Below are 55,105 nucleotides of genomic sequence, written 5' to 3' on the forward strand. Positions count from 1 at the left end.
GTCGCTGGTCCCGGAACTGGCCGCCGCGAAGCCGCCCACCGGGGTCTGGCTGGTCCCGCTGCCGACCCGGCGGCGCACCCGGATCGCCTACCGCCGGGGCGCGGCGGCCCACCCGGCGGTGGCCGCGTTCATCACCGAGATCCGCGCCGCGAGCAGCGACTTCGGCCTGCCGCCGGCCCCGGACCGGGTCAGTGCCTGACCCACGGTTGCCGGGCGGGCCCTACTATCGGCACGGTGATCGAGCAGGCAGAGGTCTATCTCCGGAACGCCGCAGCGATGTGGACCGCGCTGATCCCCGATGCGAGCCCCGGCAAGGGCCTGCTGCGGGTCGACCTTCCCGCGTCGACCCGGGTGCTGCTGCGTGAGCCGCCCGACGCCGAAGCCCTCGCCGCGATCAGCCGCCTGTCACCGGCGAAGTCCGTACTGGTGGAGGACGTCTTCGCCGATCCGGGATCCCCGGCGCTGACGCCGGCGTCGGCAACGCTGCGGATGCCGGTCATGAACCGGCCGGCCGGCGCCTTCGCCGGCCCGCCGCCCGCCGTACGGGTGATCGAGGTGCACGACCCGGACACCCTGGCCGAGGCGGAACGCGTGATGGTGGACGGCTTCCCGTTCCCGCGCTACCAGCCGTGGGTCCGGGCACAGGCGCTGCCGCCCCGGGTGCTCACGCTGCCCGGCTGGCGGGTGTGGCTGGCCTACGCCGACGCCGCCCCGGCCGCGGCGGCGTACACCTACAACGACGGACACGCCTCCGGCGTCTACTGGCTCGCCACACTCGCCGAACACCGCTCGCCGGGGCTCGCCCGCGCGGTGCTGACGGCGGCGATCGCCGGGCGACCGGACCAGGAGTTCACGCTCGTGGCGACCGAGGCGGGGCGGCCACTGTACGAATCGCTGGGGTTCGCCACCGTCGCCACGGCCACGTGGCACACCCGGCCGCCGCTGGTGTCACCGCAGACCGGCCACGCGGGCTGAGCCCCCGGACCCGGCAGTGACCTGTCTCACGGATGTCACAACGACCGGTCAGGCGGTGTCTTGAGGCCGAATCGCTCAAGCGAAGGAGACACCATGTCCGGCAACACCGAGGTCATCGTGATCGGCGGCGGATACGCCGGCGTCATGGCGGCCGATCGCCTGACGAAGGAGCCGCGGCGCCGGCAGTTGGTCGCGCGATGAGCGAGCAGGGCACCGATACGGCGACCGAGACCTTCGTCGCCTACCGCAACCTGCTCTTCACCGTCGCGTACGAGATGCTCGGATCGGCGGCCGACGCCGAGGACGTCCTGCAGGAGACCTGGCTGCGGTGGGTCAAGGTCGACCTGGGGCAGGTGCGCGACCAGCGCGCCTATCTGGTACGGATCACGACCCGGCAGTCACTCAACCGGCTGCGCTCGATGAAGCGCCGCAAGGAGGCGTACGTCGGCCCCTGGCTGCCCGAACCGCTGCTCACCGCGCCGGACGTGGCCGAGGACGTCGAGCTCGCCGAGAGTGTGTCGATGGCGCTCATGCTCGTCCTGGAAACGCTGTCGCCGACCGAGCGCGCCGTGTTCGTGCTGCGCGAGGCCTTCGACGTCGGCTACGACGAGATCGCGGCCGCCGTCGGCAAGAGCCCCGCGGCCGTACGCCAGATCGCCCACCGCGCCCGCCAGCATGTCAATGCCCGCCACCCCCGCCAGGTGGTCCCGGCCGCCGAGAGCCGCGCGGCCGTGGAGTCGCTGCGGCGCGCGATCGAGACCGGGGACCCGCAGTGCCTGCTCGACGTGCTCGCCCCGCACGTGGTGCTGGTCAGCGACGGCGGCGGCGTCAAGCATGCCGCGCTGCGGCCGGTCACCGGCGCCGAGAAGCTCGTCCGCTTCTTCGCCGGCGGCCTCGGCAAGGCCGTGGGCACGCTCACCGGCGAGCCCACCGTGGTCAACGGGACCCCGGCGCTGCTGGTACGCCTGGACGGCGAGCTCGACGGCATCATGGCGATCCGGGTCGAGGACGCCCGCATCACCGGGCTCTACTACGTCCGCAACCCGGAGAAGCTGACCCGCGTCGCATCCGAGACCGCGCTCACCCGGCGATGAGCAGCACCACCGCCCGGCGGCGTGACGCCGGGCTCCTCACCCTGGCCGTTCTCCTGGCCGCCGCGTTCACGCGGGATCGCGCAGTGAGGTCGGGGAGAGCAGGGCGCCGGTGATGGTCTCGGGCAGCCGCCGGGCCACCCCGGCGAGCAGGTCGGCGACCTGCACCCGCGGATCGTCGCGGGAGTCGACCATCACCAGCCCGGCCAGCGGCGATGCCCCGCTGTCGGGGGCCAGCACCTGCCGGAGGCGGGTCAACCGGTCGGCGGTGAGGGCGCTCTGCTCGTCGTGGGTCACCAGCACCTGCCGCCGTCCGCCGCTCCAGAACAGGACCGTTTCCGCCAGCGCCGGCAGCATCGGCTCCAGCGGCGGCGGGATCGACCGGTCGTCGTTGTCGAGCCTGCTCAGCACGGCCCGCACCGGGGCCGGGCCGAGCCCGTTGAGGACGGCTTCGGCCGGTGCGCCCAGCCCGTGCCGGACCAGCGCGTCCCGGGCCTGGAAGAACTGCTCCACGCCGCGGCGACCCGGGCGCCGCCGTTTGATCCGGACCAGCTCGACGAAGGCCGCCAGGAAGACACCCCAGTCGCTGCCGGCCGAGCGCCCGGCCCGGTACAGCTCCCGAGCGGCCGGACGGTGGTCCTGGGTCAGGCGGGTGCCGGCCGCGTAGGACGGCTCGGTCAGCAGCAGGTCGACCACCCGGGTGACCAGGAAGAACTCCTTGTCGACCAGATGGACGTGCGCGCGGCCGGCCAGCGCCGCCAGGAACCACTGCAGCGCGTCACCGGCGCCCGGGCCGCGCAGAAACTGCCCAGCTTTCCCATCCGACCGCCCCGCCACCGCCCTTGAGAAGACTGAAGACTTCAACTCGTGCGGCGAGAACCGGAACCCGGACCGCAGCGCGGTGATCAGCCCGACCGCCTCGTCGGCGCTCAGGTCGACGCTCGCATGCGTGATCACCGGGGCGGACGAATGGAGCAGATTGGTGCCCGAGAAGCCGGACTCGTCGCAGGCGATCTCCACCACGGCGCCGGTCACCGCGCCCACCGGCGGCAGCCCGCCCTGCAGCGGCGATCTCACCCCGGATTCCCCAGCATGGCGACCATGGTCACCCGTGCGCCCTCATCGAACAACTCCATTACGCGGGGAAGGCATGCGAGCCGAATACCAAAAGTCGCAATGCCGACCTGAGGCCCGGGACCCGGCGGCGCCGTGGATACGCTCGAATCCGCTGTCCGCCGGCGGGACGCGGGTCCATTCGCGACCGCGGTTGGTGCGGGTATTTCGGGCGCTCCGGAAAGAGACCTCATGGGAATCGTGAAATGCGCATCGGCATTCCGTTGCCGGGTGGCGCGATGAACCCCCGACCGGCCCCGAACCACGTCGTCGACGTCGCCGTCGTCGGCGCGCGCGTCGCCGGATCGGCGCTGGCGGCCCGGCTCGCCACGGCCGGCCTGTCGGTCGCGCTCTTCGACCGCGCCGCGCCGCAGCAGCCGACCCTGTCCACGCACATCCTGCACGGCACCGAGGACCTGCGGATCGAGGGTGTCTACGGCGAGTTGCTGGCCGCCGGCGTCCCCGAGCTGCGCGAGGTGCGGGTCCGCATCGAGGACATCGAGCTGCCGCTGCGGCACGACGACGCCCCGGGCATGTGCCCGCCCCGCGAGATCCTCGACCAGATCCTGCTCGACCGGGCCGGCGCCGCCGGCGCCAAGGCCTTCATCGGCACCCCGGTGGTGGGGCTGCTGGACGGCGACCGGGCGCGGGTGGGCGGCGTCGTCGTCCAGGCCCCGGACTCCTCGGTCAGCGAGGTGCGCGCCCGGCTGGTCGTCGGCGCGGACGGCCGCAACTCCTCGGTGGCGCGCTGGGTGGGCGCCCGTGAATACCTGTCCAGCCGCAGCGAGCGCGCGCTGGTGTGGCGCTACTTCCGCGGCAAACAGCTGCCGCCGGTCCTGCACTGGCACCGCCGCGGTGAGCACATCGTCTCGATCCTGCCCACCGGGGCGGGCGAGTTCGTCCTCATCGCGCAGCCCCCCGACCGGGCCCAGGCCGAGCTGGCCGACCCGGATCCGGGCACGCTGGTGCGGCACGCCGAACGGGTGAGCCCGCGGATCGCCGAGCTGGCGCGCGGCGCCGAGCCGGCCGGGCCGCCGCGCCGCATCGTCCGCTATCCGTGCTACTTCCGCCAGCCGTACGGGCCCGGCTGGGCGCTCGTCGGTGACGCCGGGCACGGCAAGGACGCCACCCTGGGACAGGGCATCAACGACGCGTTGCGCAACGCGCGGCTGCTGGCCGCGGCGCTGGTGGAGTCCTGGCCCGACGTCGACGCGCTCGACGGCGGCCTGCGGCGCTGGGCCCGCGACCGCGACCGGATGGAGCTGGCCAACTACTGGTACGGCCAGGACCTCGGCCGGGCCGTGCCGGTCACCGCGATGGAACGCGCGATCCTGCTCGGCATCCAGCGCAGCCCGGCGGCGTGCCGCAGGCTCGACGACGTCATGGCCGACCGGCTGGCGGCCGACCGGCTGCTGACCCCCAGCCGGCTGCTGGCCGCGGGTGCGCGCCGGATCCGGGCCGGCGAGGCGCCGTGGACCGTCGCCGGCGACGCGGGCGAGCTGGTGAGCCTGGCCTGGCGGCGCCGCCGGGCCGCGGCGCGCCAGGACCCGACGGCCCCGGCGATCCGGTAGCGGGAGGATCCCATGAGCCAGCACACGACGATGAGTCCCGCGGCCGCCCTCGACGTCCTGCGGCGACACGCGCACCACCCCAGCGCCGCGCTGGCCCTCAACCGCGACACGGAGCACTTCGCGGTCGCCGGCATCGACGGCGTCATCGCCTACCGCAGCGCCGGTCGCCGCCACGCGATCCAGCTCGGCGGCGCCTACGCCGCCCCCGACGACCAGCCGCGCCTGCTGCGCGCCTTCCACCGCTGGGCGCGGGCGGAGGGCCGCCGGCTGGGTGCCGTCCAGCTGCTCGGTCCGGACCTGCCGGCGTACGCGGCACTGGGCTACCGGCTCGGCCAGCTCGGCGCGTCGTTCTCCATCGAGCTCGACGGCTTCACCACCAGCGGGCGGAAGTTCGAGAAGATCCGCAACAAGCTGGCCCGGGCGCGGCGGGCGGGCGTCACCGTGGCGGAGGCCGGCCCGGAGCTCCCGTACGACGAGCGGCTCGCCGCGAAGCTGGACGGGCTGGACGCGCGGTGGTTGGGCGGCAAGGGCCGGCACACCAAGCAGATCGAGTTCATGGTCGGCGAGCGCGACCGTCCCGGCGAGACGTTGCGGCGGCTGTTCGTCGCGGTGCACGACGACGAGCCGGTGGCGTACGTGTCGTACGCCCCGGTCTTCGGCCGTCAGGCCGGCTGGCTGTACGACCTGACCCGGCGCGATCCGCGGTGCCCGCCGGGGGTCGTCGAGCTGATGTTCGTCGAGGCGCTGCGGCGCTTCCAGGGCGAGGGCACGGCCTGGCTGCATCTGGGGCTCACCCCGTTCTGCCGGATCTCGGCGGCGCACCGCCCGCCGGCGGGCGGGCACCGGGGGATCGACCGGCTGGTCGGGCTCATCGCCGAGCACGGCGACCGGATCTACCCGGCACGCAGCCAGATGGAGTTCAAGACCAAGTGGCAGCCGGGCCACGTCGAGCCCGAGTACGTCGGCTTCCACCCGGGCGTCTCCGCGTCGGCGGTGTGGCGCCTGCTGCGCCTGACCCGAACCGTCTGAACCAGCGCCGTCAGCCTTCGCCCGGCGGCGCCACGGCGGCGCCCGCCACCAGGTCGCCGTCGAAATGCACCAGCGGGGCTCCGGTTCCGCACCGCACGGTGTGGACCTCGGCCAGCACGATGACGTGGTCACCGGCCGGGATCCGCCGGACCACCCGGCACTCCAGCCAGCCGAGGGCGCCGGCGAGCAGCGGCGCCGCGCTGTAGGCCCCGGGCCGCCAGGCCCAGCCGTCGAACTGTGCCGGGCCCTGCGCCCGCCGGGGGTCGGCGAAGTGCCGGGCCAGCGCACGCTGGTGCGCCGCGAGGATGGTGACCGCGAAACGGCGCCCGTCGGGCAGCTCGCGCAGCGACGAGCTGTCCACGTTCAGGCAGACCGATACCAGCAGCGGTTCCAGGGAGACCGAGGTGAAGCTGCTGACGGTGCAGCCGTGCGGCCCGGCGACCGTCAGCACCGTGACGCCGGTCGCGAAGCGCCCGGCGACCTGCCGGTAGGCGTACGGCGACGGCCGGGTGACCGCGGGCATCATGGCCGGCCTCCGCGCGCATGAGCCCCGGCGGGGGAGAACGGGCGGGTGCCGGGCCGCGCGACCGCGGCGCGGTCGGCGATGGCCAAACCGCGCAGGTACGCCGCGAGCAGCGGGCCGCCGAGCCGCCCCGACGGCATCCAGCCCGACCGGCCGCGTTGCCACGGCAGTTCCTCCTCGGCCGCGGCCCGGGCGCCCGGGTCCGCCAGGCTCGGCGCCAGGCTTTCGGCGGTGAGCGCCGACAGCGCCAGCCCGTGCCCGCACCAGGCCCCGGCGAACCACACCCCCGGTTCGCCGGGCACCGGCCCGACGATCGGCAGCCGGTCGAAGGTGGCGGCCGTGATGCCGGACCAGAAGTCGGTGACCTCGACGCCGGCCAGGACCGGGAAGACCGCCGCGAGTTCGCGCCCGAGCCGCGAGCGGACCGCGGCCACGCCGCGGGCGGACGCCCGGTCGTCGAGCAGTGCCGGCCCGCCGCCGAAGAGCAGCCGCCCCCGCGCGGTGAGCCGGACATAGTTGAAGAAGTTGCGACTGTCGATGAAGGTGCCGCGCCCGTTCCAGCCGGTGCAGGCGAGCAGGCCCGGCGGCACGACCTCGGTACGCAGCACGTGGGTCCGCACGGTCGCCACGTTGCCGCGGAACAGGTTCAGCGCGGGGGTGAAGCCGTCGGTGGCCAGCGCCACCCGGCGCGCGCGGACGAGGTGGCCGCCGGCCGTCAGCGTGGCCGGATCACCGCCGGCGACGGCGGTCACCGCGGTGCGCTCGGCGATGCGGACACCGGCATCGAGCAGGGCCCGTTTCAGCTCCTGGCACAGCAGCCAGGGATTGACCATCGCGACGTCCGGATAGCACAGCGCGCCGTGGTAGCGGTCGGTGCCCAGCCGCTGCGCGGTGCGCGCCCGGCTCAGGTAGCCGACGTCGAAGCCGAGCAGGTCCCGCAGCGTCTCCGCGCGCCGGCGCAGCCGGGCGGCGTGCGCCGGGGTGCTCGCGGTGATCAGCTGGTACGTCTGGGTCAGCTCGCAGTCGCCGGGCAGCGCGCCGGCCAGCCGGCGCAGGGCGGCGATGCCCCGCAGCGAGGCGTCGAACATCCGCCGGGTCACGTCCGGGCCGTACCGGCGCAGCTGCCCGGTGACCGGCCCGCCGACGCCGGGCCCGCAGATGCCGGTGCTGCGCCCGCTGGCGCCGTCGCCGGCCCGGCCCGCCTCCAGGACCAGGATGGAGTCCGGCGGCAGGTGCCGGGCGAGGTGGAACGCCAGGGCCAGGCCCGCCAGTCCGGCGCCGACCACGACCACGTCCGCCTCGGTGTCGGCGTCGAGCGCCGGCTGCTCGTCGAGCGCCGGATCGTCCCGCTGCCAGCCGCTGGGACCGGTGGCCGCGGTCATCGGGCACGCACCCGCTGCCGGGCCTCGACGGCCGGGCCGGGGCGCGCGGCGAGCTCGCGCAGGAGCCGCTCGAAGGCCGGCAGCCGGCGCGGTTCGAAGGGGACCCCGAACGGTTTGAGCTGGTTGCCGAAGACCGCGCGGTCGATGAACAGGTGGATCGGCACCGCCAGCAGCGCCCACTCGGGACGGATCAGCCAGGCCCACAGCGCCACGACCGCGCCCGCTGTCAGCAGCGAATGCATGCTGTTGTACAGCACGTAGTACACCCGCGAGATGCGGTGGTCGGGACTGCGCCGGTACGCGATCGCGCCCGGGAGGTAGCCGATGAGATCGATGTAGGCGAACAGCCCGATCGCCGGCAGCCAGCGGATGTCGGACCAGTGCGCGAGGAACAGCCCGGTGGCCAGGGCGAGCGCCGCGCCGTACTCGGCCCGGTGCAGTCGTGCGGTGGTCGGGGTGTCAAACGTGTTCCGCTGGTCCATGGTGGGCTCCGATGAGAACGGGTGAGCGGGGAAACTCCGCCCCGGCGAACAATCCGCGCAGGATGAGCTGGATGGTCTCGGTCAGCACCCGCTCGGCGACCGGGTCGACGATGCTGGCCAGGCTGGGCACCCCGAAGTCGAAGTCGGCCGCGAAGACCAGCTCCACCCCGTCGTCGCGCTGCCGGAGCACCCACGAGCCGGTGAACTCGTCGAAGTCGCCCTCGGTGGTCTCGAAGTCGATCGTCAGCGCGTCGCGGCGCAGGTGGTCGACCTCGGTCCAGGACAGGATGCCGTTGCGGAAGTACACCTCCCAGCTGCTGACCATCGGCAGGTCCCCGGGGGCGGAGCGGATCGTGACCGACCGCACCACGTCGACCAGGGCGGGATACCGCTGGAAGTCGACCAGGGTGTCGAACGCGGCCGGGGCGTCCGCGGCCGGCAGGAGAGCGTGAACTTCGACGTGGCGCATGTCAGTGGGTCCCTACGTGGTCGGCGGTCGGATAGCGGCGGGCCAGTGCCCGCAGCGCGGAGGCGAAGGCGGAGACCAGCAGGTCGGCCTCGGCGGTGGTCAGCACCGCTGGCGGGGTGAGCCGCAGCACGGCGGCGGCGTTCAGGGAGTGGTTGACGATCACGCCGCGGCCGATCAGCTCGATGAGCGTCTCCCCGGCCAGGCCGGGATGGGCGAACTCCAGCGCGATCAGCAGCCCGACGCCGCGCGTCTCGCGTACCAGATGGGGGTAGGGCTCGGCCGCCGCGCGCAGCCGGCGCAGCAGGCCGGCACCGATCGAGGCCGCCCGGCCGACGAGGTCGTCGTCGCGGATCGCAGCGATCGCCGCGCTCGCGGCGGCCATCGCGATCGGCGCGGCGGCGAACGTCGAGGTGTGCAGGAACGGGTCCCGGTCGAAGGCCCGGAAGGCCTCGCCGGTGGCCACCGCGGCGGACACCGGCACGACACCGCCGGACAGGGCCTTGCCGACCAGCAGGACGTCCGGGGTCACCGCCTCGCGGTCGGCGCCCCACCAGTGACCGAGCCGGCCCAGCCCGGTGAGGACCTCGTCGAGGACGAGGAAGGCGCCGTGCTCCCGGCACAGCCGCGCCACGTCGGCGAGGTAGCCGGCCGGCGGGATGACGACGCCGGCCTCACCCTGGACCGGCTCGACGATCACGCACGCCGGCGGGCCGTTCGACAGCGCGGCCTCGAGCGCCGCGGCGTCGCCGTACCGGATATGGCAGACGCCGGGCAGCAGCGGCCGGAACGGCTCCTGAAACAGGTCGCTCGCGGTGACCGACAGCGCGCCCATGGTCTTGCCGTGGTATCCGCGGACGGTCGAGATCAGTCGCGCCCGACCCTGGGTGCGGGCCATCTTGATCGCGGCCTCGGTCGCCTCCGCGCCGGAGCCGGCGAAGTGCACCCGCTGCAGGCCCGGCGGGCAGACGGCGACCAGTGCCGCCGCCGCCCGCGCCGCCTGCGGCTCCAGGAACAACCGGGAGGCGAGCGGATGGGTACGGATCTGCTCGATCACCGCCGCCTCGATGGCGGGATGCCGCGCACCGTGCAGGAAGACGCCGTAGCCGCCGGCGTTGAGGAAGCGCCCGCCGTCGGCGGTGTGTATCCACGCGCCCGCGGAGGAGACCTCCACCTGCCCGCCGAACATCTCGCCCAGTTTCGCGCGCCCCCGGGACAGGTGCCGGCGGCAGAGGTCGGCCGTGTCCTCGACCATGGTTTCCGAGGTCATGACGGGTCAGCCGATGACGAGCGGTCGGCCGGCGAACCAGTCCGCGAGCCCGGCGGCGACGCTGGTCCGCGACGGCGGGTGGAAGGCGATCGCGTGCGAGGCGGCGGCCAGATAGCCGACCTCCGACGACGAGACGAACGCCATGCCGCCGAGCAACTCGACCGCGCCCCGCACGGCGTGCGCGATGGCGTCGGCGGCGGCGAACCGGACCACCAGCGCCCGGCCCAGCGCGTCCTGGCCGCCGTCGCCGTCGTCGAGGGCGCGGGCGGCGCCGTCGAGCATCAGCGCGGCCCCCTCGACCGTGGTGGCCAGGGCGGCGCGCTCGGTGACCGGGCCGCGGCCGCGCTGCAGCGCCCGCTCCACCAGGGCGGCGGCGACTCCCAGGTAGCACGCGGTCACCAGCAGCTCGAACCAGACGAAGCCGATCGTCTGCAGGTCGTCGAGCCGGCCGTCGAGCCCGATCTCCGGGTAGACGATCAGGTCCGGATGGACCTCCACGTCGTCCAGGATCACCGCGTCCGACTCGGCACCCGCCAGCACCCACGACCCCCAGAACGGCTCCACCCGCAGCCCTTCGGACGCGGCGGGGATGAGCGCGACACCGAGCCGGCTCACGCCGTCGTCGCCGGGCATCGCGATGCTCGCGGTCAGCAGATCCATCGAACGCGACAGGCTGCACGGCCGCTTGGCGCCGCTGACCAGCAACCGCTCGCCGTCGCGGCGGGCCTTCATGGTGGGCACCAGGATGCCCTGGCCCGGATTGCCCTCGGCGAAGCCGGACGCCATCAGCCGCCCGTCGACGGCGACCCCTTCGAGCAGCATCCACTCGAAGCCGCTGCTCGACGCGGCGAGCGCGACCAGGCTCGCCACCGAGAACTGGTGCATGGTGGCGGCGATGGCCAGCGACGGCGAACCCGCCGCGAGCGCCCGGGTGATCCGGACCGCCTCCACCGCGGTCGCGCCCGCGCCGTGGTGCACCTTCGGCACCAGCAGGCCGGCGCCGCCGGCCGCCCGGAACAGCTCGATGCCCCGGCTGCCCGGCCGCTCCAGCTCCAGCAGCGGGATCTCGGCGAGCTGCTTGGTCAGGCCGGGCAGGAACCGGTCGCAGGTCTCGCGTTCCCGATCGAGAAAGCTCATGCTGTGCCTGCCTTTCGCCTGCCCTCGTGGCCCTCGCCTGCGACGCTGCTGGTCGGTGCGGCCGAGTGCCGCTCGGTGTGCTCGCTCACGCCGCCACCTCGACCGCTGCGCCGTCGCGTTCGGTGCGCCAGGCCGAGGCCAGCGCGGCGTGCCGGGGGTGGACGCCCTGGCCGATGCTGATTCCCTGCAGGTGCGAGGTGCGCAGCATCGGGTAGTTGCTCTCGCCGAACGGCCCGCCGGTCAGCCCGCCGCCGCCGTGCGTGGCGAGGTAGGAGACGAAACCGATGTGCGAATCGTTGATCTTGAGCAGCCCGCCGTTGTGGACCCGGCTGACGAACTGCTCGATGGTGTCCGGCCCGCTGGTCCACACCGAGTTGCGCAGGCCGTACGCGTTCGCGTTGAGAAACGCGATGACCTCGTCGAGCAGCGGCGCGTCGGGCGCGGCCGCGGGCACGACCACCGGCAGCAGCGGGAAGAACGTCTCGCGCGCCACGGCCCACAGGTCGCGGGCGCCGGCCAGGCCGTCCACCCGCAGCACCGTCGGTTCGAGGAACAGGCCGGTCTCGGAGACCTGGCCGTCGATCTCCATCCGGTGCCCGCCGGTGAGCACCCGGCCGCCGGATTCGACCGCCTGGGACAGGTACTGGAAGAAGGTGTCGGTCTTGAGCACCGGTGACAGCAGGACGTCGGGATCCTCCGGGTAGCCGGGACGGATCTTGCCGACCAGCCGGATCAGCCGTTCGAGCAGCTGGTCGGCGATATCGGGATGCGCGATCACGTAGTTGGGGACCATGCAGATCTGCCCGGAGCCGAAGAAGCACTCGGTGAGCGCCTCGGCCGCGCGATCCAGGTCGGCGTCGTGCCACACCACGCAACCGTCGTTGCCGGCCAGTTCGAGGATCGGCTTCTTGCCGCGGCGCACCGCCTCCTCGCCCAGCGGAATCCCGACCTCGCTGCTGCCGAAGATGAACAGGTCGTCGACCAGTGGGCTCTCCAGCCATTGCTGCAGGATGTTCCGCGGGTGGCCGCACACGATGTTCAGCGTTCCGGGCGGGGCGCCCACCTCGTCGAGGATCGGGGCGACAAGCTCCCGCAGCATGTACATCACGCCGTACGGTGTGCTGCGCGGCGCCTTGATGACCAGGGCGTTGCCGGCGGCGAGCGCGGCGACGCCGAGCAGCGAGTTGACGGCGGCGGCGTTCTGCGGCGGGCTGAGCGCCACCACCCCGTCGGGCTTGCGCACCAGCAGCATCCGGCGGCGCTCGTCGCCGTACTCGCGGTGCATCTGCTCCTCGCACCAGCCGACGGTCTCCGGGCTGGTGCCGTGCAGGACTCCGGCGATCTCCCATTCGGCCAGGGTCCGCGGATGTCCCTCGTCGACCAGGACCGAGACCAGCGTGTCGTGCTGACGCCGGACCGCCTCGTGCAGGCGGTGCATCACGCTGACCCGTACGGCCAGCGGGAACGCGCCCCACACCGGGGCCGCGTCGGCCGCCGCCCGCAACGCCTGCTGGACGACGTCGGCGTCGGCCACCGCGCAGCGGGCGACGATGCCCGGGTGGTCGGCGCCGTCGTCGCGCCGGCCCTGTTCCAGCTGGCGCTTGAGCGTCAGGTGCGGCAGGACGTCGTCGAGCATGGCCGACGCCCGCACGCAGTAAACCCACTTGTCCGACGGCACGTCCCGGCCGGCGACATAGGAGCCATATGAACGCATACTGAAGCCCTTCGGAGCTGCCCATTGGCGGCGAACGGGCTGATCGAACCCGTTCACTCGGTGCTCCCGAGCGTAGGAGCGGACCATTCCGGCGCCAATTGAAAGGACGACAGAGATTAATGCCGACAATGCGTATCATGCGGTCGACCGGGCCGCCTCCCGTGATCGAGGAAAGCGCCCATTAATCCAGCCACCTCGATGATTCGGAAGGGCGAAGAATGGATACCGATGCCGGCTCGACCGCGACGGCGCCCCGGCGATGGCTGCGCCTCGCGCTGGCGGTGCTCGCGGTCGAGATGTTCGTGATCGGCGTGCCCGCGGCGGTCGCCCCCGACTGGTTCTTCCGCCGCTTCCCCTTCGGGCGCGGCTGGGTCGCCTCCACCGGTGCCTACAACGAGCATTCGATGCTGGACCTGGGCTACGTCTACGTCGCCTTCGGCATCGTGCTGGCCTGGGCGGCGGTCCGCCTGGGCCGCGAGCTGACCCGCGCCGCGCTGGTCGCCGCGCTCGTGGCGAACGTGCCCCACCTGATCTTCCATCTGGGCCACACCCGGGCGCTGCCGCTCGCCGACGACGTCGCGCAGAGCCTGCTGCTGGCGCTGCCGACAGCGGTCAATCTCGCCGCGCTGCTGCTGACGCTGCGCCGTCCCGAGGCGGGCCGGTCACCCACCTGACAGCGCGTCGCCGGCCGGGCCCCCGTCGCCGGCTGCGGAGGCGGGTGGCGCCCCGATCGCCGGCGGTCCGGTCGGGCAGCCCTACGGTCCGACGACGACGTTCGCGAGGGGCTTGCCCGCCGCATACCGCCGGACCTGGTCGACCAGCAGCCGGCGGGCCCGGGGCGCCAGCGCGGCGGTCAGGCCGCCGGCGTGCGGGCTGATCAGGACGTTCGGCGCGGACCACAGCGGGTGGCCGGCGGGCAGCGGCTCGGGCTCGGTGACGTCCAGGGCGGCGTGCAGCCGGCCCGCGCCGAGCTCGGCGAGCAGCGCCTCGGTGTCCACCACCCGGCCCCGGGACACGTTCACCAGCAGGGCGCCGTCGGCCATCCAGGCGAGGAAGGCCTTGTCCACCAGGCCCTCGGTCTCCGGGGTCAGCGCGGTGGCCAGGATGACGACATCCGCGTGCGGCAGGACCTCCGGGAGCTCCGAGATCGGATGCACGCCGGGGCGGGCGTTGCGGGCCACCCGGCTGATCTCCACCTCGAACCCGGCCAGCCGGCGCTCGATCGCGGCGCCGATCGAGCCGTACCCGACGATCAGCACCCGGGCGTCGGCCAGCCCGGCCGACCAGCCCGAGGACCAGCGGCCCTCGGCCCCCGCCCGGACGAAGTCCGGCAGGCGGCGCCGGGCGGCCAGGACGAGCGCCACGGCCAGCTCGGCGGTGGCCGCGTCGTGCACGCCCCGGCCGTTGGCCAGGGTCAGGCCGGGCCGCAGGTACGGCAGGACGTGGTCGTAGCCGGCGGTCACGGTCTGCACCACGGCGAGCCGGGGCATCCGAGCGATCGGCTCGCAGAAGCGGGGATCGCTGATCCCGTACGGGACCGCGTAGAACTCGACGGCGTCCAGGTCTTCGGGCACGGGCCGAGTGCCGTCGTAGAGCCCGACCTCCAGATCACCGAGCTCGGCCAGTGCGTCGCGGTGAGGAATCAGGAAGCGCACAGCCACAATCATGCTGTGTCCCGCGACCGGGCAGCACCTCGGCCGGCGGCCAATCGGGGTGAGGTCGGCGACACCGACGACGTTGATCGATGGGAGTGATGGGGATGTCGTTGCCTTGCGACAGCCACGTGCACAGCGAGTGGTCCTGGGACACGCCGGTAGGCGACATGGCACAGTCCTGTGCTCGCGCCGTGGAGATCGGGCTGCCGGCGATCGCCTTCACCGAGCACCTGGATCACACCGTGTGGCGGGTCACGGTGGAGGGTCAGCACGTCGCGGACCGCCTCGCCGAGATCGCCGACCCGGACGGAACACTGACGCCACCCGCGTTCGACGCCGCCGGCTACCTGGACGCGATCGAACGCTGCCGGGAACGATTCCCGCGGCTGCGCATCCTGAGCAGGCTCGAAATGGGCGAACCGCACCGGCACGCCGGGCAATGCGCGGAGATCCTCGCGGCGGGCCGCTTCGACCGGGTGCTCGGCTCCCTGCACACCCTTCCCGACCAGGGCACCTTCGCGGAGCCGTGGGGCATCTACCCGCACCGGGACGCGCCCGGGGTCGTGCGCGAATACCTGGCCGGCGTGGCCACGATGATGGCGACCAGCGGCATGTTCGCCGTGCTGGCGCACATCGACTATCCGATCCGCTCCTGGCCGGCGGAGCAGGCGGGACCCTTCGACCCCACGGCGTTCGAAGAGGACTTCCGCCACGCGTTGCGGGCCACCGCGCGATCCGGCCGGGCACTGGAGATCAACACCCGGCTGCCCCTGCACGCGACCATCCTGGCCTGGTGGCACGAGGAAGGCGGCGACGCTGTCACCTTCGGCAGCGACGCCCACCGGCCCCTGGACGTCGCCCACGGCTTCGCCGAGGCCGCACAGCTGGCCGAGGCGTACGGCTTCCGCCCCGGCAAGAACCCGTACGACCTGTGGGGCCGAGTCAATTGACATCCGGCTGCCGTTCTCAGGCGCTGTCATGCCCTCGGCGCCGCGAGCACGCGCCAGAGAAGCGATACGGCCAGCAGGGACGCCGCGCCCGCCGCGCCGACGACCAGGCCGGGCGCTGACACCTCGCCCAACGCCCCGCCGCCGGCCGCGAACAGCCCCTGCGAGGTCATGGTCCCGGTCAGCGCCAGCCCGAAGGCCTGGCCTCGGTGCGCCTCCGGCACCGCGGCCAGGAAGCGCCGGGCCAGCCCCAACTGGTACGCGACCCCGAACCCGGAAACGGCGAGCAGCAGCGCCGCGGTGACCGGCCCGGGCGAGAACACGAACCCGAGCAGCGGCGCGCCGAGCAGCAGTGCCAGCGGCCCGGCCAGCCGTTCCCTACGCTCCGGGGTGACCAGCCGGCCGATCGCGAGGTCGCCGGTGAGCATGCCGAGCGCCACGGCGGTGAACAGCAACCCGGCCGAGTCCGGCATGCCGACCTCGACGGCGTACGGCACGAGCACGCCCTCGGCGCCGACCATGAGCGCGGGCGGCAGCCACTGGGCCAGCAGCAGCGAACGGATCGCCGGCCGGCGCAGCAGGTCGCGGTTGACGCGCCAGGTCTCGCGGACGGCGTACCCCGTGGCCGTGCGGCGGCGCGGCTGCTCGGCCAGCCGCAGGCGCAGCAGCGCGGCGGACAGCAGGCAGCTCGCCACGGTGATCCAGAGCGCGCCGTACGGGCCGAGCGCCGCGATCAGCACCCCGCCCACGGCGAAGCCGAGCACCTGGGTGCCGCCGGCGGTCATGGAGAACACGGCCCGGCCGAGGACGTACCGGTCGCCGTCGAGCAGTTCGGGCAGCAGCGCGCTGCGCGCCGCGGAGGCGACCGCGCTGGGGATGCCGGTGACGAACACCAGCACCAGCATCGCGGTGGGGGAGAGCAGCCCGGCGGCGAGCACGGCGGCGACCGCCGCGCGGACCAGGTCGTAGCCGACCATCACGGCCCGTGGCGGCCACCGGTCGGCGTACGCCAGCAGCAGGGTGCCGCCGAGGGCGTAGGGCAGGAAGCCGGCGACGTAGGCCAGCGCGGCCAGCAGGGGCGAGCCGGTGCCGGCGTAGACGGTCACCGACAGCGCGAGCATCTTCACCGTCTCACCGCCGAGGAAGAGCGTGTAGCCGGTGAACAGCACGCGGAACTGGCCTACCGCGAACACCTCGCGATAGGTGGCCCGCGCCGGTGCGCCCTGGGGTGTCGTCATGCGGGCCAGTCTCGGTGCGGTGCCGGCGGAGACGTTAAGCTTTCGCGTGGAGGCGAAAGATGCTTGCCATCGGAGTCGGGCCGGTCGACGTGGCGCACACCCGCTACGCGATCTCACCGCTGGGTGAGGCGATGAACGCGCTGCGGGTCGCGGCGGGCAAGCAGCCGGCCGGGGTCCTGCGGCCCTGGGCGCAGCGCATCGCGCCGCGGTACGCACGGCTGCTCGGCGAGACGCCTGCGGTCGGGGCGCTGACCACGCTGTTCCGCCGCGGCGGTTACAACGCCGACTTCATCCATCCGCCGCCCTCGGGCACCGGCGACGACTTCGCCGTCGAGCTCGCCGCGGTGCGGGCGACCCCGCTGCGCCAGGTTCGGGCGGAGATCGCCCGCAACCTGGTCGGGCTGCGTACGCCGCCGCGCCACGTCCAGCGGATCCTGGCCGCCCCGGACGTGCTCACCCGGCTTTCCGACGCGATCGAGGCGACCTGGCACGCGCTGGTCGAGCCCGACTGGCCGCGGCTGCGCACGGTGCTGGAGCGCGACCTGGTGCACCGCGCCGGGCATCTCGCCATGTACGGCTGGGCCGCGGCGCTGTCCGACCTGGATCCGCGGGTGGGCTGGCGCTCCGAGGGGGCCGACGGGGTGATCGAGGTGCGCACCGGCTCCCGGCACCAGTGGGAGCGGCACCGGCTGGGCGGCCAGGGACTACTGCTGATGCCGACCGTCTTCGGCAGCCTCATCAGCTACGTCGAGCCGCCCTGGCCGTACGCCCTGGTGTATCCGGCGCGCGGCGTCGCGGATCTGCTCGGCCCGCCGCCCGCGCAGGGCGGTGCGGCGGCGCTGGCGCGGCTGGTCGGCCCGCACCGCGCGCAGGTGCTGCGGGCGCTCGCGGTGCCGGCGACGACCACCCAGTTGGTCCGCCAGCTGGGTCTCAGCCTGGGCGCGGTCGGTGGCCACCTGGCCGTGCTGCGCGAGTCCGGCCTGGTCACGCGGACGCGGACCGGTCGGTCCGTGCGCTACGAGCGCACCGCGCTGGGCGGGACCCTGGCCGGCGACTGAGCGCGGCCACCGGATCGGCCCGGTAATCGGCTGGACGGGATGACGGGCGGGCTTGTAACTTGCAGCTGACCGCGACACCGCCCGAGGAGGTGAGACCCATGAAAGCTGTATCGATGTGGGCGCTCCCCCTTCCCGTCACGGCCGGGCGATTGACGTAGGTGTCGCCGGGAGCGCCTCGCCAATAGGCACTCCCGAAAGGCAATCACCTATGCACTCTCCGCGATTCACCGCCGAGCCGTCGCCGGACTCCGGCACCGATCGCGCGCCCCTCATGGTCGACGTGATCATCGCCGGATGCGGGCCGACCGGTGCGATGCTGGCCGCCGAGCTGCGGCTGCACGACGTACGGGTGCTCGTCCTGGAGAAGGAAACCGAGCCCGTGTCGTTGGTCCGCATAGTCGGTCTGCACATTCGCAGTATCGAGCTGATGGCGATGCGCGGCCTGCTGGAGCGCATGCACCACCACGGAAGACAGCGTCCGGCCGGCGGCTTCTTCGCCGCCATCAACAAACCCGCGCCCGAGGGCCTGGATTCCGCGCACGCCTATCTGCTGGGCATCCCGCAGCCGGTCATCGTGCACCTGCTCGAAGAACATGCGATCGAACTGGGCGCGCAGGTCCGGCGCGGTTGTGCGGTGGCCGATCTCAAGCAGGACGACGAGGGCGTGACCGTCGAGCTGGCCGACGGGGCACAGCTGCGTTCGCGCTATCTCGTCGGCTGTGACGGCGCGCGCAGCACGGTACGCAAACTGCTCGGCGTCGGCTTCCCCGGCGAGCCCGCACGGACCGAGACCCTGATGGGCGAGATGGAAGTGGGCGTGCCCCAGGAGGAGATCGCCGCCAAGATGACCGAAGTCCGCGAGGCCCCGCTGCGATGCTGGCTGCGGCCTTTCGGCGAGAAGGTATACAGCGTCCTGGTCCCCGCCGCGGGAGTCAGCGACCGTGCGGAACCGCCCACCCTCAAGGATTTCCAGCAACAGTTGCACACCATCTTCGGAACCGATTTCGGCGTGCACTCCCCGCGCTGGCTGTCCCGCTTCGGGGATGCCACCCGGCTCGCCGAACGCTATCGGGTCGGGCGGGTGCTGCTGGCCGGCGACGCGGCACACATCCATCCACCGGCCGGCGGACAGGGCCTCAATCTGGGTGTTCAGGACGCGTTCAACCTCGGCTGGAAACTGGCCGCACAGATCCGCGGCTGGGCGCCGGAAACACTGCTGGACACCTACCAGGCCGAACGCCGGCCGGTCGCCGCCGAGGTGCTGGACAACACCCGCGCCCAGACGGAACTCGGGTCCACCGAGCCGGGCCCGCAGGCCGTGCGCAGGCTGCTCTCCGAGCTGATGGACTTCGACGAGGTGAACCGCTATCTGATCGAGAAGATCACCGCGATCGGCATCCGCTACGACTTCGGCGCGGGGCCCGACCTGCTCGGCCGCCGGCTGCGCGACATCGAGGTGAGACAGGGCCGCCTCTACGGTCTGCTGCATCGCGGCCGCGGCCTGCTGCTGGACCGCACCGAACACCTGACCGTCGGCGGCTGGTCGGACCGGGTCGATCACCTCGCGGATCCCACCGCGGCGCTGGATGTTCCGTGCCTGCTGCTGCGCCCCGACGGCCACGTCGCCTGGATCGGCGACGACCAGCAGGACCTGGACGACCACCTCCGCCGCTGGTTCGGCAAGCCCGCCAACTGATCGCTGATCCCTGAGCGGGCCTCGATCGACGCCGGCCAGTCGTGCTGTCCGGTGTCGATCGAGGCCCGCGGCGAGCCTTGGTTACTGGGCGATCTGCCAGGTGCCGCTGCTGCGGAGCCGTGGCCAGACCCACTGGCCGCCCTCCTGCACCATCCCGGTGTTGTCGCTGAGCTGCTGCTGCAGCCCGACCAGGCCGGCGTTGACCTTCTCGGCGAAGGCCAGGGCGGTGGCGACCGCCGCGGTGAGGAACCCGAGGCAGGCCAGCGCGGTGGCGCCGGCGTCGACCGGCGCGGCGGGCGCGCCGAGAACCGACGCCAGCAGCCCGAACGCGACGATCATCCCGGCGATGAACGACACGATGGCGGCGACCACCGAGGTCCAGAACGCGATCGTGCCCCAGGCCAGGTCCTTGAGCGCGTTCTGCACCGCCTCGGCCATCGGCTTGACGGTGGCCAGGGCGCGGCCCTGCGCCTCGGCCGCGTCGCCGTACGCCGTCGCGGCTGAACCTGTCCACTTGTTGTCGGCGTCCATGCCGAAAGCCGTCGCCTCGGCCTGGACGTCGCTGACCGGCGCGCCGACGAGGGAGTCCCAGTAGCCACCGATCCGGAACAGCGCGGGCGCCGAACCCGGCTGGGCCAGGAACTTCTGCGTCTCGTCGAAGACCTTGTTGTAGGCGTCGAGGAACTTGTTCCAGGCGTAGACCATCCCGGCGCACACCGGCCCGGGTAGCCAGCGCATGACGTCGTTCATCTTGTCGGCGAACCTGTTCGCCTCCTGCTGCAGGTCGTCCATCGCCTCGTTGATCTCGTTCATGAGATCCTCGTAGAGGCCCTCGACGTAGCCCTGGTCCCGCGAGCTCAATTGCCCTCCATCGTCTGCTGTGTCCGGGTGGCCCCACGCTGGTCGGAGCGTTCGTAGTCCTCCCGGACCCGGATGAGCGTGTCGGCGATCTCGTGCATGGCCTCGGCGCCCTGGGTGAGCATCGAGACCATCAACTCCTGGACGTCGTTGTACTTCTTACCGACGTCGCATTCCATCGGGAGATAGCCGATCTCGAAGCCGGACAGTCCCAACGACCGCGCCTGCTGGGCGGCGCCCTGAAGGACCGTGGCGATCCCGACCCACTTGTAGACGTCCTTCTCGATCGCCTCGTAGGCCGCGGTGATCTGTTCCTTGTCCGGTGGCGGAGCCAAATCTCTGTCCTCCCGTCGGATGCGGTGGCTATTCGATGAGACCGAGGCGGCGGAACACGGCCGCGGGATCGGCGACGGCCGCCCGGGCGGCGGCGAGCGCCGGCATCGTGGCCAAAGCGGCGGCCGACTGCTGGGCGACCACCGCGTACGCCTGGTGCGCGGCGGCACCCACCGCGTCGGCCAGGGCCTGCCCGGTCGGTTGCTCGTTGAGCCAGCGACGGTTGAACTCGACCTCCGTGATCCGTCCGCCGACCACGGTCACCGTGACCCGCCCGCCCGGACCGCGGCCGACGATCTCCCGGCTGGCCTGCTCCTGCACCGCCGTCCTCAACTGCCGCAACTCGGCGCGGGCCTGCCGCAGCGCGTCCAGGGCGCGCCGGAGCTCATCGACCTGCTCGTCCCAGCCCGGCGGCTTGCGCCGGCCCGGACCGGCGCCGCGCAACGGATCCGGCGCCGGGGCCGCCGGGACGTCGGAACTCGCCCGGGCCTCGGTGCGCTGGGCCCACGCCGACATCCGGTCGTCGCAGGCCGCGTCGTACGCGCTGCGCACGGCCACCGCGAGCTGATCCGGGCCGATGCTCTGCCACCAGCGCGCACCGATCTCCAGGCGCAGCAGGGCGTCCGCGTGGTCGACCTCGGCACGGACCAGCCGCGACTCGTCGTGCCCGACACCGACGATGCCGGTGGTTTCGGTCTCCCAGGCCGCCTGCTGCGCCGCACCCTGCGCCCGCCGGAGATCATCTTCGAGACTCACTCGCCGCCCCCCTCGGCTCGATTCGTGCCCTGCCCGCACATCTCAGCCGGGCGCCCGTCCCGTGGCCATCATCCGCAGATGCTTCGCCACCTCAGCCGCACCGGCTGCCGGTGCCACCGACAGCACGCCCGCGAGGACGTGCAGGTCCTGCGGGGGAAGCGGGGTCCGCTCGCCGTCGCAGAGCCGCATCCGCACGGTCCCCTCCGGCCCGGTCACGACCACCTCCGGGATGCGCTCGCTGCCGGCCGTCGCCACCCCGGCCGGCGCGGCCTTCCACGCCAACCGGGTCGGCTGCAGGGCGACAGACCGGGCGCCGGCCAGGTCGACCGTCCGTGAGCGCCGCTGCCGGACCGTCAGCCGCGTCCCGTCCAGCCAAGCGCCCATCTTGACCACCGCCAGGATGTTGACCACCAACCACGTGAGCACGCCACCGGTCAGGAGGAGGACGACAATGACCGGGATCACGATCAGATCACTGTCGCCCTTACCGGTGCCCGCCTCCACCACCGAAGCGATGGCAAAGCCCAGAATGCCGCCCAGGCAGCCGGCCGCGACCACACCGAGAAGCCCGCCGAGGGTGAGAAACGTCAGGCGGGTGGAACGGCTGCTCCCGAACCCGTACGAGAACTGATGACGCGCCGGCAAGGGCTGCACCCGTCGATGATGGCAGACACCGACCGCATGCGATGTCCCCCGCGGCCGCGGTTGCCGAGTTTGGCGCTAGCACGGCGATCGCCTTCCCAAGCACCCCGATCCGCTGAGGCACCCCCACCGGATGCCCGGACCTTCCGCGTTTGCCCGCCCTACTCGCTGGCACCGCTCGATCAGAGCGACCGGACGGCGGGGTTCCCGTCGTCCGGCGGGCGGGTGACGGCAGGGGTGATGGCCGCGACGGTCAGGTCGACGATGCCGTCGGCGTAGTCGTCGGTCAGTGGGCCGTTGCGGAGCAGCCAACGGTGGTAAAGCGGGCCGAACAGCAGCTCCACCACCTGGTCCAAGGGAGCGTCGGGCCGGACCTGGCCAGCCTCGCGGGCGGCCTCCAGGCGGGTGCGGACCGCGTTCAGCTGGGGACGGACCAGGCGGTCGCGCGCCTGGTCGGCCAACTCCTCGTCGGCGAGCGTCTCGATGGTGATGGCGCGGGTGGTGGCGGACAGCCGTGGATCGGCGAACTCGGCGACCGTGGCCCGGAGGACCTGGCGCAGGTCGGCCCGCAGGTCGCCGGTGTCGGGCAAGGCGAGGATCTCCGGCATGTTGTCGGCGAGCGCGTCCAGGATGACCGCGCCCTTGCCGCGCCACCAGCGGTAGATGGTCTGCTTGCCGACCCCGGCGCGGGCGGCGATCGCCTCGATGGTCACCGCGGAGTAGCCGGTCTCCGTCAACAGCTCCAAGGCGGCGGCGAGGATCGCGCGGCGGGACTGCTCGTTGCGGCGGGCGGGCTGTGGCGTCACCGCAACAGCCTACAGCGAGACGAAACGTTTCGTCTTGACGCGTCCAAGGCGTTGTGTTGTCCTTGTAGCGAGACGAAACGTCTCGTCTCTCTCGGCCCCAGGAGAATCCCGTGCCCCACATCGCCATGGTCAGCATTCCGTTCCACGGCCACGTCAACCCGAGCTTGGAGATCATCCGGACCCTCGTGCGGCGCGGTCACCGGGTCACCTACGCCAACGACCCCGCTTTCGCCGAGATCATCGAGGGCACCGGCGCCGAGCTGAAACCGTATGAGTCAAAGCTCCCCCGCGACGGTGGCTCCGGATCCGACGACCCAATCGAGCAGCTCACGCTCTTCCTCGACGATGCCGTCGCCATGCTGCCGCAGCTACGGGCCGGCTACGCCGGCGATCGGCCAGACCTGTTCCTCTACGACATCGCCGGGGCGCCGGCACGGCTGCTCGGCGAGCAGTGGGGGATTCCGGCCCTCCAGCTCTCCTCGACGTTCGTGGCCTGGGACGGCTACGAACAGGAGATGGCGCCCGTCGTCGAGGCCATGCGGGCCGACCCGCGCGGCGCCGCCTACTACCAGCGGTTCAACAAGTGGCTGACCGCGGAGGGTTCGTCGGTCACCGACAGCATGGCGTTCCAGGGTCGGCCGGTGCGCAGCCTCGTTCTGCCGCCGGAGGCGCTCCAGCCGAACGCCGACCGGGTGGACCGGTCCGTCTACAGCTTCGTCGGCCCGGTCTTGGGCGACCGCTCCCACCAGGGGCCCTGGCGCCGTCCGGACGGCGCCGAGAAAGTGCTGCTGGTCTCCCTCGGCTCCGCCTTCACTCGGCAGGCCGAGTTCTACCGCCGTTGCGTCGCCGCGTTCGGTGACCTGCCCGGCTGGCACACCGTCCTGCAGATCGGCAGCCACGTCGATCCCGCCGAACTCGGTGCCGTCCCGGACAGCGTCGAGGTCTCCCCGTGGGTGCCGCAGCTCGCCGTGCTGGAGCAGGCGGACGCCTTCGTCACCCATGCCGGCATGGGCGGCAGCAGCGAAGGCCTCTACTGCGGGACCCCGATGATCGCCGTTCCGCAGGCGGTCGACCAGTTCGCGAACGCCGAGCGGCTGGCCGCCCTCGGCGTCGCCCAGGTCGTCGACTCGGCCACCGTCACCGCCGCGGAGCTCCGCGAGACGCTGCTCGCCCTCATCGGAGACCCCGCCGTGGTGGCCCGCAGCGCCGACCTGCAGCGACAGGCCCGCGAGGCCGGGGGCGCCGACCGGGCCGCCGATCTGATCGAGGCCGAACTGACCCCGGCGCACGGCCGCGCCGGGGTCGCGGGTCGCCGGAACGCCGCGCTCGTACGGTAGGGGATCCGTTCGAGCTACGCCGGCTCTAGGTGGCGTCCCGCTGGTCCAGCCACTTCAGAATCGCCTGGTTTGTTTCTTCCGGCCTCTCCTGCTGGATCCAATGACCGCAATCCAGGGTGACCACGTCCACATCGGGCACGAAGTCGGTCAGTTTTTCAGACCTCTGGATCGCATCCCGGTCGCCATAGATCATGAGTGCGGGCTGTTGGATGATCGGGTTCACGTCCGCCAGCAAGCGCCAGTTGCGGTCGAGGTTCCGGTACCAATTGATGCTGCCCGTGAACCCCGAGGTTTCAAAGGCGGAGACGAAAACAGCCAGTTCGCTGTCGCTCATCAAGGGCTCGCCCAGTGGCGTTTCCGCGTTGGCGAGGTTGATCATCATCATTCCCGGCTCCGGCGCTCCAAGGGGCGCGTTCTTTCGGTACATGTTGCGAAGGAACCGGAACGTATTCTCGCCCAATACGGCGTCCGCGACGCCCGGCTGTCGATTGAAGTGGACGAAATAGAAGTCGCCGCCAAGTATTTCTTCCATGACCTCAATCCAGGGTTTTTCTCCGCGCTCCTGGTAAGGCAGGCTCAGGTTGATCACCGCATTCACGCGGTGTGGATGCAACAGGGTCAGTCCCCAGACGACCATCGCACCCCAATCGTGACCGACGAAGGTGGCATCCTCGTATCCGTAGTGATCGAGAAGCGCGACGAGATCACCCGACAAGCGTTCGATGTCATATTCTGTCACTTCGGCCGGCCGGGACGAGTTGCCATAACCCCGCTGGTTCGGGACGATGACGTGATAGCCCGCCGCGGCGAGAGCGGGCATCTGATGGCGCCAAGAAAATGCGTGCTCCGGCCAGCCGTGACAGAGCACAATGGGTCTTCCTGCATTTTGTCGGCCTGCTTCGAAGACTTCGAGTTCCACGCCGTTGACGGAAATAAGGGTGGGCTCGGGGAAATCGGCTGGATCAAACATCGTGCTTCCTCTTCATCTGTTTTCGGCGATCAGGCGACTTCATCTGTTTCGGTGATCAGGCGACGAAGGTGCCCGACGATGGCGTCGGCGCACTCCGGAGAGGCCGTGGGCCGATACGGTCGTGGGTAGCGGGAGTCGTCGGTGAGGTCATGTCGCCATCTTGCCGACCGAAACCGGTCACCCCATGACCGGTTTACCTGAGAATGTTGTCGGCATGCGAACCGACCGGCTGGTGGCCGTCCTCCTCCTGCTGCAACAGCGCGAGCAGGTGACAGCAACAGAGGTCGCCCGAGAGCTGGAGGTCTCCGAGCGCACCGCCCGCCGCGACCTCGATGCCCTGTCCATGGCCGGGGTGCCCGTGTATTCCACGCAGGGCCGAGGCGGCGGCTGGCGCCTCGTGGGCGGCGCCCGCACCGACCTGTCCGGGCTGACCGCGGGTGAGGCCCGCGCCCTGTTCCTGGTCGCCGGCCAGGCCTCGGCTGCGACTCCGGCCGTCAAAGCAGCTCTGCGCAAGCTCGTCCATGCCCTGCCGGAGCCCTTCCGGCTGCAGGCCCAGGCAGCAGCGTCGTCGTTGGTCGTGGACCCGCAGCGATGGGGGTCGAGTCCGGTCGAGCCCCGAGCACCGCACTTCCTCGACGACCTCCTGGACGCGGTGATCCGCGGCGTCCAGGTGCGGCTCGGCTACGTCGACGGCAACGGTGCCGAAACCGAGAGAACGGTCCACCCGCTGGGCATCGTCGCCAAAGGTCCGTCGTGGTATCTCATCTCCAACACCGAGACCGGCCGGCGGACCTTCCGGATCGACCGCGTGTCGTCCGCCGACCCGACCGGCGATCCCGTGCACCGACCCGAGGACTTCGACCTCGCCGAGAGCTGGCGCGAGATCGCCGACGAGGTCGACCGCAGGCGAACACCCCTCGAGATCCAGGCGGTGTGCGCGCCCGACGGGATGGGCCCGCTCCGGATGATGCTCGGCGGCCGGCTCGAGGTGGGAGGCTCCACGACCGACGGCCGCATCGAGGTCGTGATCCGCGGTTACCACGAGTACGCGCTCGCCGGCGAGCTTGCCGGGCTGGTCGAATGGCTCGAGGTGACTGGCCCTCCGGGTGTGCGAGACCACCTGGCCGCGATCGGCCACGCGCTCGCCGAGCGATACGGCTGAGACCGGCACGAGCGCTCATCGACCGGCGGGTTGCGCTGACCCCGGATGGATGACCAGGGAAAACGCGCTATCCGGTCGAGGTAGATCCGGTGCATGGCACAACCGACTGAAGTACGTCAACCACACGACCATCGCGAGCAAGTACGGATCCGACCCGCGGCCCGCCTACGCGCCCAGAATTCGGCTGCGGGCGTATGCTCGCGGGCGGTGAGCCGGGAAGCCTGGTCGGCATTGGCTGGTCGGCGTCTTCGGGAGGCTCACTATGAAGGTTCTCATCCTGACGTTGGGCACTCGCGGTGATGTGCAGCCGTTCGTCGCGCTGGCCCAGGAGCTGCAGCGGCGCGGTCATCAGGCAGTCGTTGCGGCGCCCGTGCGGTTCGCTGACCTGATCACCGGCCAGGGTGTGGCGTTTGCGGGCGTTGACGACGGCCCGTTGCGGGTGCTGGACAGCGAGTCCACAGTCGGGGACGTGGCTGCCGGCGGGCTGCGGGCGAAGGCAGCGCTGATGCGGCGACTGCCGGCAATGTTCACGCGCGTGCTCGACGACTGCTGGCAGGTGGCGTCGACCGGGCTGGGCGTAGGCGCGGATCTGATCGTGCACAACGGTCAGATCATGGCCGGGCAGCATATTGCCGAGAAGCTGGGCGTTCCGGCGGTCTTGGCGCTGCCGATGCCGATGTACGTTCCGACCAGGGAGTTTCCGTGGCCTGGTCAGCAGTTCCCGGCATGGTTGCCGGCAGGGGTGAACCGTCTGACCTACGCGGGGATGAAGGCGCCGGCGGTGGTGTTCGGCCGTACGGTGGATCGGTGGCGTGATGGGCTCGGCCTGCCGCGCCGGCGCGGCAGGCATGATCCGCTGCGACGCCCGGACGGCGGACCTGCCACGGTGCTGCACGCGGTGAGTCCCGCGGTCCTGCCCCGGCCCGCGGATTGGCCAGCGACGGCGCAGGTCACCGGCTACTGGTTCGCGGACTCGCCGCCCGCCACCGTCTCCGTGGTGCCCGGCCTCGATGCGCTGGCACCGGCCGGCGATGACGAGCCGCTGGTCTTTGTCGGGTTCGGCAGCATGACCGGTCCCGATCCGATCGCCACCACGCAACTGGTGGTGCAGGCGCTGCGGATGGCCGGTGTTCGCGGTGTTATCGCCGGTGGCTGGGGTGGCTTGCAGGAGGTCGCGGCACCGGAGGTGTTCCTGGCCGGGGAGGTGCCGCACGAGGTGGTGTTCCCGCAGGTGGCGGTGATCGTGCAGCACGGGGGTGCCGGTACGACGGCGGCAGCGGTTCGGGCGGGTCGCCCGCAGGTGGTGTGCCCGTTCGTGGGGGATCAGCCGTTCTGGGGCCGGCGCCTGCAGCAGCTGGGGGTGGCGCCGGAACCGATCGATCAGCGGCGGCTGAGTGCGCCACGGCTGGCGGCCGCGATCCGTGAGGCGATCGATGAGCCGGCCATGATCGGCGCTGCGCGGCGGCTGGCCGATCAGGTCAGGGCGGAGAACGGCGTCGCCACGGCGGTCGACGTGTTGGAGCAGGTCGCCGCGGGCCGCCGGTGACCCGTGCCGGGGCGGCGGCGGTGAGGTGGCTCGGGGCCGGTTCCTGCGGGGCCGGGTAGGTTGCAGGGTAGGTGTGCCGGGAAGTCTGGTCGGCGATGTCATCGTCGTGCCCTGCTGAAGGAGTCCCGTGACCGGAACACCGTCTCGTCCTGCCCGTCAGCTGTTCGGCCGGGGTAGTTGGCCGGAGGTCAGCCGGATCGGCGACATCCTTCGCACCGAGACCGTCGGGGGTGCCCTGCTGCTCGGCGCCGCGGTGCTGGCCTTGGTGTGGGCGAACTCGCCGTGGTCCGCGGCGTACCAGGATCTGGTCGCCTTGAAGGTGGGCCCACAGGTCCTGCATCTGGATCTGAGCCTGGCGCAGTGGGCGGCGGACGGGCTGCTGGCGATCTTCTTCTTCGTGGCCGGTCTGGAGTTGAAACGCGAGTTCGTCGCCGGTGATCTGCGGGATCCGCGGCGGGCGGTGATGCCGGTCGCGGCCGCGGTGGGTGGCATGGCCGCGCCGGCGCTGATCTACGTCGCGATCAACGCGGGTGCGGTGGGCGGCGCGTTGTCCGGCTGGGCGGTGCCGACCGCGACCGACATCGCGTTCGCCCTGGCCGTGCTCGCTGTGATCTCCACGCATCTGCCGTCCGCGTTGCGGACGTTCCTGCTGACCCTGGCGGTGGTCGACGACCTGCTGGCGATCCTGATCATCGCCGTCTTCTACACCAGTTCTCTGCACCTGCTGCCTCTGCTGGCGGCGCTGGTCCCGCTCGGGTTGTTCGCGGTGCTGGTGCAACGCCGGGTGCGCTCGCCGTGGCTGCTGCTGCCGCTGGCCGCGCTGACCTGGGGGCTGGTGCACGCCTCCGGGATCCACGCCACTGTGGCCGGGGTGCTGCTGGGATTCATGGTGCCGGTGCTGCGCCGCGACCACCGGTCCGGGCCGGGATTGGCGGAGCAGTTCGAGCACCGGTGGCGGCCGCTGTCGGCCGGCTTCGCGGTGCCGGTCTTCGCGTTCTTCGCCGCTGGCGTGTCGGTCGCGGGCGCCGGTGGGATCGGCGCGGCGCTGCGGGATCCGGTCACGATCGGCATCGTCACCGGCCTGGTCGTCGGCAAGTGCGTCGGCGTGCTCGGTGCGACCTGGCTGGTGCAGCGGTTCACCCGGGCCTCGCTGGGCGACGGCGTGTCCTGGTGGGATGTGCTCGGGCTGTCGTTGCTGGCCGGAATCGGGTTCACCGTGTCGCTGCTGATCGGTGAGCTCGCCTTCGGGGTGGGCAGTACGAAGGACGAACACGCCCGGCTCGGGATCCTCGCCGGGTCGGTGATCGCCGCGCTGCTGGCCATGCTCGTGCTGCGTTCCCGCAACCGCCACTACCAGCGGATCTGCGCGGCCGAGGAACTCGACGCCGACGCCGACGGGGTGCCCGACGTGTACGAGCGGGACATGGAGCAGCGCTGATCCCTGTTCGGGTGCTGTCCCCGGTGGAGCGGTAGGCGTACGGTGAGGGCAGGTGTGCCGGGAAGTCTGGTCGGCGGTCATATCCGCACGACCGTGAAGGACTCCTGTGATGAGCGATGTCGCGCTGCGCGCTGCCGGCCTGACCAAACGGTACGGGCGCCTGGTCGCCCTCGACGACCTGACGACCGAGGTTGCCGCGGGTGAGGTGTTCGGGTTCCTCGGCCCGAACGGCGCCGGTAAGTCCACCACCATCCGCCTGCTGCTCGGCCTGGCCCGCCCTACTGCGGGCCGGGCGTGGGTGTTCGATGTCGACGCCGCGGATGTGGCGCGTGCGCACCGGTTGTTGGCGTACGTGCCGGCGGATGTCGCGTTGTGGCCGCAGCTGACCGGCGCGGAGATCCTGCACCTGCAGGCGTCCACCGGCCCGGGCGTCGACCTGGCCTACCGTGACGTGCTCGTCGACCGGTTCGCCCTCGACCCGTCGAAACCCGCCCGTACCTATTCGACCGGGAACCGGCAGAAGGTCGCGCTGATCGCCGCGTTCGCCACCCGCGCGCCGCTGCTGGTACTGGACGAGCCGACCAGCGGCCTCGACCCGCTGATGGAACGCGAGTTCCGCACCGCCGTGACCGCGGCCCGCGACCGCGGGCAGACCGTCTTCCTCAGCTCGCATCAGCTGGCGGAGGTCGAGGCGGTGTGCGACCGGGTCGCGATCCTGCGTGCCGGCCAGCTGATCCAGGTGGCGCCGATCGGGGAGTTGCGGGGCCTGCATCGGTCCGAGGTCACGCTCACCTATAGCGGAGCGCCGCCGGTCCTGGCGGCGATCGCCGGCGTCGACGACGTGCAGTCGGCAGGAGAGGGGCGGCTGCGGTTCACGTTGACCGGGCCGCCCTCGGCGGCACTCAAGGCGTTGGCCCAGGCGAACGTCACCGGCCTGGCGGTGCGGGAGCCGAGCCTGGAGGAGATCTTCCTCGACTACTACGGCACCGGGTGCTCCCGGTGACCGCCGCGACAGCGACACCGGCCCCCACCACTGGCGTCGCGCTCCCGGGCAGGCCGCTGCGGACCGTGACCCGGCTGGCGGTGCGGCAGGTCCGTCGCGGCGCCCTGATCGTCATCGGCCTGGCCGCGGGCATGTCGGCGCTGGTCTCGGGCACCTACGCCGGTGTCATGGCCGACCCGGCGGCCGCCGGCAGCCTGCAAGCCCTGGCCGGGAACCCGGCGATCCGTACCCTGTTCGGCGAGCCGGTCGCGCTGGACAACGCGGGCGGATTCACCGTGTGGCGGGTCGGCACGTTCGTGGCCGTCCTGCTCGGCATGTGGGCGATCCTGGCCACCACCCGCATCACCCGGGGCGAGGAAGACGCCGGCCGCTGGGATGTGCTGCTCGCCGGCCGGCTCACCGTGCGCGCGGCCGTGGCCCGGCACGTCGCGGTTGTCGTGACCGTCGCGTTCGCCGCCGGAAGCGGGGTCAGTGCCGTGCTGCTGGTCGCCGGTACCCCGCCGGCAGGAGCACTGATCCACGGGGCGGGTACCGGCGTGCTCGGGATGTACTTTGCCGCGGTCGCCGGCCTCGCCGCCCAGGTGTTTCCCGCCCGCACGCCGGCGACCGGGACCGCGGTGGCGGTGCTCGGCGTCGGCCTGCTGACGCGGATGGTCGGCGACGGCATCACCGATCTGAGTTGGCTGCGGTGGCTGTCCCCGTTCGGGCTGCTCGCCCTTGCCGGCCCGTACCACCAGGACCGGGTCCTGCCGCTGCTGGTCCTGCTCGCCGCGACACTGCTGGTGATCGCCGCCATGCTGCTGGCGGCCGGCCGGCGTGACGTTCGCGGCGGGTTGGTGGCGGCAAGCCCGGGCCGGCGGCCCCGGCTACGGCTGCTCGGCAGTGTGGAGACGTTCGCGGTCCGGCGCCTGCTGCGCCCGCTGATCGGCTGGGTCCTCGGCATCGGCGCCTACTACCTGCTCATCGGCATGACCGCAGTGTCGATCACCGAGTTCCTCGCCGACAACCCGGCCCTGGCCGGCGAGGCGACCAAGGCCGGCTTCGCCGACATCGGCGCGGTCGAAGGGTTCACCGCGACCCTGTTCGCGATCCTGGCGCTTCCCGTCGGCGGCTTCACTGCGGTCCGGATGACGGCGTTCATCGCCGCCGAAACCGATCGCCGGTTGACGATGCTGGCGGCGCAGCCGGTCAGCCGGCTGCGCCCGTTGGGCGCTGAACTGTTGGTGACCGCGGCCGGCGCCGCCGTTCTCGTCACGGTCGCCGGGCTCGTCACCTGGTGCGGTGTCGTGGCCGTCGGCGGTCAGCTCAGCCTGCTCGCCGCCGTGCAGGGCGCCTGGAATCCGCTGCCCATCATCCTTCTCAGCCTTGCCGCGGCCGCTCTCGCCGCCGGCTGGGCGCCACGGGCCGTCGCGGTCGTAGGCGCGCTGCCCGCAACCGGTGGGTTCCTGTTACTGGTGATCGCCGAGAGCATCGGTGCACCCGGTTGGGTGCGCGACGTCTCGCCTTTCGCGCACCTCGCGCCGGTTCCCCTGCAGAACGCTGACTGGCCCGCGACAGCTGCCATGATGGGACTCGCCATCGTCCTGGCCATCGTCGCAGCGGTGGGTTACCGCAGGCGTGACCTGCGGGTATGACGGGCATCGCAGTGCCCACGGTCCGGACCTCCGGGAGCTACGGCGAGCCGCACCGTAGTTCATTTTGATTGCGGGTTGGATGGGGTCAGCCGGCCCGTAGACCTTGCGGCGTAGGCGGTCAGCCTCGTGCCCGAGCGCGGCGCCGGGCGGCGCGGATCTCGTCGTCGGCGACTTTGTCGTTGAGCAGGGCGTACAGCTGGGTGGTTTCGGTGGAGGCGTGCCCGAGCCTGCGGCGGACGGCTTCGATGGACACCCCGGCGTTGATCAGTTCGGTGGCGTGGGCGTGGCGCAACTGGTGGATGTCGATGTCGACCCCGGCGGCGGCGCAGTAGCGGGTCCAGCGGTGCTGGGCGGCGTCGTAGGACAGCGGTCCGCCGGAGCCGTTGATGCTGGCGCGGAACAGCGGCCCGTTCTGGTATCTGGTGCGTTGCAGGTACAGCTTGAGCAGGTACAGCTTGAGCACGGCGACGTAGCCGCGGTCGTCGAGCAGTACGGTGCGTACGGTGCCGCCCTTGCCGTGGATGCGTACGTGCTCGTCGTCCAGGCGCAGATCCAGGTCCTCGACGTACAGGCCGCACACCTCGCCGGCCCGGGCGCCGCACACGTAGATCGTCTCGAATACACCGGATCCGACAGGTACTTCGCCGAGTGGATCGTGCGTCGCAGCGTCCCCCACTCCTTCAGCGCGGTGGCCAGGGTGTTCTGCCGCGACGCCGCCGACCACTTCCCGACGTGCACCTGGCGACGCCCGCCTGGCTGCGACGGTGTAGTGGCGTAGAGTCGCCGGCCATGGGACTGCTCACCTTCAGCCTCAACCTCACCCTGGACGGTTGCGTCGACCACCAGGAGGGGATCGCCGACGACGAGACGCACGCCTTCTTCACCCGTCTCATGGACGAGGGCGGGGCAATGCTGTGGGGTCGCGTCACCTACGAGATGATGGAAAGCTACTGGCCGGCCGTCGCCCGCGGCGACGAGAAAGCGCCGCCGGCCATCCGCGAGTGGGCGGTCAAGCTGGAGGCCAAACCCAAGTACGTGGTGTCGGCGACGCGCAAGGACTACTCGTGGGCGAACAGCTACCACATCGCCGGTGATCTGCGCGACGGCGTGCAGACGCTCAAGGACGCGACCCCGGACGGGGTACTCCTCGGAAGCGGCAAGCTCGCGACCGAGCTCGACCGGCTTGACCTGATCGACGAGTACCAGCTGCTCGTTCATCCCAGGATCGCCGGCCACGGCCCGACGCTGTACCAGAGCGGGCTGCCCGGCACGCGCCAGCTCGAGCTGCTCTCGGCGGAACCGCTCCGCAACGGCGCGGTGGCCATGCACTACCGCCGCGCGCGCTGAATCAGCCGCCAGCTCACCGGCAGCGCGGCGTCCTGCTCGTTGTTACATGGTGGTTCAGGACAGGTGGGGCGGCGTGCGAACGATGTACCCGATTCCCGGCAAGGACTGAGCGTCGACGACCGTAAGGTTGGCCGGCCGGGGTGTGCACGGCCATTTCGTGAGGGAGGCGCAGCGGTGGGGCTCGGGGTATATGTCGAGAACCAGGTGCACGAGCGACGCTATGCCGGCGCGGAAGCGAGCTCCTCGCTGGAACGCCTGGTGGCGGCGAGCGACCGGGAACGGCACCACCTGGTGTCGAGGATCGATTCCTACGGCGACACCATGATCAACCTGATCCAGCTGCCACAGCTGACCGCGGAGCTGGACGAGATCGCGAGCCGCAAACTGGAGCTCCGGGCCGACGTGCAGACGCTGGGGGCGCTCATCGAGGAGGCGACCCGGGCGCGCGGCTATCTCTGGATCTGCGGTGACTGAGTAGGCCCGCTGCTGATCATGGTCAGCTGCCCCGGACACGGATGCCTCCTGCTGCCCGCCGGCATCGCCGTGCGGCACTACCGGGGCGCCCCCGAGCCCGCGACCATTTTTCCACCAGCGCGGCAGTCCTGGTCATGGGCCGGCGTACCCACGAAGGCGCACCGCTCACGTCGGTGTGTGGTTCCGGCTGGTGCGGACGGTGCTTGACGAGATCAACACCCCGATCTCGTTCCTGCGCTGGAAGGCGGACAAGGAGACGCTGGTGCGGATCTGGGACTGCATCGAGCGGCCAGTGGGTGCCCTACGAGGCCCTGGACTGGGACCGGCAGGTAGCGATGCTCGAAGCCGCCGCCACGGCGATGGATCTTGCCGGCCGAGGCGTCATCTACCCCGCCGGAACACTCGGCCCGCTACTGCGGGAGAAACCCGCACCGACAACCCAGATGCCCTTGTAGCGCAGCTCGTAAATCGCCCGCACGACCGACCCGCTTGGACCCGTCCATGCTCGAACCACCACTGATCCATTGAGACTCGCCCAGATGGGCTGCAAGACCCGGTCCGACCCCGCACCGGATGAGAATCCGCTGCGACGGCTACGCGACGCCTGAGAATCCGCCAGCTTCGCTGAGTCCGGACACCGCGGCCACCGTCCAACCCCAGGCGCTGCGCGGTAGCGGAGGCATCAGACGGTTCTCAGCGACCGCTAGGCCCACCACCACTACACCATAACTGTCATTATGATGTAGTGGCGTTTTGTCCGTTTCTCAAGCCGTCCAGGATTATTGGATTACTGATAATCGCAATACAGTAATTACCCTGGTGGGCTGCGGACGGATGGTGGGCCGTGTCGAGTCTCAGCGAGACTGGCGAGCGCGCCGGGTAGGTGGCGGGCTCGTGGCGAGTTCTCATCCAAGTTGGCGAAGGGCCTTGCGGCGCGCCCGCGCCCGGCTCGAAGCGTCAGCCAGGTCGAGTAGCCACCGGGAACTGTCGGCCGCCGTGCAGCTTGGGTTGGTTCGCCGGCAGCTGGTCCGGATGGCTATTCGGCCGTCGGTCCGAGCTGGACCCTCGCAGTCCCGCGCCGCCCGATACGCGGTGTTCGGGACCAACGGCCCTTGATGTTCAGGTCGCACGCCTCCGGAAGCGGCCGCTTCGCAACGCCATGATCGAGACGGCGATAGACGACAGGTGGAGGATTGACAGTGGATGTCTCTCGGGCGGAGCGGGTGGCGGAGAACCTGAACCGGGCACTCCACGTGGCATTGGCCAGGGACCCGCGGGTGTGCGTGCTCGGCGAGGACATCGCAGACCCGTACGGTGGTGCTTTCAAAATCACCAAGGGGTTGTCGACCCGTTTCCCGGGCCAGGTAATGACTACACCCATCAGTGAGGCGGGCATCGTCGGCGTGGCCGGCGGCCTAGCGCTCAGCGGCGACCGCCCGATCGTGGAGATGATGTTCGGCGACTTCGTCAGCCTCGCTTTCGACCCGATCCTGAACTTTCTCAGCAAGTCCGTCGGGATGTACGGCCGACGCGTGCCGATGCATGCCGTGATCCGCTGCCCTGTCGGCGGAAATCGCGGGTACGGGCCAACGCACAGCCAAAGTCCGCAGAAGCACCTCATCGGGGTGCCGCATTTGGGTCTCTTCGAGGTCTCCCCGTTCCATGACAACACCGCACTGCTCCACCGGCTGCTAGCCGATGGCGAGCCCCGTGTGTTGTTCGAGAACAAGGTGCTCTACACCGAGCGGACCTACTCGGACGGGGTGGTCGACGAGCTTTTCTCGTATGACTTCCCGGCCTCTCCGGACGGGTATGCGCGGCTGTTCGTCGAGGATCCCGAGGACGCCGACGTGGTGGTGATCGCGCCGGGCGGCCTGACGAGCCGAGTGCTGGCTGCCGCCCGCCAGTTGCTGCTGCGTCACGAAATCGTGTGCCAGATCATCGTCCCCGCCCAGCTGTACCCCTTCGACGCGCAGTCGTTGCCTCCGGTTCTGGCCCGGGCGGGCCGGGTGGTCGTGGTCGAGGAGGGGACGTCCGGCGGCGGCTGGGGCGCCGAGGTCGCCGCAGCGATCTATCCGCTGTTGTGGGGTCGGTTGACCCGGCCGATCCGGCTCGTCACGTCGCGGGACAGCGTCATCCCGGCAGCCCGGCACCTGGAGAACGAGGTTCTCGTCCAGACCGAGACCGTGTACCGAGCCATCCTGGAGACCGTCGATGCATGAGATCACCGTTCCGAAGCTGAACAGCAACGACGCCGGCTACGTGCTGACCACCTGGCATTTCGCCGATGGAGATGCTGTTCCCGCCGATGCGGAGATCGCGGTGGTGGAGACCTCCAAGACTGCGGAGGAACTGACCATCGAGACGGGTGGTGTCCTGCAACGCCGCATCGCGGAGTCGCAGGAATGCCGGCCCGGCGAGGTGATCGGTCATTTGTTCCCGGATGAGCAGGAACGACAGCGCTTTCTCGCCGTGGAACCTCCGGCAGAGTCGAGCGGCGACGTCCTGGCGGATCTGCTCATCACCGAACCCGCCCGCGAGCTGATCGACCAGTACGGGATCGATATCGGCGACCTGCGCACCACCGGCAAGAAGGTGATCGGCACCGCTGACGTCCGGCGGCTGCTGGCGAAAGACGAACGGCGTACGCACCAGCTCGGCCGGGCGCAGCTCGCGGTCGCAGAGGTCGTCACAGCATCGCACCGGACTATTCCGGCAGCGTACGCCTTGGTGTCTGTGGCTATCGATGACGCACTTGACGCGTTACGCCTGTACGCCGCACGTGAGAAGGTGCCGGTGCGCCTCCCGGAGTTGCTGATCCGCTGCATCGCCGACCTCACCGAGCGGTTCCCGCTGTTCTTCGCCGCCGCGCATGACAACGGCACCGCCACACTGGCTGGTGAGGCAAGGGTTGGCGTCACCATCGACGTCGGCCATGGCCTTACCATCCCGGTCGTTGGTGGAGCGGATCTGACGTCACCTGCCACGATCGCCCGTGCAATGACGGCCTACCGCGGTAAGGCCGTGCGGCAACGGCTCACCGCCGCCGACCTCAGCGGCGCCACCATCGCGCTCTCGCTTCCGGCCGGTGAGGTGCTGCTCGCACAGCCGATCGTGCCGCCCGGACTGTCATGCATGCTCGCGCTCGGCGCGACGCACTCGGTGCCCGACCTGGACGTCGATGGCGGCCTCGCTCGCCGCCAGGTCGCCTACCTCGGTTTGTCCTACGACCACCGCCTGATCAATGGGCGGGATGCAGCGCTGTTCCTCGGGGAGCTCAAGACCGCTCTCGAGTCCCCTGAGCAACTCCGCACGCTCACTGGAGATATCTCGTGACGAAATCGTCCGTCCTGACTGCGCGGCCCGTACTTGCCGATGCAGACCTCGACCTGCTGCTGATGATCAGGCATTTCGAACTGGCCCTGCTCGACTTGTTCGACCGGGGGCAGGTCACCGGCACCACGCACACGTGCCTGGGTCAGGAGCACCTCCCGGTCGCGCTGAAGCCGCTACTCGATGACAAGGACTACGTCTTCAGTAACCACCGCGGACACGGTCACTACCTAGCCCGGTTCGCAGATCCGCACGGCCTACTCGCCGAAATCATGGGACGCTCGGGCGCCGTCTGCCAAGGCGTCGGCGGCAGCCAACACATCCTGCGGGAGCGGTTCCTGACGACCGGGGTCCAAGGCCAGAGCGTCCCGATTGCGGTCGGCGTCGCACTGCACCTCAAACGCAGGGAACCCGGACGGCTGGCGGTTGTGCACATCGGCGACGGCACCTGGGGCGAGGGAGCCGTGTACGAAGGTCTCAACATGGCGGCGCTCTGGCAGTTACCGCTCCTTATGATCGTCGAGAACAACGGCATCGCCCAGTCGACGCCGACATCAGCAAACCTGGCCGGGACCATCGCCGGCCGAGTCCACGGCTTCGGCATCGACTACGAGTCGATAGACGGGACCGACGTGACGGCGATTCGCAACCTACTCACCGAGCCGATCGCCCGCGTACGCAAACAGTCTCGGCCGCTCGTCGTGGAGTGCCGCACAGAGCGGCTCGGACCGCACAGCAAAGGAGACGACAGCCGCGACCCGCGGAAACTGGACCTTCTGCGCGAGCGGGACTGGTACGTGACCTATCGGCACGCCTTACCGGATCGGTTCAATGCCGCCGATCTGCGGCAGAAAGACCTCGTCCAACGGTGTGTCCGCGACGTCGAGGCTCGCCCGCTGGCCCCACACCTCGAAGGAGAGAAATGATCACCGACCAGCCGGTCCCCGCCGGACTCACCAACCTGATCGCCCAGATCCTCGAAGTCGACCCCGTCCTCATCGCGCGAGAGAGAGATTTCACTGACCTCGGCCGCAGCAGTATGCAGGAGGTCGAACTGCTCGCCGCGATCGAGGACGGCTACCGCATCACCCTCGACTACGGGACTTTCCTCGACCTGAAAACCGTCGGCGACCTGTCAGACGCGATCACCGCGGCGACGGGGCAGGGAGCGCTGTAGCCCTTTACGGGGCTCCCGGGTTCGCGGCTGCGTACTGCGAGCACGGCCGGATCGACGACGAGGTCGCCGAGGGGCTGCCCGGGCACTGGACCACCCGGGCACTGGACCGTCGAGCTGGCCAGCCCTGGCCTGTTCGGCGGACTGGCCGCCGAGATGATGGCGATGCCCGGGGTGGTGGCCGTGCAGCACGTGTCCTAGCTTGAACGGGGGTGAAGGGAGCCGCCGATGATCACCGATCCCGTGCTCGCCCGGATCGGCGAGGGGGTGCAGCTGCACCATGGTCGAGATCGGCGTACGGATGCTCGCCACTTGTTCGCGCGGCTCTGGGACGAGATCGGCGGGGAGCAGGGGGATCCGCTGCACGTCTGCGTTCTCGCGCACGCGATGGCTGATGTGCAGGACGACGTCCACGAGGAACTGGCCTGGGACCAGCGAGCGCTGACGGCGGCCGGCCGGCTCACGGACGCCCGGGCGGCGCGGGCCGGGGTGATGCTGCCGGTGGCCGGTCTGTATCCGTCGTTGCACGCCAACCTGGCTGAGTGCTATCGCAAGCTCGGCGATCTCGACCGTGCCCGGGACCACCTGCGGCAGGCGCAGGCCGGGATGGGCGCGCTCGGCGACGACGAGTACGCCCAGCTGATCAGGCGCGGCGTGGATCAGCTGGCGCGGCAGCTGGCCGCGGCTACGCGTCCGGATCCCGGGCGATGAGCCGGTCGCCGTTGAGCTTCAGGGATTCCACCGGAACGCGGCCGTAGAAGACCAGGCCCAGCTCACTGGCCATGCCCCGGGCGGAGGCGTGCTGCGCCAACCGGCAGCGACTTTCGCGGCAGCGGCAGCGGCAGCGGCTCGTCACATCTCGCGGGGCCGGCTCGTCCTTGAGGCAAACAACCACGAAGGACGGCTCATGTTCGCTGCCTACCTCACGGTCACCATCATCGCCTCGGTCTTCACCGGGATCGCCGCCGTCACCTACCTGATCGGCCACGACTATCCCAAGACCCAGGCGGACATGAAGCGCATACCCCGGTCGTGGGTGCCGGTCCTGGGCGTGTTGCTCGCGGCGGGTTCCTCGGGTCTGCTGGCCGGCTTCGCCGTGCCGCTGCTGGGGGCGCTCGCCGCCGGCGGCCTGGTGCTGTACTTCGTCGGCGCGCTGCTCGCGCACCTGCGAGTGGGTTCCCGCCAGCTCGTGGGAGGGGCCGTCTTCCTGGTCACGGCGGTGGCCGCGCTGGCGGTGAACCTGAGCTACCACTTCGGATGATCGGGATTCGCGAAACGGACTAGCGGTCCGATCGCCAGGCACCGCCGCGTCAAGGCCGCCAGCCGAAGCGCCACCCCCGGTGGCGGGCGCGGAGGCCGTCCGCTTCGACTGGAACAACTCGGCGACCTGGGCCGCGGCCCGGCGGTGGGCCAGGGCCACCAGGCGCTGCCCGGCCTGTTCACGCGGTGGACGGTGCTGCGGCCCTCATGGTTCATGCGGAACTTCATCGGCTGCACCCCGCACGCCCGCCGCATCCGCGAGGACGGCGCCATCCGGACGGCCTCAGGCTCGGGGCGCGTCGGGTTCGTCGACGCGGACGACATCGCCGCGGTCGCCATCCGCGCCGACCTGGTGGCGCACCTGATCGACGGGCAGCAGACCGCGCCCGAAGACCTGCGGTCCGCGCTCGCGGCCCACCTCGACAACGTCCTCGGCACGGATTGAGCACCACGCCGGCCGGGAGCGCGCGCCCCCGGCCGGCGAGGCTCTAGCCGGCCGGGTGAACGTCGTGCAGCCCGCCCGCCGGCAGCAGTTCCTGGATGCGCGCCGCCGAAACCGCCCTGACCAGCTCGATCGCCTCCGCACCGGGCATCGCCGCCAGCCGCCGCCCGTCCCGCAGCCGCATCGCCACCTTCCCCTCCGGTGCCTCTCGCGGCCCGATCACCGCGACGTAGGGAATCTTCCGCCGGGCGGCGTCGCGGATCCGCGCACCGACCGAGGAGTCCCGGTCGACCTCCGCGCGCAGGCCCGCCTCGATCGCCGCGGCGGCGAAGGCGTCGGCGGCCTTGTGCTGGTCGGCGCCGATCGGCACGGCACTGATCTGCACCGGGGCGTACCAGACCGGCAACGACCCGGCGTGGACCTCCAGCAGGCTGGCGAACAGCCGTTCCATGGAGCCGACCAGGCTGCGGTGCACCATCACCGGCTGCGCCCCGGCGCCGGAGGCGTCGGTGTAGGAGAGGCCGAACTGGGCCGGCTGGTGGAAGTCGATCTGGATGGTCGCCAGGGTCGACTCGCGGCCGGCCGGGTCGGCGAGCTGCACGTCGATCTTCGGGCCGTAGAACGCGGCCTCGCCCTCGACCGCCCGGTAGGGCACCTCGGCGGCCTCAAGCGCCTCCCGCAGCAGCCGTTCGGCCTGCGCCCACGCGGCGTCCGCGCCGACGTACTTGCCGCCGCGTCCGCGCAGCGACAGCTGGTATGACGAGACCCGCAGGCCCAGCGCAGCGTGCGCCTGGCGCATCAGGTCCAGCACGGCGGCGACCTCCTGGCCGACCTGGGAGACCGGGCAGAAGATGTGCGCGTCGTTGAGCCAGATCGCGCGGACCCGGGACAGGCCGCCGAGCACGCCGGAGCGTTCCGCCCGGTACATGCCGCCGAGCTCGGCGATCCGCAGCGGCAGATCACGGTACGACCGTTGCCGCGACTTGAAGATCAGCGCGTGGTGCGGGCACAGGCTGGGCCGCAGCACCAGGTCGTCGCCGAGGTCCATGGGCGGGAACATGTCGTCGGCGAAGTTGCGCCAATGCCCGGACAATTCGAACATCTGGCGTTTGCCCAGCACGGGGGAGTAGACGTGCTGGTAGCCGGCGCGCCGCTCGAGTTCACGTAGGTAGGACTCCACCTCGTAGCGCGCGGCGGCGCCGGCCGGCAGCCAGAACGGCAGCCCGGCGCCGATCAGCGGGTCGGAGTCGAAGATGTCGAGCTCGCGGCCGAGCCGGCGGTGGTCGATGCTCATGGGGTGCCTCCTGGATAGGCGGCCGGCACCCACCAGGAACAACCGACGCGGCCCCGGGCGGATGCCCGGAGCCGCGTCGTCGCTGGGATCAGGTCAGCGCGATGCCTCGCCGGGACATCCCGGCGTCGTCGTCACCAACCCGAAAATCATGGATCCGACGGTACGACCACAGCCACGCACCCGGCAAAGGGGTTTCGCCTGCGCTGACCCGGCCGCCGGGGAGGTCTACCGCCGAGGGGACGACAGCACTCTCCATCCTCGTCCTGGTGACTGATTCGCCCGGGTGGGGGACGCCGGTCCTGTCGGCGATGCGACCCTGACCGCGCCGGCCGGGAACTGTCAGGGATGGTGGGTACAGTTCGGGATCGTCAGGGGGCTCCACCGCAGCGGGTAAGGATCGTCGGTTTGTCGTACTTCACGCGCTTCCGTCGCACGCCGCAGTCGCCGGCTGGCGTGAGCCGCCGGCGTCGCGTCGCCGCCGGGGTGCTCACCGTGCTGGCCGCGGTGCTGGTCTTCCTCGCCCTGGTCGTGCCGGATCAGATCACCCGCCTGCCGGCCGGCTCGTCGGTCCCGGCCGCGTTCGTGCGCATCCCCATCGAGGCCCTGGCCGCCCTGGCCCTGCTGATCGTGCTGCCGGCCCGGGCCCGCGGCATCGTCGCCGGAGTGCTCGGCGCCGTCCTCGGGCTGCTGACCATCATCAAGGTCATCGACATGGGCTTCTACACGATCCTGGCCCGGCAGTTCGACCCGGTGCTGGACTGGCCGCTGTTCGCCGACGCCTACCGCTTCGTCAAGGACTCGTTCGGCCGGCCCGCCGCCATCGCCGCGATCGCCGGGGCGATCCTGCTCGCCGCCGGCGTGCCGGCCCTGATGACGCTGGCCGTGCGCCGGCTGGCCGCGGTCGCCGCCGCGCACCGTCGGGTCAGCACCCGCGGCGTCGCCGCGACCTCGCTGGTCTGGCTGGCCTGCGCCCTGCTGGGCACGTCGTTCGTGCCGACGGTTTATGTCGCCTCCGACAGCGCGGCCGTGCTGGCCCACGACAACGTCCTGAAGGTCCCCGCCGCGCTGCAGGACCGGCGCGAGTTCGCCGCCGAGGCCGCCGACGACGCGTTCCGTGACGTGCCCGCCGAGCAGCTGCTGACCGGGCTGCGCGGCAAGGACGTGGTGTTCACCTTCATCGAGAGCTACGGGCGCTCGGCGATCGAGGATCCGAAACTGAACCGGCGCGTCGACGCGACCCTGGCCGACGGCACCCGGCAGCTCACCGCCGACGGCTTCTCCGCCCGCAGCGGCTTCCTCACCTCACCGACGACCGGCGGCGGCAGCTGGCTGGCCCACGCCACCTTCCATTCCGGCGTGTGGATCAACAATCAGCAGCGCTATCGCAGCCTGGTCTCCGGCGAACGGCTGACGCTGACCAGCGCGTTCAGCAAGGCTTCAGTCCTGTCAAGGGCGGCGGCGGGGCGGCCGGACGGGGGGTCCTCGGCGTGGCAGACCATCGGCGTCGAGCCCGGCATCACCTACGCGTGGCCGGAGGGCCGGTTCTACGACTTCGACCGCATCTACGATTCGCACACCCTGGGCTATCACGGGCCGTCGTTCAGCTGGGCGACGATGCCCGACCAGTTCACCCTCAAGTCGTTCACCGACCAGGAATACACCAAGCCCGGCCGGGACCCGCTGATGGCCGAGGTCACCTTCGTGTCCAGCCACACCCCGTGGGCGCCGATCCCGGCCCTGGTCGACTGGGACGACATCGGCGACGGTTCGATCTACACCGCGCAGCAGCGCGGCGCCAAGTCGGCCGGCGAGGTGTGGAAGGACGCCGTGGCCGTCCGCGAGGCCTACGCCACCTCCGTCAAATACTCGATCGACAGCGTGGTCTCCTGGGTGCGCGAGTACGGCGACGACAACCTGGTCCTGGTCATGCTCGGCGACCACCAGCCGGCCCCGATCGTGGTCGGCGCCACGGCGAGCCACGACGTGCCGATCTCCATGGTGACCCGCGACCCGGCAGTCCTGGACAGGATCGCCGGCTGGGGCTGGAACGCCGGGCTTGAGCCCGCCCCGCAGGCGCCGGTCTGGCCGATGAACGACTTCCGGGACAAGTTCCTGACCGCGTTCGGCCCGCAGAACGACCCGCCGCTGCCGTATTCCCCGCCGAAGCGGTGACCCGCCGCGCCAGGCTCCCCGCCGAAGCGGTGAGCGGGCGGTAAACCGGTGGAGCCCGCCCCGGCGGCCCGCTACGGTCGCCGGATGGACCAACGCACCATCCGGGTCACCGTCCGTGGCGCCTTCGACGGGCTCACCGCCGATCAGCGCGCCGAGCTGCTGGCCCATGCCGCCGAGCACGACGTCTCGTTCGCCGCGTTCACCGCCGAGGGGTCGCTGACCTACGACATCGCGGCCCGGCCGTTCTTCACCTTCCGCGTGGCCGAGACCGTCGAGCGTGAGCAGGACATCCCGGCCGCGGTGAGCCGGGCCGAGACCACCGCGGCGGCGTATCTGACCGCGCGTGGCTACGGCTTCAAGAATCTCAGCTCGCAGGCCGCCGACATGTCGCAGGTTCCGCTCGGCAAGCGTGGCCGCAAGCTCGCCGCCCGGGCCGACTGACCCGGCACCGCCGCGCCTTTCGGGACCGGCCAGAATCCAGGAGACGGGTGGGCTGCGTGAGCGGGCTGTTGCCGGGCGGATGGGTGCTGCGCACCGGCACGCCCGCCGATCTCGACCAGATCGCGGCCCCGCTGGCCGCCCCCGGCCGACGCGGTCGACCACCGGTGACAGCGGACACGGCAATATCCCTTTTGGCGGACATTGCCCTCCATGCTGGCGGACAGCTTCGCCCCCTCCAGGCGGACACCTCGTCGCTCGCTGTAGTGACCGAGCGAGGAGTCACGGACGGCCGTGGCGACGCTCCTGCGGGGCGCTGCCGGCTTAGGTCGTGGGCGCGGTGAGTCCTGCCGCGCCGCTTCCGCTCCTCGGCGCTGGCGCGCCTGCGGTGCGGGTCGGCTTGCCATCGAATCTCGTGGTTCGGGTGGATCCCGGGTCGCTGGGAAGGGCTCGGCTCGGTGCGTCGCAGAGGGCCGCTGGCTGGCGTCGGGGGCACATTTCGTCACCTGCTGTGATCGCGACATTTGGCACTCAGGCATGTCCGTACACGAGGAATCTCAGGTGTCCCCCAACACACCGGTGCGCTTGATGTGATCGTGAGGACTGCTCCGCGGCGGGGTGAAGCAACCAGCGCACCCCAGTCTCCATAGGTGAGTGAGGTGCGCTGATCAGCCTTCTGTCCCCGGGTAGCGCAGCGTCGAGTGGTGACGGCCCGGTCTCAAGCTGCTGAGGCGGCGGGCTGGCGCAGCGAACGACAACGCCGATGGGCATGTCAGTTCGTTTTGGTGGCAGGGCCGGCGCCGGCTTGATCCAGGCAGCGCTGGAGTCGTCGTAGGTATTGGTCGAAGGACTCGTCGGCCGGCCAGGTTTGGTAGGCCGTCGAGACTGCGGCGAAGGCGAGGTTGAACTGCAGCGCGGCCGCGAGAGGGTCCATACCACTGGTGCGGGTGGCGACCCAGTCACGCAGGTCGGTGCGGAACTGCTCGCCGAGATCCTGGGCCGACTGGGCGAGCGCGGGTGACTGCGCTTTGAGCCGGCGCTGCAGGGGCATCCGGTCGGCGAGGCGTTCGTTGAAGCCAATCATGATCGCGGTCAGCGAGTCCCACAGCGGCTCATCGGCGGGGCGCGCGTTCATGAGCGCGCGCCAGTGGTCGCGTTCTTCGGGGTCCTGGTCGAAGACGGCGGCTTCCTTGCTGGCGAAGTAGTTAAAGAACGTCGCGCGGGAGACGTTCGCGGCGGCGGCGATCTGCTCGACGCTGACGGCTTCGTAGCCGCGCTGGTCGAACAGTCGCAGTGCGGCGGCCCGGATGGCTCGCCATGCGGCCAGCTTCTTTTGTTCTCGCAAGCTCATCGTGTCACCTCTTCCCGCTGATCCTAGCTGTGGTGGACGCCGTCGATCATTAGACGGAGTCTAAGTTTGGTGTACCGTGGTGGAGGCGCAGGCGGTCAGACCGGTTCTGACCAGCGGCTTCAGCCGCAATACGCCCGCCTCGGAAAGGAATCTGCCATGAGCAAGGTCTGGTTCGTCACCGGGTCGTCCAAGGGGTTCGGACGGCAGTTCGTCGAGGGAGCACTCGACCGCGGGGACCAGGTGGCTGCCACAGCACGCAACACCGACACCTTGAGCGACCTGGTGGCCAAGTACGGTGATGCCGTCCTTCCCCTGCAAGTCGACGTGACCGACCGTGAGCAGGTCTTCAAGGCGGTCGCCGCAGCGCATAGGCGGTTCGGTCGCCTCGACGTCGTAGTCAACAACGCCGGCTATGGGCTGTTCGGCACGGTCGAGGAGATCACCGAGCAGCAGCTGCGGGACCAGCTCGAGACGAATCTGTTCGGTGTCTTCCACGTCACCCAGGCCGTCCTGCCGGTCCTGCGCGAGCAGAACTCCGGGCACATCATTCAGATCTCCACCATCGGCGGGGTCGCAGCCTTCCCGTCGCTCGGGGGCTACCACGCCTCCAAATGGGCGCTCGAAGGTCTGACCGAGGCCCTGGCTCAGGAGGTCAGCGGGTTCGGCATCAAGGTCACCCTCGTCGAGCCCGGCGGTTTCGACACCGACTGGAGCGGCGCCTCAGCGGTCTTCGCCGACGCCCAGCCCCAGTACGCGCCCCTGCACGAGGGCATGGCCGCGCAGATGGCCGGTGGCAGCCCCAAGCCCGTGGGGTTCGGGTCCGCGATCCTCAAGATCGTCGACGCCGAGAAGGCGCCACTGCGCGTGTTCTTCGGCGAGCAGCCGCTCGCGATCGCCTCGCACCTGTACCAGCGGCGCCTCGACGAATGGGCCGCGTGGGCCCCCGTCTCGCGCGAAGCCGAAGGCAAATAGCCGGCCATGGCAGCCGTCCGCATCGTCCTGAACATTCTGCAGGCCCTGCTGGTGCTCGCTACCGGCGCAGGCAAGCTCACCGGTGTGGCGTCCTCACACGCGATCAGGGACTCGCTGAACGTTCCGGCCGGTCGGTGGAAGCTCATCGGCGGCCTAGAGATGCTGGCGGTGATCGGACTGGTCACCGGGATCTGAATCCCGGTGACCGGCCTCGCCGCCGCGATCGGCGTCGTAGCCCTGATGATCGGCGCCATCACCACCCGCCGACAGGCGGGACAAGTCTGGGCCGGCGGAGTCGCAGCCGACACCGTCGTGTTCCTCATCGCGGCCACGGCGGCCGTTCTCAACGCGCTGGCAATCTGACCGTTTCTGCAAACGCCGTAACAGTCGGGCAAACCCCTCCCGTCAAGATCATCGCTAGCGTTACTTCTCGTTCCGATGTTCCTCAAGGGCGGTTCCCGCCGGTACGCGCGGACCTGCTCACCTTCTACCTGCCTTGACCTCCGACCTGGCCGGCGCCATGGCGGGGAGGTCCTCCGGACGGCCACTTCACCGAACGTGACCAAGTGATTACTATCGATTCATGATGGTAATGCGAGCGCTCCTCGTATTTATCCTGGTGGGGCTGCCGGCGGTCTTCTCCGCGCAGCCCGCGCCGGCGGCCGCGGCCGCCGCACCTCTCCTCACCGACGCCTACGGACGCGAGATCACGCTGCGCGGATTCAATGTCTCCGGCAGCGCGAAACTGTACGAGAACGGCCTGCTCCCGTTCCGCAGCACCGCGGACGCCGCCACCTCGGCGGCGGCCATGCGCGAGCTGACCGGGGCGAACGCGGTCCGCTTCCTGATCAGCTGGGAGGGGGTGCAGCCGGCCGCGAACCGGATCGACACCGCCTATCTGGACCGCGCCGCCGCGCAGATCCGCCAGTTCACCGACCGCGGCATCCGGGTGCTGCTCGACTGGCACCAGGACCTCTACTCCTCGCACCTGTTCAACCAGGGCAGCTGGTACACCGGCGACGGCGCCCCGCAGTGGGTGATCGACCTCGGCGACTATCCCACCGAGTCGTGTGGCATCTGCATCCTCTGGGGGCAGAACATGCTCACCAACAACGCGGTGCGGGAGGCCGCGTACGACTTCTGGCACCGGCGCGACATCCAGGACGCCTATCTCCTGCAGGCACGCGGCGCGCTCAGCTACCTGAGGAGCCGGGTGGCGTACCCGATGATGCTCGGCGTCGATCCGTTCAACGAGCCGTTCGACGGCGGCCTCGACGGCGCGGCCGGCACCACCTGGGAGGCTACCTATCTGCTGCCGTTCTACCAGCGGTTCCGCGCGGTCATGGACGAGACCGGCTGGGCCGACCGCCCGCTCTACGCCGAGCCCCTGGTCTTCTGGAACACCACGTTCGGCGAGGCCGGCGGCCTGTCCACGATCCCGGCGCTCGGCCCGCGCTACGTGTTCAACAGCCATTACTACGACGGCGCGCGGATGACCCTCGACCCGAGCGCGGCCGGCGACGGCACGTACACCTCGGCGATGAACCGCATCCGGGACCGGGCCGCCGCGCTCGGCACCGCCGCCTTCGTGTCCGAATTCGGCAACGCGCTCTCCGGCACCGGCAGCAGCGGGCGTACGCCCTGGATGGTCCGTGCCATGTACCAGGGCCTCGACTCGCGGTTGTCCGGCGGCACCTTCTGGAACAACGCCGCGAACGCCGGTGGCGTGCTCTCCGGCACGCAGTGGCACTGGGACATCTACAGCGGCAAGCACCGCGAGCTGATGAACGGCAATCCGGACAAGGTGCGGACCACCGGCGACGGCTGGAACGGCGAGGACCATTCGGTCATCGCCAACGGCGCGCTGCGCCTGGACCGGCGGGTCCTGGACCGCCTCTATCCCACGGCCGTCGCCGGCCGGACCCTTGCTTTCGGGTACGAGGATCTGGCGCGCGAGGGCTATGCGGGAGCGGGACGCCAGCAGGCTTGGATGACCGTGCCGTCCCGGCTGCCCACGATCGCCGCCCTGGTCAACGGCCGTCAGTACGGCGTCCTGGTCTGGCGGGAACCGGCCACCCCGCCGGGCGCCCCCACCGAACTGCACCTGCCCGGGGCGTTCCCGTCCGCCCGTACCGTGGTGGTCAGCGACCTCGGCGCCGTGCTCGGCGTCGCGGCCACCGGCCCGATCGCCGTGGCCACCGAGCCCGGGGCGACCGCCGCCCGCCGCCTGCTTCTGACCCCGCCTGTCGCCGCCGCCGGAACAGTGCACGTGGCCCTGGTCGTCAACGCCGACGGCACCACCCCGATCACCGCGGCGACCCTGACCGCCGCCCGGACCGAACTGCTCAGCTGGGCGGCGGCCGTCACCTGGTGATCAAGGCTGGTGCTTACCCCAGCGTCGCCAGCTGCGCCGGGGTAAGCACCAACGCCGCCGCGGCCACGTTGTCCCGCAGGTGCGCCACGCTGCTCGTACCCGGGATCACCAGCACGTGCCGGCCCTGGTGCAGGGCCCACGCCAGCCGTACCTGCTGGGAGGTCGCCCCGTGCGCGGCCGCGACCGCATCCACCGCCGCGTTGGTCTCCGCGCCCGCGCCCTGCTCGCGGGCGTCGCCCGCGAGGGTGAAGAACGGGACGAACGCGATGCCGCGCTCGCCGCAGGCCCGCACCAGCTCGTCGTGGCCGCGGCGGTAGTCCAGGCCGTAGCTGTTCTGCACGCAGACGACCGGGGCGATCGCCTGCGCCTCGTCGACGTGCGCGAGCGTCGCCGCCGACAGGCCCAGGTGCCGGATCAGGCCCCGCTCGCGCAGCGCGGCCAGGGCGGCGAACTGCTCGGCGCAGCTGCCGTGCTCCGGACCGCGCAGCCGCAGGTTGACCAGGTCGAGGTGGTCGCGGCCGAGCCGGCGCAGGTTCTCCTCGACCTGCTCGCGCAGCTGCGCGGCGCTGCGCGCCCACCCCTGCTCGCTCGGGCCGACCTTGGTGGCGAGCAGCAGGTCCTCCGGGTACGGCCGCAGCGCCGCCCGGATCAGCTCGGTGGCGTACCGCTTGGCGCCGGTGCCGACGCCCAGGGTCCCGCCGGGGGAGACGTAGAACGCGGCGGTGTCGATGTGGTTGACGCCGAGCTCCACCGCGCGCCGCAGCACCTGGACGGCCGGCGCCGGGTCCGGATCGGCCGTCAGGCGCATCGACCCGAACCCGAGCCGCCGTACGGTGTGCCCGCCCAGCGTCCAGGTCCCGGCGGCAGCTGCGTCGATCTTGTCGGTAGGCATCGCGCCAACCTATCCAAGCGCGGCTGCCGCGGTGGCCCGGCCGCTCACTGCTCGGTGGCGACCACGTCCACGTGCGGCCAGGTCAGCATCGCCGAGCCCCAGGTCAGGCCGCCGCCGAACGACGTCATCAGCAGCCGGTGCCCGGCCCGCAGCTGCTCGGCGCGGCAGGCGTCGCCCAGCGCGAGCGGGATCGACGCGGCGCCGGTGTTGCCGACCGTGGCCACGTTGCCGATCCGCCGGTCGTCGGCCACCCCGATCTGCTCCGCGACCCGGTCCAGGATCCGCTGGTTGGCCTGGTGGGCCACGAACCGGTCCACGTCGGCGACGGCGAACCCGGCGGCGGCGAGCACCCGCAGCGACGACGCGGTCATGTGCTCGACCGCCCGCCGGTAGACCTCCTGGCCGGAGATCGCCCAGTACGGGTCGCCGGGCTCGGACCGGGCCCGCTGGCGGCACCCGCCGGCCTCGATCCGGATCAGGTCCGCGGCGTCGCCGTCGCTGCCCAGGTCGAACGGGCCGATCGCCCCGGGCTCACCGGCCTCGCCGGCGCGCAGCACGACCGCCCCGGCGCCGTCGCCGAACAGGATCGCCGGGCCGCGGGTCTCCGGGGTGTGCTGCAGGAAGTACGAGTTGGTCTCCGCGCCGATCAGCAGCACCCGCTCGGCGATCCCGGCCGCGATCAGCCCGGCGCAGGTGGCCAGGCCGTAGACGAAGCCGCTGCACACCGCGCCGACGTCGAACGCGGCGGCCGGGGCGACCCCGACCCGCCAGGCGACCTCCGGGGCGGTGGCCGGGCTCATCCGGTCGGGTGTGGTGGTGGCCACCACGACCGCGTCCACGGCGTCGGTCTGCGCCGACTTGAGCGCGTTGCGGCCCGCGGTGGTGGCCAGGTCCGCCGTGGTGGTGCCCGGGTCCACGACCCGGCGTTGGGCGATGCCGGTGCGCCGGCGGATCCACTCGTCGCTGACGCCGAGGGCCGGCACCAGTTCGGCGTTGGAAACCGTGCGGCCCGGCACCACGGTGCCCAGCCCTTGCAGTACGGCGACTTTGCTCACATCTCTCCTTCGCGGGGTGTCCCTGGCGGTGACGCACGACACCCAGCATCGGCTCCGTCTCGCCCTGCCCGCACCTCACCACCGCACACCACCGGGGGAAATCCGCCGTTCGAGTTGCCCAAAGCCGGGGTCGCGCAGCACCACAACCCACCGTATGTCGAATGGCCGTGGCCCCACAGGCTCTACCCAGCGGTAGCTTGGCGTGCCTCTACGACGGCCGCCGGCACACGTGCAGATGACCTTCCCGCGGATACGGATCCCGGGCGCGGAGGGTCTGCTCGTAGGCGTACCCGCTCTTGGCGGCGACCCGGCAGGAGCCGGTGTTGTCGATCTGGTGCAGCAGCCGCAGGCGCAGCACGCCGGGGAAGGTCGCGAACGCCCACCGGGTCAGCGACCCGAGCGCCCGCGGGGCGATCCCGCGGCCGCGGGCGTACGCGGCGGTCCAGTAGCCGACCTCGGCGTCGTCGGCGGCCGGGTCGGGCCGTTTCAACGCGACGTTGCCGAGCAATGTCCCGCCGTCGTCCAGCACGGCGAAGCTGTACCGGTCTCCCACCCGCCAGCCGGTGTGCTGCACGTCGAGCCACTGCTGCGCCTCGGCGGGCCCGGCGGCGCGCACCCTCGTCCAGCGGTGCAGCAGCGGGTCGCCGGCGGCGGCGATCAGCGCGCCCGCATCGCCGTCGCGCCAGGCCCGCAGCGTCAGGCCCGCGACGGGCTCGGGCGTGCTCACGCCGTGGTCAGGCCGCGCTCACCGGCGCCGCGCTCGACATTGCGGAACATGGCGGAAAGCGTATCCGGTCGCCGGGCCGCCGGCGCAGCGGCCCGGCGGGCCTCACAGGTCCAGAAAGGTCTCGATCGCCTCGACCACCAGGGCGTGATCGTCGGCCTGCGGCAGCCCCGACACCGTCACCACCCCGACCACCCCGACGTCCGGCACCCGCACCGGGAACGCCCCGCCGTGCGCGGCATACTGCGCCGGGTCCACTCCGTACTTCGCGTCCAGCGCGTCGCCCTTGGCCGCCAGCCGCCGGCCCACCAGGTACGACGACGCGGCGAAACGCTCCACCACCCGCACCTTCCGGGCGATCCACACGTCGTTGTCGGCCGTGCTGCCCGGCAGCGCCGCGTGGAACAGCTGCTGCGTGCCGCGGCGGATGTCCACCGCCACCGGCAGGTCCCGGGTGGTCGCCAGATCGACCAGCAGGCTGCCCAGATGCCAGGCGTCCGCGTTGTCGAACCGGGCGAACGTCAGGCGCTGCTCGTGCTCCTCGAGCGCTTTGATGAGATCGTCGTCGGTCATGGCGCCCATTGTCGCGGCAAAGATCAGCCGCGGCCACGGCTACGCCGCAACCACAGCCCCAAAGAGCCCAGGATCACGAACACCGTCGCCGCACAGCAGACCGCTTTGAACACCGCCACCACTCCTTGATCCCGCTAAGGTCTTACCCCGTGCGCCTGGCCACCTTCAACCTGCTGCACGGTAGATCCCTGTCTGACGGCAAGGTACACGCCGACCGCGTCGCCGCGGCGGTGGCCGACCTGGACGCCGACGTCCTCGGCCTGCAGGAGGTCGACCGCGCCCAGCCCCGCAGTGGCCTGCTCGACCTCACCGCCATCGCCGCCGAGGCCCTGGGCGCGCCCGCGCACCGCTTCGCCGCCGCCGTCGTCGGCACCCCCGGCGAGACCTGGCAGCCGTGGCGCTCCGACGACGACAACGCCCACCCGCTGTACGGCATCGCCCTGGTCAGCCGCTGGCCCGTGCGGCGCTGGCAGATCACCCAACTGCCCGCCGCCCCGGTCCGCTCGCCGGTGTGGATCCCCGGGCCCCGCGGGCGGCTGACGATGCTCAAGGACGAACCCCGCATCCTGATCGCCGCGGTCATCGACGCCCCCACCGGCCCGATGACCGTGGCCAACACCCACCTGTCGTTCGTGCCCGGCTGGAACGTACGCCAGTTGCGCGCCGCCGTCCGCGCCCTGCGCGGGCTGCCCGCGCCCCGGGTTCTGCTCGGCGACCTCAACATGCCCTCCGGCCCGGTCCGCGCCTTCTCCGGCTGGCGGTCGCTGGCCCGCAGGCCGACCTACCCCAGCCCGTCCCCGCGTGCCCAGCTCGACCACATCCTGGCCGACCCGCGCGGCGCCGGCCCGCTCGGCCCGGTCCTGCAGGTGCGCACCCCGGCGGTCGCCATCTCCGACCACCGCCCGCTGGTCGTGCACCTCGACCCGCCCCGGACCGCGAACTAGGCGAGGATCTCGACCTTCAGGCTGATCCGGGCCAGGTTGTCGTCGCAGCCCGGAAGGTCCCGGGGCAGCGAGTTCTCGTAGAGCGTCATCGGTATGGCGGCGGCGCTGGACACCGCCACCTCCGCATACTCCTCGATCCGGCCCTGGCCCGCCCCGCAGCTGTCCCCGGGCCCCGCCGGGGCCCGGTAGAGGCGGGCGATGGTGCCGGAGACCCAATGGCTGTCGGCCACATCGCTGCCGATGTCGCAGCTGACGTAGAACGACGAGGGGCCCACGCCGGAGCCCGCCACGTCCAGGTCGTAAACCTGGCTGGAGCGGATGATCTGGCCGTTGTCGTCGACGGTTATCGGCACCCGCTGGTCGAAATTGACGACTTCGCCCCTCGCCTCCTGGCCGGACTGCTCCGGATCCTCGAAAACGCTGTATCGGCACTGCACGGAGATCTCTCCCTTCGTGGTGTCGGCGGCCGCCAGGCCATTGCTCATCAGGGCGAATCCGCCGCCTGCCGCCAGTAGGAAAGTGAATCCGGCGACGGCGCGTCCATTTCTCAGCATGACGACGACCGTAGGAGCGGCCGGCCGGGTCGGACAGGGGCAGCTGTCCCGGATCCGAAAATCGCCGCCCCGGGACATTTGCCACTACGCGGGTGGCAGCCAATTCGCCAAGCTCGGACGCAGCTTTCCCAGATATGTCGTTCCCGCGGAGAGGACCCACCATGTTCCCTGCCCGTTTCACCACCACCGGCCGGCGATCGCGGAAACGGTGGCTGGCCGGTGCGGCTACCGCCGCCACGGCGGTAGCCGCGGCGCTGGTCATCCCCTTCTACGCCGGCGCCGCGACCGTCGGGGACACCTACGTCGCCCTCGGCGACTCGTACTCCGCCGGCGTCGGGGCCTCGCCGTACCTGAGCAACGCCGCCACGATCCCCCCGGTGGACACGCTCACGGTCATCAAACCGCCGAGCAACGTCGACTACATCAGCGACTGCAAGCGCTCCACCAAGTCCTACCCGGCCCTGCTGGCCACCGAGTTCGGCAAGGCGGAGGGCTTCATCGAGTCCTTCACCTTCGCCGCGTGCAGCGGGGCGACCACGACCGAGGTCCTGCAGCGGCAGTGGGCGGCGCTGGGACCCGAGACCAGCCTGGTGTCGCTGACCATCGGCGGCAACGACATCAAATTCGCCGACGCGATGGCCGAATGCGCCAATCCGCTCGTCCTGTTCCCCGACTGCCAGGGCAAGATCAACCAGTCGTTGCAGATCCTGCGCGACGACCTGCCCAAGAAGCTGCAGGACACCTACACGACCATCCTGTCCCAGGCGCCGAACGCCCGGCTGAAAGTGCTCGGCTATCCGAAACTCTTCGACGAGCAGGGCACCTGCTCCATCGTCGAGAAGGTCTTCAATCCCAGCCCGGAAAAACGCAGGGAAATGAACGACGCGGCCGAGGAACTCAGCCAGGCCATCCACGCCGCGGTCGCCGACGTCGGCGGAAAGATCCAGTTCATCGACGTGCAACCACAGTTCGACGGGCACGGCATCTGTGGGCCGGACCCGTACCTCACCGAGCCCAAGGACAACCTCACGTCCACCGGCGACTCCTATCACCCCAACGCCAAGGGCTACGACGCGTACAAGCACGCCCTGCAAACAGCGCTCGGCGCCTGAGCCCCTTTTCCCGTTCTCGACAGCTTTCGACAAGTGGAGGTAGGACCCATGTCAAACAAGGACAAGGTTTCGTTCTGGCGCCGCCGCGGCACGCGACGCTCGGCGCTGGCGTTGATCGTCGCCACCGTGACCACCGCGGGGACCTTCGCCGTTCTCCGTGACGCGCTCGCCTACGGGCCGGGCAGCCCGCCCAGCGCCGCCGAGGCGCGGCAGCAATGGAGTGACCTGCGGCTCGCCGGCAACCTGCAGGACGAGTTCGACACCGCCGGCTACAGCCGGGCCCGTTTCCCGCATTGGCGCATCGTCGGCCCGCCCAACGGCCAGCCGGGCGGGCCGAACTGCACCGCCGACAAGTGGACCAAGATCCGCGACAGGTCCCTCGGCGCGGTGAACGGCTGCGAGACGGCCAACGGCACCTGGGTGTCCGGGTACGACAACGTGACGATCACCAATTCCAGCGGCCTCGACATCGACCACATCGTGCCGCTGCACGAGGCGTGGAAGTCCGGTGCCGACGAGTGGACCGATGAGGACCGGGCGGTGTTCGCCAACGACGTCGTGGTCAACCTGGTGGCGACCTCCCCGGCCAGCAATCGCTCGAAGGGCGACCAGGACCCCGCGTCCTGGATGCCGCCGAACGCCGGCATCCACTGCCAGTACCTGACGTGGTGGGTCGAGGTGAAGGTCAAGTACGACCTCGACATGGACAACGACGAGTACGACGCGGTCCTGAGCGGGCTCAACAACTGCTGACGACTTCAGTTGTGCACAACTGAATCGTGCGCTAC

58 protein-coding genes and 1 pseudogene are annotated in these 55,105 nt (G+C 71.2%); 34 read left to right on the forward strand and 25 right to left on the reverse strand.

Going from position 1 to position 55,105, the window contains the following annotated elements:
- The 4 genes and pseudogenes from DMB66_RS07580 to DMB66_RS07595 form a co-directional block, all read left to right on the forward strand.
- A pseudogene (locus DMB66_RS07580) lies at positions 1-199 on the forward strand (hypothetical protein); the annotation flags it as partial.
- Positions 200-234: 35 nt separating this feature from the next.
- The gene (locus DMB66_RS07585) at positions 235-975 is read left to right on the forward strand and encodes a GNAT family N-acetyltransferase (protein WP_125803310.1); all 741 of its coding nucleotides are present in this window, start codon (positions 235-237) and stop codon (positions 973-975) included.
- A 93-nt stretch (positions 976-1,068) separates the two neighbouring features.
- Complete coding sequence (locus tag DMB66_RS63535) at positions 1,069-1,176, forward strand: NAD(P)/FAD-dependent oxidoreductase (RefSeq protein ID WP_233624371.1); 108 nt, start codon at positions 1,069-1,071, stop codon at positions 1,174-1,176.
- Positions 1,173-2,069, forward strand: coding sequence for an RNA polymerase sigma-70 factor (locus DMB66_RS07595; protein ID WP_125803311.1), 897 nt, complete (start codon positions 1,173-1,175; stop codon positions 2,067-2,069). Before DMB66_RS63535 ends, DMB66_RS07595 begins: the two co-directional genes overlap by 4 nt.
- A gap of 66 nt (positions 2,070-2,135) precedes the next feature.
- On the opposite strand, the gene DMB66_RS07600 is transcribed toward DMB66_RS07595, so the two are convergent.
- Positions 2,136-3,143, reverse strand: a complete 1,008-nt coding sequence (locus DMB66_RS07600; protein ID WP_125803312.1) for a hypothetical protein — start codon at positions 3,141-3,143, stop codon at positions 2,136-2,138.
- A gap of 275 nt (positions 3,144-3,418) precedes the next feature.
- Between DMB66_RS07600 and DMB66_RS07605 the strand changes: the two genes are divergently transcribed.
- Together DMB66_RS07605 and DMB66_RS07610 are read left to right on the forward strand one after the other, a co-directional pair.
- Complete coding sequence (locus DMB66_RS07605) at positions 3,419-4,750, forward strand: NAD(P)/FAD-dependent oxidoreductase (protein WP_158647164.1); 1,332 nt, start codon at positions 3,419-3,421, stop codon at positions 4,748-4,750.
- A 12-nt stretch (positions 4,751-4,762) separates the two neighbouring features.
- A complete protein-coding gene (locus tag DMB66_RS07610; RefSeq protein ID WP_125803314.1) occupies positions 4,763-5,779 on the forward strand; it encodes a DUF2156 domain-containing protein in 1,017 nt (338 codons plus the stop codon).
- A gap of 10 nt (positions 5,780-5,789) precedes the next feature.
- On the opposite strand, the gene DMB66_RS07615 is transcribed toward DMB66_RS07610, so the two are convergent.
- The 7 genes from DMB66_RS07615 to DMB66_RS07645 all read right to left on the reverse strand — a co-directional run bounded on the left by DMB66_RS07615 (position 5,790) and on the right by DMB66_RS07645 (position 12,753).
- Complete coding sequence (locus tag DMB66_RS07615; RefSeq protein ID WP_125803315.1) at positions 5,790-6,305, reverse strand: flavin reductase family protein; 516 nt, start codon at positions 6,303-6,305, stop codon at positions 5,790-5,792.
- Positions 6,302-7,684, reverse strand: coding sequence for an FAD-binding oxidoreductase (locus tag DMB66_RS07620; RefSeq protein WP_125803316.1), 1,383 nt, complete (start codon positions 7,682-7,684; stop codon positions 6,302-6,304). Before DMB66_RS07620 ends, DMB66_RS07615 begins: the two co-directional genes overlap by 4 nt.
- A complete protein-coding gene (locus DMB66_RS07625; protein ID WP_125803317.1) occupies positions 7,681-8,166 on the reverse strand; it encodes a hypothetical protein in 486 nt (161 codons plus the stop codon). The genes DMB66_RS07620 and DMB66_RS07625 overlap by 4 nt, the downstream gene beginning before the upstream one ends.
- Complete coding sequence (locus DMB66_RS07630; protein ID WP_125803318.1) at positions 8,144-8,635, reverse strand: type II toxin-antitoxin system RatA family toxin; 492 nt, start codon at positions 8,633-8,635, stop codon at positions 8,144-8,146. The genes DMB66_RS07625 and DMB66_RS07630 overlap by 23 nt, the downstream gene beginning before the upstream one ends.
- Before the next feature lies 1 nt (position 8,636).
- A complete protein-coding gene (locus DMB66_RS07635) occupies positions 8,637-9,902 on the reverse strand; it encodes an aspartate aminotransferase family protein (protein WP_125803319.1) in 1,266 nt (421 codons plus the stop codon).
- Positions 9,903-9,908: 6 nt separating this feature from the next.
- Positions 9,909-11,039, reverse strand: coding sequence for an acyl-CoA dehydrogenase family protein (locus tag DMB66_RS07640; protein WP_125803320.1), 1,131 nt, complete (start codon positions 11,037-11,039; stop codon positions 9,909-9,911).
- An 85-nt stretch (positions 11,040-11,124) separates the two neighbouring features.
- Entirely contained in the window at positions 11,125-12,753 is a 1,629-nt protein-coding gene (locus DMB66_RS07645; protein ID WP_199752106.1) for an aldehyde dehydrogenase, read from the reverse strand.
- A 218-nt stretch (positions 12,754-12,971) separates the two neighbouring features.
- On the opposite strand from DMB66_RS07645, the gene DMB66_RS07650 reads away from it, so the two are divergent.
- Complete coding sequence (locus DMB66_RS07650) at positions 12,972-13,427, forward strand: hypothetical protein (RefSeq protein ID WP_125803321.1); 456 nt, start codon at positions 12,972-12,974, stop codon at positions 13,425-13,427.
- 81 nt (positions 13,428-13,508) lie between these two features.
- On the opposite strand, the gene DMB66_RS07655 is transcribed toward DMB66_RS07650, so the two are convergent.
- On the reverse strand, positions 13,509-14,420 hold the full coding sequence (locus DMB66_RS07655; RefSeq protein WP_125803322.1) for a 2-hydroxyacid dehydrogenase: 912 nt from the start codon (positions 14,418-14,420) through the stop codon (positions 13,509-13,511).
- 92 nt (positions 14,421-14,512) lie between these two features.
- Between DMB66_RS07655 and DMB66_RS07660 the strand changes: the two genes are divergently transcribed.
- Positions 14,513-15,358, forward strand: a complete 846-nt coding sequence (locus DMB66_RS07660) for a PHP domain-containing protein (RefSeq protein ID WP_125803323.1) — start codon at positions 14,513-14,515, stop codon at positions 15,356-15,358.
- Positions 15,359-15,384: 26 nt separating this feature from the next.
- Here the strand turns inward: DMB66_RS07660 and DMB66_RS07665 are convergent, their stop codons facing one another.
- Positions 15,385-16,593, reverse strand: a complete 1,209-nt coding sequence (locus tag DMB66_RS07665) for an MFS transporter (protein WP_125803324.1) — start codon at positions 16,591-16,593, stop codon at positions 15,385-15,387.
- A gap of 59 nt (positions 16,594-16,652) precedes the next feature.
- Between DMB66_RS07665 and DMB66_RS07670 the strand changes: the two genes are divergently transcribed.
- Together DMB66_RS07670 and rox are read left to right on the forward strand one after the other, a co-directional pair.
- Positions 16,653-17,651, forward strand: coding sequence for a winged helix-turn-helix domain-containing protein (locus DMB66_RS07670; RefSeq protein WP_125803325.1), 999 nt, complete (start codon positions 16,653-16,655; stop codon positions 17,649-17,651).
- A 271-nt stretch (positions 17,652-17,922) separates the two neighbouring features.
- Positions 17,923-19,347, forward strand: a complete 1,425-nt coding sequence (rox, locus tag DMB66_RS07675; RefSeq protein ID WP_199752120.1) for a rifampin monooxygenase — start codon at positions 17,923-17,925, stop codon at positions 19,345-19,347.
- An 81-nt stretch (positions 19,348-19,428) separates the two neighbouring features.
- Here the strand turns inward: rox and DMB66_RS07680 are convergent, their stop codons facing one another.
- The 5 genes from DMB66_RS07680 to DMB66_RS07700 all read right to left on the reverse strand — a co-directional run bounded on the left by DMB66_RS07680 (position 19,429) and on the right by DMB66_RS07700 (position 22,742).
- A complete protein-coding gene (locus DMB66_RS07680; protein WP_125803327.1) occupies positions 19,429-20,208 on the reverse strand; it encodes a hypothetical protein in 780 nt (259 codons plus the stop codon).
- Positions 20,205-20,540 (reverse strand): hypothetical protein, encoded by a 336-nt coding sequence (locus DMB66_RS07685; protein ID WP_125803328.1) that lies wholly within the window; start codon positions 20,538-20,540, stop codon positions 20,205-20,207. The genes DMB66_RS07680 and DMB66_RS07685 overlap by 4 nt, the downstream gene beginning before the upstream one ends.
- A gap of 28 nt (positions 20,541-20,568) precedes the next feature.
- Positions 20,569-21,294 (reverse strand): YbaB/EbfC family nucleoid-associated protein, encoded by a 726-nt coding sequence (locus DMB66_RS07690; protein ID WP_125803329.1) that lies wholly within the window; start codon positions 21,292-21,294, stop codon positions 20,569-20,571.
- Between the two features lie 42 nt (positions 21,295-21,336).
- Positions 21,337-21,948, reverse strand: a complete 612-nt coding sequence (locus DMB66_RS07695; RefSeq protein WP_125803330.1) for a hypothetical protein — start codon at positions 21,946-21,948, stop codon at positions 21,337-21,339.
- A gap of 170 nt (positions 21,949-22,118) precedes the next feature.
- Positions 22,119-22,742: a TetR/AcrR family transcriptional regulator gene (locus DMB66_RS07700; RefSeq protein WP_125803331.1), complete on the reverse strand. Its 624-nt coding sequence runs from the start codon at positions 22,740-22,742 to the stop codon at positions 22,119-22,121.
- Positions 22,743-22,867: 125 nt separating this feature from the next.
- On the opposite strand from DMB66_RS07700, the gene DMB66_RS07705 reads away from it, so the two are divergent.
- A complete protein-coding gene (locus DMB66_RS07705; protein ID WP_370318343.1) occupies positions 22,868-24,079 on the forward strand; it encodes a macrolide family glycosyltransferase in 1,212 nt (403 codons plus the stop codon).
- Between the two features lie 25 nt (positions 24,080-24,104).
- Here the strand turns inward: DMB66_RS07705 and DMB66_RS07710 are convergent, their stop codons facing one another.
- On the reverse strand, positions 24,105-25,049 hold the full coding sequence (locus DMB66_RS07710; protein ID WP_125803333.1) for an alpha/beta fold hydrolase: 945 nt from the start codon (positions 25,047-25,049) through the stop codon (positions 24,105-24,107).
- 214 nt (positions 25,050-25,263) lie between these two features.
- Here DMB66_RS07710 and DMB66_RS07715 point away from each other — a divergent pair, with 214 nt between their 5' ends.
- The 5 genes from DMB66_RS07715 to DMB66_RS07735 all read left to right on the forward strand — a co-directional run bounded on the left by DMB66_RS07715 (position 25,264) and on the right by DMB66_RS07735 (position 31,832).
- Positions 25,264-26,211, forward strand: coding sequence for a YafY family protein (locus tag DMB66_RS07715; protein WP_125803334.1), 948 nt, complete (start codon positions 25,264-25,266; stop codon positions 26,209-26,211).
- A gap of 262 nt (positions 26,212-26,473) precedes the next feature.
- Positions 26,474-27,757, forward strand: coding sequence for a glycosyltransferase (locus tag DMB66_RS07720; RefSeq protein WP_125803335.1), 1,284 nt, complete (start codon positions 26,474-26,476; stop codon positions 27,755-27,757).
- Between the two features lie 127 nt (positions 27,758-27,884).
- On the forward strand, positions 27,885-29,195 hold the full coding sequence (gene nhaA, locus DMB66_RS07725) for a Na+/H+ antiporter NhaA (protein WP_125803336.1): 1,311 nt from the start codon (positions 27,885-27,887) through the stop codon (positions 29,193-29,195).
- A 109-nt stretch (positions 29,196-29,304) separates the two neighbouring features.
- Complete coding sequence (locus tag DMB66_RS07730; protein WP_199752108.1) at positions 29,305-30,198, forward strand: ABC transporter ATP-binding protein; 894 nt, start codon at positions 29,305-29,307, stop codon at positions 30,196-30,198.
- A complete protein-coding gene (locus DMB66_RS07735; RefSeq protein WP_125803337.1) occupies positions 30,195-31,832 on the forward strand; it encodes an ABC transporter permease in 1,638 nt (545 codons plus the stop codon). Before DMB66_RS07730 ends, DMB66_RS07735 begins: the two co-directional genes overlap by 4 nt.
- A gap of 118 nt (positions 31,833-31,950) precedes the next feature.
- Here the strand turns inward: DMB66_RS07735 and DMB66_RS07740 are convergent, their stop codons facing one another.
- Positions 31,951-32,508, reverse strand: coding sequence for a site-specific integrase (locus DMB66_RS07740; RefSeq protein WP_233624372.1), 558 nt, complete (start codon positions 32,506-32,508; stop codon positions 31,951-31,953).
- A gap of 113 nt (positions 32,509-32,621) precedes the next feature.
- Here DMB66_RS07740 and DMB66_RS07750 point away from each other — a divergent pair, with 113 nt between their 5' ends.
- The 7 genes from DMB66_RS07750 (at position 32,622) to DMB66_RS07780 (ending at position 38,871) form a co-directional block, all read left to right on the forward strand.
- Positions 32,622-33,179 (forward strand): dihydrofolate reductase family protein, encoded by a 558-nt coding sequence (locus DMB66_RS07750; RefSeq protein WP_125803338.1) that lies wholly within the window; start codon positions 32,622-32,624, stop codon positions 33,177-33,179.
- A gap of 174 nt (positions 33,180-33,353) precedes the next feature.
- Positions 33,354-33,653 carry a hypothetical protein gene (locus tag DMB66_RS07755; RefSeq protein ID WP_125803339.1) on the forward strand — a complete coding sequence of 100 codons (300 nt, stop codon included), beginning with the start codon at positions 33,354-33,356 and terminating at the stop codon, positions 33,651-33,653.
- A gap of 1,199 nt (positions 33,654-34,852) precedes the next feature.
- Positions 34,853-35,875, forward strand: a complete 1,023-nt coding sequence (locus tag DMB66_RS07760; protein ID WP_199752122.1) for an alpha-ketoacid dehydrogenase subunit beta — start codon at positions 34,853-34,855, stop codon at positions 35,873-35,875.
- Positions 35,868-36,989, forward strand: a complete 1,122-nt coding sequence (locus DMB66_RS07765) for a 2-oxo acid dehydrogenase subunit E2 (RefSeq protein ID WP_125803340.1) — start codon at positions 35,868-35,870, stop codon at positions 36,987-36,989. Before DMB66_RS07760 ends, DMB66_RS07765 begins: the two co-directional genes overlap by 8 nt.
- Positions 36,986-37,912 carry a thiamine pyrophosphate-dependent dehydrogenase E1 component subunit alpha gene (locus DMB66_RS07770; RefSeq protein ID WP_233624373.1) on the forward strand — a complete coding sequence of 309 codons (927 nt, stop codon included), beginning with the start codon at positions 36,986-36,988 and terminating at the stop codon, positions 37,910-37,912. Before DMB66_RS07765 ends, DMB66_RS07770 begins: the two co-directional genes overlap by 4 nt.
- Positions 37,909-38,163, forward strand: coding sequence for an acyl carrier protein (locus DMB66_RS07775; protein ID WP_125803341.1), 255 nt, complete (start codon positions 37,909-37,911; stop codon positions 38,161-38,163). The genes DMB66_RS07770 and DMB66_RS07775 overlap by 4 nt, the downstream gene beginning before the upstream one ends.
- Positions 38,164-38,388: 225 nt before the next feature.
- Entirely contained in the window at positions 38,389-38,871 is a 483-nt protein-coding gene (locus DMB66_RS07780) for a tetratricopeptide repeat protein (RefSeq protein WP_125803342.1), read from the forward strand.
- On the opposite strand, the gene DMB66_RS65190 is transcribed toward DMB66_RS07780, so the two are convergent.
- The gene (locus DMB66_RS65190; protein WP_255440431.1) at positions 38,846-38,971 is read right to left on the reverse strand and encodes a hypothetical protein; all 126 of its coding nucleotides are present in this window, start codon (positions 38,969-38,971) and stop codon (positions 38,846-38,848) included. The two genes, DMB66_RS07780 and DMB66_RS65190, sit on opposite strands and share 26 nt — an antisense overlap.
- Positions 38,972-39,067: 96 nt before the next feature.
- On the opposite strand from DMB66_RS65190, the gene DMB66_RS07785 reads away from it, so the two are divergent.
- Positions 39,068-39,421: a DoxX family protein gene (locus tag DMB66_RS07785; protein ID WP_125803343.1), complete on the forward strand. Its 354-nt coding sequence runs from the start codon at positions 39,068-39,070 to the stop codon at positions 39,419-39,421.
- 144 nt (positions 39,422-39,565) lie between these two features.
- On the forward strand, positions 39,566-39,865 hold the full coding sequence (locus tag DMB66_RS07790; RefSeq protein ID WP_199752110.1) for a hypothetical protein: 300 nt from the start codon (positions 39,566-39,568) through the stop codon (positions 39,863-39,865).
- Between the two features lie 43 nt (positions 39,866-39,908).
- On the opposite strand, the gene thrS is transcribed toward DMB66_RS07790, so the two are convergent.
- Complete coding sequence (gene thrS, locus DMB66_RS07795) at positions 39,909-41,156, reverse strand: threonine--tRNA ligase (RefSeq protein ID WP_125803344.1); 1,248 nt, start codon at positions 41,154-41,156, stop codon at positions 39,909-39,911.
- 405 nt (positions 41,157-41,561) lie between these two features.
- On the opposite strand from thrS, the gene DMB66_RS07800 reads away from it, so the two are divergent.
- Complete coding sequence (locus DMB66_RS07800) at positions 41,562-43,328, forward strand: sulfatase (protein WP_233624374.1); 1,767 nt, start codon at positions 41,562-41,564, stop codon at positions 43,326-43,328.
- Between the two features lie 84 nt (positions 43,329-43,412).
- The gene (locus DMB66_RS07805) at positions 43,413-43,769 is read left to right on the forward strand and encodes a DUF6204 family protein (RefSeq protein WP_125803345.1); all 357 of its coding nucleotides are present in this window, start codon (positions 43,413-43,415) and stop codon (positions 43,767-43,769) included.
- Between the two features lie 769 nt (positions 43,770-44,538).
- On the opposite strand, the gene DMB66_RS07810 is transcribed toward DMB66_RS07805, so the two are convergent.
- A complete protein-coding gene (locus tag DMB66_RS07810) occupies positions 44,539-45,117 on the reverse strand; it encodes a TetR/AcrR family transcriptional regulator (protein ID WP_125803346.1) in 579 nt (192 codons plus the stop codon).
- A 69-nt stretch (positions 45,118-45,186) separates the two neighbouring features.
- Between DMB66_RS07810 and DMB66_RS07815 the strand changes: the two genes are divergently transcribed.
- The 4 genes from DMB66_RS07815 to DMB66_RS07825 all read left to right on the forward strand — a co-directional run bounded on the left by DMB66_RS07815 (position 45,187) and on the right by DMB66_RS07825 (position 48,463).
- The gene (locus tag DMB66_RS07815) at positions 45,187-46,089 is read left to right on the forward strand and encodes an SDR family oxidoreductase (protein ID WP_233624382.1); all 903 of its coding nucleotides are present in this window, start codon (positions 45,187-45,189) and stop codon (positions 46,087-46,089) included.
- Between the two features lie 6 nt (positions 46,090-46,095).
- Positions 46,096-46,284, forward strand: a complete 189-nt coding sequence (locus DMB66_RS07820) for a DoxX family protein (protein ID WP_125803347.1) — start codon at positions 46,096-46,098, stop codon at positions 46,282-46,284.
- A 6-nt stretch (positions 46,285-46,290) separates the two neighbouring features.
- Positions 46,291-46,452 carry a hypothetical protein gene (locus DMB66_RS61045; protein WP_158647165.1) on the forward strand — a complete coding sequence of 54 codons (162 nt, stop codon included), beginning with the start codon at positions 46,291-46,293 and terminating at the stop codon, positions 46,450-46,452.
- A gap of 220 nt (positions 46,453-46,672) precedes the next feature.
- Positions 46,673-48,463 carry a cellulase family glycosylhydrolase gene (locus tag DMB66_RS07825; RefSeq protein WP_125803348.1) on the forward strand — a complete coding sequence of 597 codons (1,791 nt, stop codon included), beginning with the start codon at positions 46,673-46,675 and terminating at the stop codon, positions 48,461-48,463.
- Positions 48,464-48,476: 13 nt separating this feature from the next.
- Here DMB66_RS07825 and DMB66_RS07830 read toward each other — a convergent pair whose 3' ends face one another.
- The 4 genes from DMB66_RS07830 to DMB66_RS07845 all read right to left on the reverse strand — a co-directional run bounded on the left by DMB66_RS07830 (position 48,477) and on the right by DMB66_RS07845 (position 51,707).
- A complete protein-coding gene (locus DMB66_RS07830) occupies positions 48,477-49,355 on the reverse strand; it encodes an aldo/keto reductase (protein ID WP_125803349.1) in 879 nt (292 codons plus the stop codon).
- 44 nt (positions 49,356-49,399) lie between these two features.
- The gene (locus DMB66_RS07835; protein ID WP_125803350.1) at positions 49,400-50,410 is read right to left on the reverse strand and encodes a beta-ketoacyl-ACP synthase 3; all 1,011 of its coding nucleotides are present in this window, start codon (positions 50,408-50,410) and stop codon (positions 49,400-49,402) included.
- Positions 50,411-50,618: 208 nt separating this feature from the next.
- Positions 50,619-51,137 (reverse strand): GNAT family N-acetyltransferase, encoded by a 519-nt coding sequence (locus DMB66_RS07840; RefSeq protein WP_125803351.1) that lies wholly within the window; start codon positions 51,135-51,137, stop codon positions 50,619-50,621.
- 102 nt (positions 51,138-51,239) lie between these two features.
- The gene (locus DMB66_RS07845; RefSeq protein WP_125803352.1) at positions 51,240-51,707 is read right to left on the reverse strand and encodes a heme-degrading domain-containing protein; all 468 of its coding nucleotides are present in this window, start codon (positions 51,705-51,707) and stop codon (positions 51,240-51,242) included.
- Between the two features lie 149 nt (positions 51,708-51,856).
- Between DMB66_RS07845 and DMB66_RS07850 the strand changes: the two genes are divergently transcribed.
- The gene (locus tag DMB66_RS07850; RefSeq protein WP_125803353.1) at positions 51,857-52,651 is read left to right on the forward strand and encodes an endonuclease/exonuclease/phosphatase family protein; all 795 of its coding nucleotides are present in this window, start codon (positions 51,857-51,859) and stop codon (positions 52,649-52,651) included.
- Here the strand turns inward: DMB66_RS07850 and DMB66_RS07855 are convergent.
- On the reverse strand, positions 52,648-53,205 hold the full coding sequence (locus tag DMB66_RS07855; protein ID WP_125803354.1) for a hypothetical protein: 558 nt from the start codon (positions 53,203-53,205) through the stop codon (positions 52,648-52,650). The genes DMB66_RS07850 and DMB66_RS07855 overlap by 4 nt on opposite strands.
- A 161-nt stretch (positions 53,206-53,366) precedes the next feature.
- Here DMB66_RS07855 and DMB66_RS07860 point away from each other — a divergent pair, with 161 nt between their 5' ends.
- Positions 53,367-54,317, forward strand: a complete 951-nt coding sequence (locus DMB66_RS07860) for an SGNH/GDSL hydrolase family protein (RefSeq protein ID WP_158647166.1) — start codon at positions 53,367-53,369, stop codon at positions 54,315-54,317.
- Positions 54,318-54,365: 48 nt separating this feature from the next.
- Positions 54,366-55,070 (forward strand): HNH endonuclease family protein, encoded by a 705-nt coding sequence (locus tag DMB66_RS07865; protein ID WP_125803356.1) that lies wholly within the window; start codon positions 54,366-54,368, stop codon positions 55,068-55,070.
- Positions 55,071-55,105: the final 35 nt, after the last annotated feature.

Source organism: Actinoplanes sp. ATCC 53533, from assembly GCF_003947245.1.

Excerpts from the sequence above, each read along its gene's own strand:
- DMB66_RS63535 (WP_233624371.1), top strand. The coding sequence starts at position 1,069 with ATGTCCGGCAACACCGAGGTCATCGTGATCGGCGGCGGATACGCCGGC.
- DMB66_RS07595 (WP_125803311.1), top strand. The coding sequence starts at position 1,173 with ATGAGCGAGCAGGGCACCGATACGGCGACCGAGACCTTCGTCGCCTAC.
- DMB66_RS07605 (WP_158647164.1), top strand. The coding sequence starts at position 3,419 with ATGAACCCCCGACCGGCCCCGAACCACGTCGTCGACGTCGCCGTCGTC.
- DMB66_RS07610 (WP_125803314.1), top strand. The coding sequence starts at position 4,763 with ATGAGCCAGCACACGACGATGAGTCCCGCGGCCGCCCTCGACGTCCTG.
- DMB66_RS07615 (WP_125803315.1), bottom strand. The coding sequence starts at position 6,305 with ATGATGCCCGCGGTCACCCGGCCGTCGCCGTACGCCTACCGGCAGGTC.
- DMB66_RS07620 (WP_125803316.1), bottom strand. The coding sequence starts at position 7,684 with ATGACCGCGGCCACCGGTCCCAGCGGCTGGCAGCGGGACGATCCGGCG.
- DMB66_RS07625 (WP_125803317.1), bottom strand. The coding sequence starts at position 8,166 with ATGGACCAGCGGAACACGTTTGACACCCCGACCACCGCACGACTGCAC.
- DMB66_RS07630 (WP_125803318.1), bottom strand. The coding sequence starts at position 8,635 with ATGCGCCACGTCGAAGTTCACGCTCTCCTGCCGGCCGCGGACGCCCCG.
- DMB66_RS07635 (WP_125803319.1), bottom strand. The coding sequence starts at position 9,902 with ATGACCTCGGAAACCATGGTCGAGGACACGGCCGACCTCTGCCGCCGG.
- DMB66_RS07640 (WP_125803320.1), bottom strand. The coding sequence starts at position 11,039 with ATGAGCTTTCTCGATCGGGAACGCGAGACCTGCGACCGGTTCCTGCCC.
- DMB66_RS07645 (WP_199752106.1), bottom strand. The coding sequence starts at position 12,753 with ATGCGTTCATATGGCTCCTATGTCGCCGGCCGGGACGTGCCGTCGGAC.
- DMB66_RS07650 (WP_125803321.1), top strand. The coding sequence starts at position 12,972 with ATGGATACCGATGCCGGCTCGACCGCGACGGCGCCCCGGCGATGGCTG.
- DMB66_RS07655 (WP_125803322.1), bottom strand. The coding sequence starts at position 14,420 with ATGATTGTGGCTGTGCGCTTCCTGATTCCTCACCGCGACGCACTGGCC.
- DMB66_RS07660 (WP_125803323.1), top strand. The coding sequence starts at position 14,513 with ATGTCGTTGCCTTGCGACAGCCACGTGCACAGCGAGTGGTCCTGGGAC.
- DMB66_RS07665 (WP_125803324.1), bottom strand. The coding sequence starts at position 16,593 with ATGACGACACCCCAGGGCGCACCGGCGCGGGCCACCTATCGCGAGGTG.
- DMB66_RS07670 (WP_125803325.1), top strand. The coding sequence starts at position 16,653 with ATGCTTGCCATCGGAGTCGGGCCGGTCGACGTGGCGCACACCCGCTAC.
- rox (WP_199752120.1), top strand. The coding sequence starts at position 17,923 with ATGGTCGACGTGATCATCGCCGGATGCGGGCCGACCGGTGCGATGCTG.
- DMB66_RS07705 (WP_370318343.1), top strand. The coding sequence starts at position 22,868 with ATGGTCAGCATTCCGTTCCACGGCCACGTCAACCCGAGCTTGGAGATC.
- DMB66_RS07710 (WP_125803333.1), bottom strand. The coding sequence starts at position 25,049 with ATGTTTGATCCAGCCGATTTCCCCGAGCCCACCCTTATTTCCGTCAAC.
- DMB66_RS07715 (WP_125803334.1), top strand. The coding sequence starts at position 25,264 with ATGCGAACCGACCGGCTGGTGGCCGTCCTCCTCCTGCTGCAACAGCGC.
- DMB66_RS07720 (WP_125803335.1), top strand. The coding sequence starts at position 26,474 with ATGAAGGTTCTCATCCTGACGTTGGGCACTCGCGGTGATGTGCAGCCG.
- DMB66_RS07730 (WP_199752108.1), top strand. The coding sequence starts at position 29,305 with ATGAGCGATGTCGCGCTGCGCGCTGCCGGCCTGACCAAACGGTACGGG.
- DMB66_RS07750 (WP_125803338.1), top strand. The coding sequence starts at position 32,622 with ATGGGACTGCTCACCTTCAGCCTCAACCTCACCCTGGACGGTTGCGTC.
- DMB66_RS07765 (WP_125803340.1), top strand. The coding sequence starts at position 35,868 with ATGCATGAGATCACCGTTCCGAAGCTGAACAGCAACGACGCCGGCTAC.
- DMB66_RS07775 (WP_125803341.1), top strand. The coding sequence starts at position 37,909 with ATGATCACCGACCAGCCGGTCCCCGCCGGACTCACCAACCTGATCGCC.
- DMB66_RS07780 (WP_125803342.1), top strand. The coding sequence starts at position 38,389 with ATGATCACCGATCCCGTGCTCGCCCGGATCGGCGAGGGGGTGCAGCTG.
- DMB66_RS07785 (WP_125803343.1), top strand. The coding sequence starts at position 39,068 with ATGTTCGCTGCCTACCTCACGGTCACCATCATCGCCTCGGTCTTCACC.
- thrS (WP_125803344.1), bottom strand. The coding sequence starts at position 41,156 with ATGAGCATCGACCACCGCCGGCTCGGCCGCGAGCTCGACATCTTCGAC.
- DMB66_RS07805 (WP_125803345.1), top strand. The coding sequence starts at position 43,413 with ATGGACCAACGCACCATCCGGGTCACCGTCCGTGGCGCCTTCGACGGG.
- DMB66_RS07810 (WP_125803346.1), bottom strand. The coding sequence starts at position 45,117 with ATGAGCTTGCGAGAACAAAAGAAGCTGGCCGCATGGCGAGCCATCCGG.
- DMB66_RS07820 (WP_125803347.1), top strand. The coding sequence starts at position 46,096 with ATGGCAGCCGTCCGCATCGTCCTGAACATTCTGCAGGCCCTGCTGGTG.
- DMB66_RS07825 (WP_125803348.1), top strand. The coding sequence starts at position 46,673 with ATGATGGTAATGCGAGCGCTCCTCGTATTTATCCTGGTGGGGCTGCCG.
- DMB66_RS07830 (WP_125803349.1), bottom strand. The coding sequence starts at position 49,355 with ATGCCTACCGACAAGATCGACGCAGCTGCCGCCGGGACCTGGACGCTG.
- DMB66_RS07845 (WP_125803352.1), bottom strand. The coding sequence starts at position 51,707 with ATGACCGACGACGATCTCATCAAAGCGCTCGAGGAGCACGAGCAGCGC.
- DMB66_RS07855 (WP_125803354.1), bottom strand. The coding sequence starts at position 53,205 with ATGCTGAGAAATGGACGCGCCGTCGCCGGATTCACTTTCCTACTGGCG.
- DMB66_RS07860 (WP_158647166.1), top strand. The coding sequence starts at position 53,367 with ATGTTCCCTGCCCGTTTCACCACCACCGGCCGGCGATCGCGGAAACGG.
- DMB66_RS07865 (WP_125803356.1), top strand. The coding sequence starts at position 54,366 with ATGTCAAACAAGGACAAGGTTTCGTTCTGGCGCCGCCGCGGCACGCGA.